Origin of the sequence: Ruegeria sp. HKCCD7296, assembly GCF_013110775.1 — a bacterium.
Classification (GTDB): Bacteria; Pseudomonadota; Alphaproteobacteria; order Rhodobacterales; family Rhodobacteraceae; genus Ruegeria.
This window is the reverse complement of sequence record NZ_WVRF01000006.1, coordinates 1-57671: the sequence shown is the minus strand read 5'-3', so window position 1 is coordinate 57671 and position 57671 is coordinate 1. Positions and strand designations below refer to the sequence as shown.

Genomic DNA, 57671 nt, shown 5'->3' with positions numbered 1-57671 from the left:
GAAGATCACAGCAGCTGGATGCTGGACACAGACACGTTCAGCCATACAGGTCAGGGCGGTTCCAGCGCGACACAGCGTGTGCAGGATGCAGGTTTTGATCTGTCCGGCAGCTGGCGTACGGGCGAGAATATCGCCTGGCAATCAGAACGCGGCGAGCCCGGCATCAGTGATGACGTCGCGCAGTTGCACGAGAACCTGATGAACAGCCCGGGACACCGTGCAAACATCCTGAACCCTGATTTCGAATATGTTGGCATCGGCATTGAAACAGGTGACATGCAAGGGTTCGACGCGGTGATGGTCACTCAGAATTTCGCTGCCACTGACAGCGCTGTGATGCTGGACGATGACAGCACACCTGTCCCGCCGGTCGACGATGTGGCGAACCCCCAAGACCCGGACGCCGAGACGCCTGACACCGATGTAGCCGAGCCCGAAGATCCTGTCACCGAAATGCCTGATACTGGCGTGACTGAGCCCGAAGAACCGGACACTGAATCACCCGGCGCTGACGTCGCAGAGTCAACCCCCGAGACACCTGTCGGAGAAGAACCCGACGGATGTTTCGACGTGGCAGCCTTCTTGGTCGAACTGGAAGTTTTCCTGGATAAAGTTCTGGCGCAGATTGATCAGTTCCACTTGGAAACGGACGACATGACGCCGCCGGACATGGCCGAGAATAACATCCAGGTTTCAGACACCGACGAGGTGGACATCGTTGAAGTCGATGACACGGCCCCGATCGATGCGCCTGATGACTCCTGCTTCGGGTTGGACGGCAACGATGACGCCGATATCTATGTGCTCAATTTTTATGGCACAGGCTGCATGATGGAAGCAGCCTGATAGTTCCTGAAATGCGGGGCGGCTGGCTCGCCCCGCATGGCGCTCTCAGTAAATCTTTGGCACGTACAATTCATCCGGCAAAACGCGACGCTCGTATTCCGGGTTATATCGGCGGTCAGGCAGATTGACTTTTTCCTGCGGCACATCCGTGTATGGAACTTTGGTCAAAAGATGCTCGATACAGTTCAGCCGCTCGCGCTTTTTGTCATTGCCTTCGACAATGTACCAAGGGGCTTCAGGAATGTTGGTCCGGAAGAGCATATCCTCTTTCGCCTTGGTATAAGATTCCCAACGGATGCGGGATTCCAGATCCATCGGCGACAGCTTCCACTGTTTCATCGGGTCGTGAATGCGCATTAGGAATCGCAATTGCTGTTCTTCATCCGTTATCGAGAACCAATATTTCAGCAGGATAATCCCTGAGCGAACCAGCATTCGTTCGAATTCGGGAACGTCCTGAAAGAACTGCTCAACTTGATCCTCGGACGCGAAACCCATCACCCGTTCGACGCCTGCGCGGTTGTACCATGACCGGTCGAACAACACGATCTCACCCGCAGCAGGCAAATGCGGCACGTAACGCTGGAAATACCACTGGCTCTGCTCGCGACGGCTGGGCGCGGGCAGAGCGACCACACGCGCGACACGTGGGTTCAGACGCTGGGTGATCCGTTTGATAACGCCCCCCTTGCCCGCGCTGTCACGACCTTCGAACAATATACAAACCTTGGCACCGGTGTGCTGAACCCAATCCTGCACTTTGATCAGTTCGGCCTGCAGGCGCAGCAGGTTACGGAAATAGACCTTGCGGTCCAGCATGTCGGGGTGTTGTTCCCGATAAATCTTCCGCACTTCCATCGACAACATCGGCTCGCTGAACTCGATCTCAAAATCTTCGTCCAGCGTGTCTTCCAGTTCGGCTTCAAGCCAGTCTTTGGTGCCACCGTTGTTTTCGTAAGCCAAGGTCAGCTCCTTTTTTGTTATCGGGTTCGAACCATATCGGGCCTGTGTAAACGCCTGATGTCATCAGAAAAATTGATACAGAGGCACCAACGCCCAAATCTGCCGAAGCCTCTGAAATTTCAGACGGGCGCGGGTATATGGTCTTTCCTCTGAATGTGAACGCCCGGACCAAAGGATACAAGCGTAAGAATTGACGCAAGGCGGTATGGCAGAGTGCGCCTTCCTTTGAACGCTTGCATTGCCACGATTTTGTGCGGCAAGACGGTCTGGATTTACAGGGTCTAAAGCACGTGACGTTCTTTCTTTCTATTTTATCGGTAATTTGGCCGTGGTTCATCCTGATCGCAGCACAAGTGATGGCGCTTGCAGGCCGCGCTGCTATTGCGCTCTCCCTGCTGGCTCTATTTGTGAGTATTGCATCGACCACTGACCTGATGTCACCTTTGGTGATTGCCGCAGTGGTCCTTGGACTGGCCGGAGCCGCCTTTCTACCGCACCTGAAAGGCCGGATCGCGGTCGCCGGACACGCGCTTTTAATCCTGTGGTGTCTGGCCATGGGGGCGCACCTTCTGCCCGGTTTTCAGAACCTGAAAGTGCTGGATCAGGTGCAGGCTGGCGCCGGCAGCGCGAGCTTCACAATGTATCTGAATCTGGACAAGCCGATGGTCTTCTTCGCCGTTCTTCTGGCTTGGCCCGCCATTCTCCACAACGCGATTCCGACCAAAACTGGCGCTTTGATGGCAGGGCTGTTGCTTTTGCCCGGACTGTTTGTTTTGGGCTTGGCCTTGGATGCGATACAACCAGAATTTTCGATCCCGCCCTGGTGGCTGATCTTTGCCCTAACCAATCTGTTTCTGACCTGCCTGACCGAGGAAGCCTTTTTTCGCGGCTACCTGCAATCCGCGATCACGTCACGTCTGGGCGCCACTGGCGGAATGCTCGCGGCCAGCGTGCTGTTCGGGTTGGCTCATTTCGGTGGAGGTCCGGCGCTGGTGATCTTTACCTCCATCCTGGGGCTGGCTTGCGGGCTGGGGTATTATGCAACCCAGAGGCTTTGGGTGCCGGTTGCGATGCATTTCGGGTTCAATCTGTTGCATCTGATAATGTTCACCTACCCTGGTCCAGCTTGAAGATCAGACTGGCAGAGCAGTGGTTTTGAACACGGTGCGCAAAGCGAAAGAGCTTTGCATCTGTGCCACCCCGGGCAACCGCGACAGGTATTGCCGGTGAATACGCGCAAAATCCTCGGTGTTTTCTGCCACCACCTTCAGGATATAGTCGGCAGTTCCCGCCATCAGGTGGCATTCCAATACATCAGGAATACGCGCTACAGCCTTTTCAAACGAATCCAGAACCTCTTCGGCCTGGCCTTGCAGGGTAATCTCGACAAAGACGGTCGTCGGTACGTTCATCTTGCGGGCGTCCAGCAACGCCACATAGTTGCGAATGAACCCTTCGACCTCGAGACGCTGAACGCGCCGGTGGCATGCGGAGGGGGACAGGTTGACCTGGTCAGACAGCTCCGAGTTCGACATCCGGCCATTTTTCTGCAGAGCAGCCAGAATCTTTCTATCAGTCGTGTCTAAGCCCATTCGCGCAATTCCTTTGCAGCAATTTTACTATATACAGGAAATTCTCCCAAAGAAAATTCCCATGGCAGGTTTTCTTTCACAGAAATTGCAAGCCAAACTGCCCATAATTTAGGCAGCTTATGAACGGAGACCCCAATGAAAATCGGTTGCCCCAAGGAAATCAAACCCCAGGAATTTCGCGTCGGCATGACCCCCAACGCTGCTCAGGAAGCGGTCGCACGCGGTCACGAAGTACTGATCGAAAGCGGTGCAGGTATTGGCGCCGGTTTTGACAACGACGCCTACATTGCCGCAGGAGCGCGCATCATCGACACCGCAGAGGAAGTGTTTGCCACGGCTGACATGATCGTAAAGGTTAAGGAACCTCAGGCCGTTGAACGCAAGATGCTGCGCGAAGGCCAGTTGCTGTTCACTTACCTGCACCTGGCTCCCGACCCGGCTCAGACCCATGACCTGTTGGAGTCGGGCTGTACCGCAATCGCGTATGAGACCGTAACCGATGCAAATGGTGGCCTGCCTCTGCTGGCACCAATGTCCGAAGTTGCGGGCCGTCTGGCACCTCAGGTCGGTTCGTGGACCCTGCAGAAGGCCAATGGCGGCCGCGGCGTCCTGATGGGCGGCGTACCCGGTGTGGGCCCTGCCAAAGTCATCGTGATCGGTGGCGGCGTTGTTGGTACGCACGCAGCCAAGATCGCAGCCGGCATGGGTGCTGACGTCACCGTCCTGGACCGCTCGCTGCCGCGCTTGCGTTATCTGGACGACGTGTTTGGCGGACATTTCAAGAATCAGTATTCGACCGCCGGTGCCACCGCCGAGTTGATTCAGGAAGCCGACATGGTGATCGGTGCGGTTCTGATCCCCGGCGCAGCAGCTCCGAAACTGATCTCGCGCGAACAGTTGTCAACCATGAAGCCCGGCGCGGCTCTGGTAGACGTCGCAATTGACCAGGGCGGCTGTTTCGAAACGTCCAAAGCCACCACGCATGCCGATCCGGTGTACGAAGTTGACGGCATCATGCACTACTGCGTCGCCAACATGCCCGGTGCGGTTGCTCGCACATCCACCATTGCACTGGGCAACGCGACCATGCCGTTCATGCTGTCGCTGGCAAGCAAGGGCTGGAAGCAGGCTTGCAAAGACGACGCGCACCTGTTGGCTGGTCTGAACGTTCACGCCGGCAAGCTGACTTACGAAGCGGTTGGCACTGCCCTAAACCTTGACGTTGTCGACCCGACAACGCTGCTCAACTAAGAACGCTCCTGCCTCTGACCGCGCCTCTTCTCCCAGGGCGCCTTTCAGACGAGAGCAAAGCGTCGCGCCATATGCGCGGCGCTTTTTTGATTCACCGCAACTCACAAAAAAAGCACCGCGCCAATGCGCGGTGCCTGCCTCAAAGGAACGAAAGTATCCCAGCGCCCAATCGACGGGCGGAAGCCCTCAGCCTTGTTTCTGGATCTCCACCGCGTGGGGATAGGGAATCGAGATGCCTTTGTCGTCAAAGGCTTCCTTGATCGCTTTGGTCAGCTCGAATTTCGCATCCCAATAGTCGGCGGCATCGCACCAAAGGCGTGCCGTCAGATCGACCGAACTGTCGCCCAGGTTCGTGACTTTGACCCATGGTTCAGGATCACTGTGAATACGGCTGTCAGCTTTGGCCACATCCAGAATGATCTGCATCGCTTTGTCAGCGCTGTCGCCATAGTCGATACCGAACACCAGATCGACACGCCGTGTGTCATGGGCAGAGTAATTGGTGATGATCGAACCCCAGGACTGACCGTTCGGTACGATGATCTGCACATTGTCTGGTGTCACCAGCTCGGTGGTAAAGAGGTTCAGGTCCTTCACCGTCCCCGCCGTGCCACCGATATCCACATACTGGCCCAGCTTGTAGGGTCGGAACACCACCAGCATAACGCCAGCCGCCAAATCGCTGAGCGTCCCTTGCAGCGCCAGACCGATGGCCAGCGACGCAGCACCCAGAATGGCGACGATACTGGTGGCCTGAATTCCGAATATGCCCAAGACGGCAACCAGAACCATGGCCAGAATGGCCCATTTGACAAGGCTCGCCATAAAGTTCCCGAGTGTGGGATCGATATGTGGAGTGGAATTGATCCGACGCCGCACCATGCCTCCGACTGCCCCAGCCACAATCCAGCCCAGAACCAGAACGACAAGCGCCTTGACCGCATTCATGATCAGCGGGGCGTACTCGCCCACCTGTGTTACGACCTCATCCACGCGCATCTCCTTTCAACAGCAAGAAACCCGCGAGGTTTTCGCGGGGGGTCACCGGATTGTGAGCTAAGATTGCGTTTCGGTCTAGGTGCGAGTTTCGCCGGATTTCCCCGTTGTTCGTCAAAAAACACGGCCTGACCGGAGATGCACAGGGCAAAGGGCTTACATGACGGCGGATTGGCCCCTAGCTTTCAACAGATATTCAAACAGGAGCCCCCAATGGCGGACAACACAGCTCATCCGATTATGGCCCGCTGGCCTGCCCAATCCCCGGACAAGATCCAACTCTACTCCTATCCGACACCAAACGGCGTCAAAGCATCGATCATGCTTGAGGAAACCGGCCTGCCTTATGAGGCTCATCTGGTAACGCTCGCGGATGCAGATGTCAAAAGCCCCGAGTTTCTATCGCTGAATCCGAACAACAAAATCCCTGCCATTATTGACCCCAACGGCCCGGACGGTAAACCGCTTGCCCTGTTCGAAAGCGGTGCGATCCTGCTGTATCTAGCTGAGAAGTCAGGAAAGTTGCTGGGACAAAGCGCCTCTGACAAGCACCGTATCACCCAATGGCTGATGTTTCAGATGGGCGGCGTTGGGCCAATGTTCGGTCAGCTTGGCTTTTTTTACAAATTCGCAGGCAGCGAGATCGAAGATCCACGCCCACGCGAACGCTATTTCAACGAAGCCAAGCGCCTTTTAAACGTTGTTAACACCCAGTTGGAGGGGCAGGACTGGATCGCTGGCGAGTTTTCCGTCGCAGACATCGCCCTTGCCCCGTGGCTGAATGCGTTGGATTTCTACGGCGCAAAAGACGTTGTCGGCTGGGACGACCACGTCAATGTCGTCGCCTATGTCGACCGATTTATGCAGCGCCCGGCAGTGCAACGCGGCAAAAACATACCTGCGCGCGGTTAAATGGCTTGGCAGATGAAAGGGTGCCTTGGCCGGCACCCTTCTCGCATTGCTCAGCCCGGCAAAGCGCCGATGAGAACATAGCGCAGGATTTCAACGACCTGAGCAGGTTCTTCAGCAACGGCCAGCGCGGCAGCATCAACTTCTTTCAGCGCGTGTTGATGATCAGGGCCGTGCAGCACGATGATCGACTTGCCAAGCGCCGCCGCATAACCTGCGTCAAAGGCGGCGTTCCACTGTTTGTACTTGTCGCCGAAGCGGACAACCACCACGTCCGCATCCGCAATCCCCTTGCGTGTGCGGATCGCATTGACCATCGCGCCCTTGTGGTCATGCCAATACTTGTTCGGCTCGGCCCCTAGAATGGCCACACCGCAATCGTCGCTGGCGGCATGATCGGTCACAGGGCTATTGAATGTCATATCCAACCCTTGCGCGCCCTCAATGATCTGTTCCCGCCAGTCGGTGTGAATTTCGCCCGAGAGGTAAACGTTCAGCATCTTTAGTCCTCCGCAAACGCAGAAAAGGCGTCGTCGGCCCCTTCATCTTTTTAAGAATACTATCGCCGATGGCGATCCTGAGTTACCCGCGCAGGACGCCACCGGTCGCCTTCGTGACTTTGGCGATGATCTTTTCGGCCACCGCTTCGATGTCTTTTTCTTTCAGCGTCGTGTCCGTCGGTTGCAACCGCACAGTGATGGCCAGAGATTTCTTACCTTCACCCAAGCTGCCACCGATGAATTCGTCAAAGACACGCACATCCTCGATCAGCGCCTTGTCAGCACCCGCTGCAGCATTCACCAGCGTCAGCGCCTCGACGCCTTCATCGACGACAAAGGCAAAGTCACGTTCGACCGCTTGAAGATCTCGCAACTCCAATGCGGCACGGGTGGCACCTGATTTGCGGGGCAGAGGCACCTCGTCAGGCCAGATGGTAAACGCCATCGCCGGGCCCTTGATGTCCATCGCCTGCAGCACACGCGGGTGCAATTCACCGAACACACCCAGCACCTTTTTCGGACCCAAACAAATCTTGCCGTGACGCCCCGGATGCCACCAGGCATCCCCGTCGCGCAGGATCTGTACCTTCGCCGGTGCACCGATGGCAGCCAGTATAGCCTCAGCATCTGCCTTGGCGTCAAACACGTCCACCGGCCGCGAAGCACCGTGCACATCCTTGGGGCCGGAGCGCCCAACCAGCAAGCCGGTGATCTGGGTTTTCTGGTCGCCGGGTTCACCGTCATGGAACACCGGGCCAACCTCGAACAGAGCCACGTCTGCATAGCCGCGTGCCTGATTGCGGGCAGCGGCCTGCAACAGACCCGGCAGCAAATCCGGGCGCATGTGGCTCATCTCGGAAGAGATCGGGTTTTCCAGTTGGGTTGCATCGTCGCCACCACCGAACAGCGCTGCGGACGCCTGATCAATGAAGGTGTAGCTGACGCATTCATTATAGCCAAGCGCCGCGCAGGTGCGGCGCGCCATGGACTGGCGGCGCTGCGTCGGTGTCATAACCGCCTTCGGGATTCCATCCGTCACACGTGGCAACGGTTTGCCCTGCAACTTGGTCAGCGACGCAATCCGCGCGACCTCTTCCACCAGATCGGCCTCGCCCAGAACGTCTGGTCGCCAGCTTGGCACATGAGCCATCTCACCCTCAAGGCGGAAACCCAGGCGGGTCAGGGTCTGACGCTGTTCGCTTTCCGGAATATCCATACCGACCAGAGACTGCACCCGTGCCGCGTCCAACTTGTAAGCCCGCCCGTGGTTCGGGGCCTTGCCCGCTTCGACCACGTTGGAGGCTTCGCCGCCGCAGATATCCAGGATCATCTGGGTTGCGTGTTCCAACCCTTCACGGGTGTAATCTGGATCAACACCGCGCTCGAACCGGTACCGCGCGTCCGAATTGATCTTGAGCGCGCGACCCGTAAGGGCAATCTGCACATGATCCCAAAACGCGCTTTCGAGGAAGACGTTAACCGTCTCTTCGGTGCAGCCTGTTTCCTCGCCCCCCATGATCCCGGCAATCGATTCCGGGCCTTTGTCGTCCGAAATCACCATCATGCCCGGCTGCAGAGTGTATTCTTTCTCATCCAGTGCGACCAGCGTCTCACCACCTTTGGCGCGATGCACCCACAGGTTGCCTTGGACCTTGTCCGCATCAAACACGTGCAGCGGGCGGTTGTGGTCGAAGGTCATATAGTTGGTGATGTCCACCAAGGCCGAGATCGGACGCAGGCCAATAGCCTTCAGCTGATCCTGCAGCCACTGCGGGCTGGGGCCGTTCTTGACACCCCGGATCAAACGCCCGGTGAAATGCGGCGCGCCGTCCAAAGTGTCTTCGTCAATGCTCACCTTGATCGGGCACTCGAAATCCCCGGGAACCGGCGCATAGTCACGCTGTTTCAGCGTACCGATACCACGCGCGGCCAGATCACGCGCGATCCCTTCAACGCCCAACGCATCGGGCCGGTTCGGCGTGATCGCGATCTCGATCATCGGATCGACCTTCGACGGATCGTTCTCGGCCAGCCAGTCCACAAATTTGTCGCCAACTTCGCCCGAGGGTAGCTCGATGATGCCGTCATGCTCCTCCGACAGCTCCAGCTCACGTTCCGAGGCCATCATGCCAAAGCTTTCGACGCCCCGGATCTTGCCGACGCTGATGGTGATATCCAGACCGGGTATGTACATGCCCGGCTTGCAAACCACGACGGTGATGCCTTCACGCGCGTTCGGGGCCCCGCAGATGATCTGCAGATCACCCTCATCTGTTTCAACCGTGCAGACCCGCAGCTTGTCAGCGTCCGGGTGTTTCTCGGCATGTTTGACATGGCCCAGCGTAAAGCCCGCCAACCGGTCCGCCGGGTTCACGATCTCTTCGACCTCCAGGCCAAGGTCGGTCAGCGCCTCGGCGATCTCATCAACCGAAGCGTCAGTGTCGAGGTGGTCTTTCAGCCAGGACAGAGTGAATTTCATTGCACGGGGCCTTTTTGGGCAGATATCCAGTCGGCACAGGCAATGGCAAAGAATGGACCAAGGTGCAAGCGCTGTGCGTCATGGATAGGTTGGGGTGCGGCCCAAAAGCTCGTCCAATTGACGCCCGATCCAGCCATGCGGGATGAAATGCCCGCCCGGATGGGTGTCCAGCACCACCTGCCCCTGTGCGCAATCGGTCCATTCCACGCGGCTGAGCGTCAGGATCGGCACTACGCTCCAATCACCGCGCGGGGTTGCTCCGTTGCAATTGTACTTTTCACGCCACAGCGAGACCGGATAGGTCGTGTCGCCATTCGCGCCATAAGGAAAATCCATCACCGTATCGCTGAGGCCATGCACATGCCGCGCCTCACGCGGGCCTTCGGGGCAGTTTTCTGTCTGGCGAATGCTGCCCGCAACGGCCAGCAAAGCGGCGATGTCGTTGCCTGACTGGCACACATAGCGCCACGCCATCGCGCCGCCGAAGGAATAGCCCGAGACATAGATGCGGTCGGGGTCAATCGGATAGCGCTTGGCCACGTCCTCCAGCACCCGGTCGGCAAAAGGCACATCGCCAGTGTCCGAGGTCCAGAAATTCCAGCTTTTGCCCAGCCCGTTCGGGGCCACCAGCAGCACGCCCCGCAGCTTGGTCGCTCCGGCAATGCGCTCATGGTTCACGACCACGGTCCCCTGCCGCGCCCAGCCGTGGAAATGCAGCAACACAGGCAGAGGCGTTTCGCCGTCCCATCCTTCGGGTTCCAGCACATGGTACGAGCGGTCGCCGACCTCACAGGCCGTGTCGCCGTGGCAGTCGGTGTTCGATGGTCCCATGGCGAAGGCGGGTGAGGCGGTCAGCAACAGAAGGCAAAGCAGTCGATAAATCATGCGCCTGACCCTAGCCAGCCAGAGCGCCAAGTCACGTCACAACCCCGTGGGAACCTGTAACAAGCAGTGGTGTCGCCAGACCGCGGGATGGCGATCCTTGATTGGTGGTGGGTAGTTTATGGAGGCCAAATCCGCGCGCTGTTCGAACGTCGCGCTGGCGGAGACAAATCGCCAGCCCGTGCGGGCGGTCTGGCGATAGCGCGGCGGCCTATCGGCCTTTGCTCCGCGCTTAGCAGCCAAACCAACTGCTCACCACCACTTCCAAAACCCGTAGTTGCGTTTGTTAATTAAGTCCTGAGTTTTTTCTCTCTGAAATCTGTCGCGCATCTGAAAAACAGCAGGCCGCAAAAACTCGAATCCAGCAATAAGAACTCCGGGCAAGAACAGAAATGCCGATGCAACAAAAGCAATCAGAACCGCAACCGGCTGGCTTTTCCAAACCCACAGCACAAACGTTGGCATCACAAACATCGCGAGGAACAAACACAAACACCAAAGCAGCGGATGCCTAGAAACCTTTTGCTTCCACCAATCCTTTTATGCGGTCAGCCAGTCGTCCAATGTGCTCTCTACCGAGACAAACCACCATGCAGGTTCGGCATATCCAGAGCCGCAAACCCGTAGTGGCGCAACCACCGCAAGTCGGAATCAAAGAACGCCCGCAAATCCGGAATGCCGTATTTCAGCATCGCCAGACGGTCGATCCCGATACCAAAGGCAAAGCCTTGATAGACCTCAGGATCAATCCCACCGGCGGCGATCACCTTGGGGTGGACCATGCCAGAGCCGAGGATCTCCATCCAGTCGTCGCCCTCGCCGATCTTCAGCTGGCCGTTGTCCCAGGAACAGCGGATATCGACCTCGGCCGACGGCTCGGTGAATGGGAAGTGCGAGGCGCGGAAGCGCAGCTCGACGTCGTCGACCTCGAAGAAGGCCTTCACGAACTCTTCCAGAACCCATTTCAGGTTCGCCATCGAGATGTCTTTGTCGATGGCCAGCCCCTCGACCTGATGGAACATCGGCGTGTGGGTTTGGTCATAGTCGGCGCGATAGACACCGCCCGGACAGATCACGCGGATCGGTGCGCCCTGTTTCTCCATCGACCGGATCTGCACCGGAGACGTATGGGTGCGCAGCACATGCGGCGGGCGATTGTCGCCCTCGGCGCGGTGCATGTAGAACGTATCCATCTCGGCCCGCGCGGGGTGATGGCCGGGAATGTTCAGGGCGTCGAAATTGTACCAGTCGGTTTCGATCCGCGGCCCTTCGGCCACCGAGAAACCCAGTTCGGCAAAGATCGCGGTCAGTTCCTCGGTCGCCTGGCTGATCGGGTGGATCGAGCCCTGACGGCGCGCGCGGGTCGGCAGGGTGACGTCCAGCCATTCGGTGCGCAGACGTTCATCCAGCGCGGCATCGGCCAACGCGGCCTTTTTTGCAGAGAGCGCCGAGTTGATCTCATCCTTCAGGGCGTTCAGCGCGGGGCCTGCAACCTGACGTTCCTCGGGCGTCATCTTGCCCAGCTCGCGCATCTTCAACGCGACCTCGCCTTTTTTACCGACAGCCGCGACGCGGATCGCCTCAAGCGCGTTTTCGTCGCCTGCTTCGGCGATTTGGCCCAGATATTTTGCCTTAAGATCGTCCATGACGGCCCTCTGAATTTTGTCGAGAACCTGCTATCGGCCCCGCCCCGCGAATGCAAGCGGGACGGTGCGGATCAATAGCTGTATTCCGGGAAAATCCGGGTCAGGTCGCCATTCCAGTCGCCATTGTAGTGATCCAGCAACTCATCTGCCGGAACCTTACCAGTGTCGATGCTTTCCTTGAGCGCGTTCAGGAAATGTGTCTCATCCGGGACCAGCCCCCCTGCACCGGGGCGCGCGCGGGCCTTCAACCCGGCCTCAGAGATCGCAACAACCTCGCGCGCCAGATCGTGCATGTTGATGTCACCGACCTGCGCCTGAAGGCCATTGACCGCAGCTTGTACGCGCAGTTCCTCGCGCGTTTCCGCATCCCAGCCCTTAACCAGATCCCACGCCGCATCCAGCGCGCCCTGATCGTAAGTCAAACCAACCCAGAAGGCGGGCAGCGCACACAGGCGACGCCACGGGCCACCATCCGCCCCGCGCATCTCCATGTATTTCTTGATCCGTGCTTCGGGGAAGGCCGTGGTCAGGTGATCGGCCCAATCGCTGAGGGTCGGTGTTTCACCCGGCAGAGCAGGCAATTCCCCTTTGAGGAAGTCGCGGAACGACATACCTAGCGCGTTGATATACTGGCCGTCGCGATAGACAAAATACATCGGTACATCCAGCGCGTATTGCACGTAACGTTCGAACCCAAAGCCGTCTTCGAACACAAAAGGCAGCATACCCGTCCGGGCGTCGTCCAGATGCCGCCAGATATGGCTGCGCCAGCTTTTCTGGCCATTGGGCTTGCCTTCAAAGAAAGGCGAATTGGCAAACAAGGCGGTCGCCACAGGTTGCAGCGCCAGCGCAACGCGCAGTTTCTGCACCATGTCGGCCTCGGACCCGAAGTCGATATTGACCTGAACCGTGCAAGTGCGCCGCATCATGGCGCGGCCCATGGTGCCGACCTTTTCCATATAGTCGTTCATCAACCGATAACGCCCTTTCGGCATCAACGGCATTTCCTCGTGGGTCCATATCGGGGCCGCGCCCAGACCAATGAAACCAACGCCGATCTCGTCGGCGATGTCCTTCACCTCACGCAGGTGGGTGTTTACCTCATCGCAGGTCTCGTGGATCGTCTCAAGCGGGGCACCGGAAAGCTCCAGCGCGCCACCGGGTTCCAGGCTGACATTTGCACCGTCTTTTTCAAGACCGATCAGCTTGTCGCCTTCGCGCACTTCGCCCCAGCCATGGCGATCCCGCAGACCTTCCAGCACGGCCACAATCGAGCGTTTGCCTTCAAACGGCAGCGGCTTCAGCGTGTCTTTGCAATAGCCGAACTTTTCATGCTCGGTGCCGATGCGCCAGTCTTCTTTGGGCTTGCAGCCTGATTCCAGATACTCGGCCAGTTGCTCATGGCGTTCGATCGGACCGCCGCCGGACTGAGGGATGGACATGAACCGTGCTCCGATCCTGATGTGTCTGTCTTGAAGGTCAGTCGTGGTCGTAAATGACGCCAGTGTCAATGCAACCGCAAATGTGCCGGGCGCGATGGGGTGCGTTCCCAGATGACGACGGGATGTCGTGATTTACCGTTGAGTTCCGACAGCATCTGTTCGGTTTTCAACCCAGGCAGGCTAGAGAACACATCAAACAAAGCCTCTGCCCCTTCTGCATTCACAGGAATGTGAAGCGCCGGTTGTCCCGACTGATCCAAAACCCAATGCGCCGGGCTTGAGGTCGGGTCGAGCGCAAGCCGTTCAATCTCGCGAGTCGCCACGATGCCGCCATCCAAAGGACCCAGATAGGTGATCTGACCTTCATCCACGGTCACCACACCCTGCCCACCTGCGCCGGTTCTGAATCGGGCGCGTTGTATGCCAATGACCGCCAATGCCACAGACACCAAGATCAGGAACCAGCCCAACCATGCCAACAACCCACCCGGCCCGCTGACCCAGCTGAGGCCGAGGATTAGGACAAAGAAAGCAACCAAAACTTCGCGCCAGCGCCACAGCGCCAGTTTTGCCTCGGGTCGGATGAAACTCATCTGTACTCTCCAACAGAAACGCCCGAATACGGTGCCTGTATTGCTTCAAACTGCATGGACGTGAAATCGTGCACCAGTTGACGATTTTCAATCCCACCCGCATCGGCCAACTGCGTCTGCCACAACTTTCCGTTTTCCGCCCATTGCAACAAGTCGCCAAAACGGTCCGCCCATTCCCATCCTGAGCAACATATTGCCGGCCCGTCGTGAGGTGGCAACAAGGCATACTGACTGGAAATATGTGCGCGGTTATTTTCTCCAATCGTGAATGTTTGCCTCAGACTCCAGTTTTCGACCAGGTCCAGCCTCAGTTCTATTTCATACTTTTCGCCGCCCGCACGGACCCAACCCCTTTGCTGCAGGCGAGATGAGACGAGATCTCCCATGTGAAAACCGTCGGTCGAATTTGGGAAGCTGTCGGCCTCGGCTGCTCTCAGGCCGTCGGGCAGGTCTTCAGGAGGTGTTGCGCCGTTCAGCCAAAGCCTGCCGTCCGCAGTGAAAGCGCCGCCGCCGAACCAGCTGTCGGATTGGGGCCAGTACGCGATCGCCGTAAGCCAGGGCGCTTTGGAAACGGCCGTCCAGCAGCGACCACCTTTGCACGCGAAATAGACCAGATGTCGGCCTGACGGGGAAAGATCGCATCTGTGTTCGTGGATTCGGGCCCCAAGCCATTGCCCAAGCCTTACAGTGCCGACGCTGCGGTCCCACATCAATACAGCAACTTGGTCGGTCGGACCTCGACGCAAAACAATTGCTTGATCTAACCCCAAAGCCGTTAAAACGTGCAGCCGGGGCGGTGGTGTCACGCCCAATCCCCCAGCGCCTGCTGCCACATCGTCAACGCCGCCACAGCCGCCGTATCCGCCCGCAGGATGCGCGGGCCAAGGCTGACCACATGCGCATATGGCAGAGCTGACAGTCGGGCGCGTTCTTTCTCAGAAAAGCCACCTTCGGGGCCGACGAGAATCGCCCATGGCCGTCCTTTTTCGTTAGCAGCCAATCGCAGGGCTGAGCCGACCTCGGCCTCGTTGCAAAACATCAACTGACGGTCCTCGGGCCAATTATCTAAGACACGATCCAGCCGCTGCAGATCGGTGACTTCGGGTACGAAGGTGCCGCCGCATTGTTCCGCGGCCTCGACCGCATGAGCCTGCAAGCGATCCTGACGGATGCGTTCGGAATTGGTAAACTCGGTCTGTACCGGCAGGATGCGAGCCGCGCCCATTTCGGCAGCTTTTTCAACGATAAAATCCGTGCGGGCTTTTTTGATAGGTGCAAACAGAAACCACAAATCGGGCGGCAATTGCAAAGGTTTGGTCTGCGTGGTGCAGCTCAGTACTCCACCCCGCTTTCCGGCTTCAACCACTTCAGCCAACCACTCGCCATCCTTGCCATTGAACAAGGCTACGACCCCACCAACCGTCAGTCGCATCACACCAAACAAATAATGCGCCTGGTCGCGCGTCAAAGGAACCGATTGCCCCTGACCCAAGGGCTGCTCTACATACAGTCTGATCTTCGCACTCATGAGACCTTACATATGCAAGGCAATGCCCCAACACCAGACGGTCAAGTCGCCGATGCTGTCACCGGCAACTGGGTCGATACCTATGCGCCAGCCTTCACCCGCCCTTATCTGCGCCTCAGCCGCGCGGACCGGCCCATTGGAACATGGCTGTTGCTGATTCCATGCTGGTGGGGCTTGGCCTTGGCCATCCTGCATGACGGCCAGCCCCGATGGGAAGATCTGTGGATCGCCATTGGCTGCGCATTTGGCGCTTTTCTGATGCGGGGGGCGGGGTGCACCTGGAACGACATCACAGACCGGGACTTCGACGGGCAGGTTGAACGCACACGTTCACGCCCGATTCCCTCGGGTCAGGTCAGCGTCCGGCAGGCAGCGGCCTGGATGATCCTGCAATGCCTGCTGGCACTTGGCATTCTGCTCAGCTTCAATCAAGCGGCCATAGCGATGGGCGTACTGTCCTTGCTGCCGGTGACAATTTACCCTTACGCCAAACGGTTCACATGGTGGCCGCAAGTGTTTCTGGGCCTGGCCTTCAACTGGGGCGCGCTTCTGGCCTGGGCGGCGCATAGCGGCTCAGTCGGGTGGCCTGCAATTTCGCTATATCTGGCGGGGATCGCGTGGACTCTGTTCTATGATACGATCTACGCCCATCAAGACGCCGAGGATGACGAGTTGGTGGGGATCAAATCCACAGCACGCCTGTTTGGCGAAGACACGGCGAAGTGGCTGAAGTACTTTCTGGTGGCAACCGTTTCATTTATGGGATTGGCCATCATCGATGCAGGCGTGCCGGATGCTTCGATTCTGGCGCTGGTTGTTGCGCTTTGCGGTCCCTGGGCAATGGGCTGGCATATGATGTGGCAGCTGCGCGGTCTGGATCTGGAAGATAACGCCAAGCTGCTGCAATTGTTCCGGGTCAACCGCGACACCGGCTTGATTCCGCTGATCTTCCTTTGCGTCGCCTTGCTGCTCTGATTGCACCTGTCGAATGAGGGCTGTAAAGATCGGCCCAAACGCCTGAGGAGTGCCAAACCCAAGCATGCGTCTGCCGTATTTTATCGCTGTTTCACTGATCTTTCTGGTCTCAGCCGGGCTATCTCTGTTGGCGGCCAGCTATGCCGTCACAAAAATCGAAGAGACATCTGAATTCGCCGTAAGGCGGTCACTGGACCTCAAAGGTCATGACTGGGCCGAGGTTGAATCCGACGGTTTGCGCGTTATCCTGACCGGCACCGCACCAGATGAGGCCACACGTTTCAACGCGTTGACTGTGGCCGGGACCGAAGTCGACACATCCCGCGTGATCGACGAAATGGAGGTCGAGGCCACCTCGGCGCTGGCCCCACCCCGCTTCTCGGCGGAAATCCTGCGCAATGACGGCGGCATCTCGATCATCGGTCTGATCCCCGCCAGTGAGGACAGGGCGAGCCTGATTGACCGGCTGCGCAACCTGGATCGGAGCGTTGCAGTGTCGGATCTGATGGAAACGGCAGATTATCCCAAGCCCGATGGCTGGGATGCCGCAATATCTTACGCCATCGAGGCATTGGCGCGGTTGCCTCGTGCAAAAGTTTCCGCCAGCTCTGGCTTGGTCAAGATCACCGCGATTGCGGACAGCCAAGAGGAAAAACAACGGCTTGAACAGGACCTGACGCGCGCCGCACCGCCCAGCTTGCGCATCGGCTTGGCAATCTCGGCCCCTCGCCCCGTCATCACACCCTTCACACTGCGCTACCTGATAAATGATGACGGCGGGCAGTTTGACGCCTGTTCCGCCCAGGATGAAAAGGCCCGCGATCGCATCGTGGCCGCCGCGCGCGAGGCGGGCTTGCAAGGCAACTATTCTTGCACCATCGGTCTGGGAGAACCCTCACCCCGCTGGCCCGAAGCCGCCGAACAGAGCATTCAGGCTCTGTCCGAAATCGGCAAGGGCACCGTGACGCTGTCTGACGCGGATATCACGCTAGTTGCGGCGCAAGGCACAAACCCTGCCCTTTTTGATCGGGTGGTGGGCGAGCTTGAAACCGCCTTGCCGCCGGTCTTTGCACTGCACGCCGTGTTGCCGGAACCCGAGACTACGGATGCTTCAGGCCCGGTTGAGTTTTCCGCAACCCGCAGCCCTGAAGGCTTGGTACAACTGCGGGGACGCCTGGGCGATGAGACCCTGCGGGACATGGTCGACAGCTATGCCCGTGCCGCATTTGGCTCTAATCAAGTTTATACCGCCACACGCATTGTGTCCGATCTTCCCGCAGATTGGCCTGTGCGTGTTCTAGCCGGGCTCGAGGCATTGGCGCAGCTGCATAACGGGGCATTGACCGTGACACCTGAAATGGTCGAACTGAGCGGGATCAGCCACGAAGAAGACGCCAAGGCCCGCATCGCAAGGCAGTTGTCCGACAAGCTGGGTGAGGGGCAGGAATTCACCCTGATGATCACTTATCAGCCTCCACCAGAGCCTGAAGATGCCCTGCCCGACCCGGAAGTCTGCGAACAACAGATTGCTGAAGTTCAGGCTTCTCGCAAAATCGCGTTCGAACCCGGATCAACCACGATTGCTTCAGATTCGCGCGACACGGTGAACCAGATTGCCGATATCTTGCGGGACTGCGGACCGATCCGCCTTGAGATTCAGGGCCACACCGACAGCCAGGGCCGCGAAGAGATGAACCAGCAGCTCAGCCAGGCACGCGCGCAGTCGATTCTGAACGAGTTGCGCGGACGGCGCATTCCCACCAGCAGCTACACCGCCGTGGGATATGGCGAAACGCAGCCCATCGCTGATAACGACACCGAAGAAGGTCGGGAAGAAAACCGCCGAATTGAGTTCCGTCTGATCCGCCCCGAGCCTTTCGAGGCCAACGAAACGGGTCTCGAAGCGCTTGAGACTGAGACAGAACCCGACACGCCCGAGACAGACCAGACTGACACAACCGCATCAGATGCGGATGCAGAGGACCAGTAAGTTGAACAGAACCGAATTCATCATCGCCACGGCCATCATTCTGTTTGCGGCCTTCTGCATGGGATGGTTTGCCAACTGGTTGGCTCACCGCCTTTCCCGCGTACGCCAAAGCGACGTTGCTGATCTGGACCGGATGAGCCAAGAGTTGCACGAGGCCGAAGAAACCCGTGATCAGGCCATCACCTATCTGCAACAGCGCGAAGCCGAGTTGACCAACCAACTGACGCAGACCGAAGCTGAGCTGGCCGCCGCGATGGACGGCCTGCGTGCCGCGCGGCAAGAGGCCGAAGAATTACGCGGGCGGATTAACAACGCCGACTGACGCGCCTCTCACGTGGGCGGATCACAAAACCTGCGCAAGATCGGCGATCAGGTCCTCTTGGTCTTCAAGGCCAACCGACAACCTGAACACGCCGTCCCCTGCATAGTCCCGATAGCTTTCCAGCTGTGCCCCTTCCAGACGGAAAGAGGTCTGCATCAAAGCGTCGGTGCCCATCCAAAAGATCAGGCTGCGATGGTGGCCCAGCGACACGGCATAGTGAACGATCTTCAGTTTTTCGATCATCTGCTGGGCCAGTGCTTCTCCGGTCGCGTTGTCGCCCACCTGGAAGGTGATCATGCCGGATGTGTTTCGCATCTGCCGTTGCGCCAATTCGTATTGCGGGTGTGATTTCAGACCCGGATACACGACTTTGGTGACGGCCCCACGTGTTTCAAGCCATTCGGCAACCTCCATGGCACCCGCCTGATGTGCCTGCATTCGAAGCGGCAAAGTGGCCATACCCCGGGCAATCATCCACGCGTTGAAAGGTGACATGATGCTGCCGTGATGAATGGCGGACTCGTTGCGGATCTTCTCAATCAACTCTTTGCGGCCCGCCACCGCTCCGCCAATGGCATCACCATGACCGCCTATGAACTTGGTCACAGAGTGCATGATCAGATCGACGCCCAAATCTTTGCTGGGTTGACCCAGCGGAGAGGCAAAGGTGGCATCACAGGACAACAATGCCCCGGCATCTTGTGCAATGGAGGAAACCGCCGCCAGATCGGTCAGTCGCCCGATTGGGTTAACCGGTGTTTCCGTATGAATCAGCCGCGTGTTCGACCTGATCGCCGCTGATACCGCCGCCAGATCAGACATGTTGACCGTGCTGACCTCGATCCCCAAGCGCGGAAGCGTATCCCGCGCCAGCTCGGCCACGCCCGCATAAGACACGTCAGAGACGATCACGTGATCCCCGGCGGACAGGAACGTCAGGAAAATCGCAGTAGCAGCCGCCATGCCTGACGCCAGACAGATACAATCCTCGGTGCTTTCAAACGCGCTTATTTTGGCTTCAAGCGTCCGCACGTTGGGGTTGGCCCAACGCCCATAGAGGTATGGGGCCTCTTCCTCGAGATCATGGGCGGAAAACCCAGCCACCTGGCCGGTGACAAAAGTCGAGGACATATGCAAAGCCGGTGCAGATGCACCGTTGGTCGGGTCCGGTTCTTCGCCCACATGAATCGCCCGCGTCGCAAGGCCCTTGTTTCTCAATCCGTTGTTCATGGGGTTGCCCTCTTGATCCGTATGTTCGGATTAAGCGCGAGCCCAAACGCCAACGTCTAGAGGGGAAATGTGCCAAGTATAGTTTAAAAACGACCACAACGTTCACCCCGCATTTTATGCTTTGCATCAATAGCGGTTCAGTGCGTCTGCCAACATGAAGACTACAACACTGGAGGAAGGATCAGCGGAACAGGCTAATTTGCAGTTCTGAACAAACGATAGGTGAGAGACGAATTGATCGGCGTGTTTTGGCCTACACGACCAGTTCGACTTCAACTTCATTAATAAATTCAATAATATGAATTGGTGCGATTTTGCCTGCACATACTTAAGTCCGCTATCCAACAAAACTGGAGTGAACTATGTATCTCAAGCCAATATTGAAGACTGCCGCAACATTAACAGCACTTGCCGCGACATCCGCTTTTGCCTCTAGCGATGTGATACCGTCCGAGAACGACACCTTTACAAAATGGGGCGAAGAATCTGGTTGGACTATCTTTGTCGATGAAACACGTGGATCATGCTTGATTGAGCGCGTGGATGAGAACAACAATGTCGTTCAAATGGGCCTGACTAAAGATCAGGAAATGGGCTATCTTGGTGTCTTCACGCAAAACAACATCGGCTTGAAAGGTAAGAAGGAAAAAATCTTCTTGTCACTTGACGGAAACGTTTATGAGGCCGAAGCACGCAAGAAAACCAAGCATTTGGCTGAAGGATATACCGGAGGCTATATCTTGGCGAACAACGCGCAATTCGTTGATGACGTTATGAAAAAATACGAAATGACGGTGTTCCCCGAAAAAGAGTTCGCGTTCACTGTAAGCCTGGACGGAACGCTGAAGGCCATTGAAGCCGCTCGCACATGTAATTCAGAACAGAGCAGCTAAAGTCTTGTGTTCAACTCCGGCACCTGAACTTGGGTGCCGGACGTTCCTACCACCGGGTTAACGCGTCTTCGTCTTCGTCCTTGGCGGCAACCCAATCTGCACCGGTTCTGGTGATTTCTTTCTTCCAGAACGGGGCGCGGGATTTCAGGTAATCCATCAGGTATTCAGCCGCCTCGAATGCATCTTTGCGATGCGGCGCGGCCGTGGCCACCATCATGATCCGGTCGCCTGGGGCCAGGCGACCGTGGCGGTGGATCACCAACACATCGCCCAGTGACCAACGATCCTTGGCTTCCTGGGCAATCTTGGTCAGAGCTCGTTCGGTCATACCCGGATAGTGTTCGATCTCCATCACATCCAGATCACCGCTTGCAAGATCGCGCACAACACCGGTGAACGTGACGATGGCACCGTTGGCGTCATCCCCTGCAGCAAAAGCGTTGGCCTCGGCCCCCAGATCGAATGGCTCTTCCTGAACAGCGATCCGCATCGCTTAACCACCGGTCATCGGTGGGAAAAACGCAACCTCACGCACACCGGTCAGCGAGGCATCAAAATCCGACAACTCTTGGTCCAGTGCCACCCGCAGGGCCGATAAATCGGCAAAGGCCGCCGCATAACGCTCTTCCCTTGCGCACAGTTCCGAGACCAGATCGCTGACCGTTGCAGCGCTTGTCTCAACTTTTTCTTTTGGCAAACCGATGCGTTCGCGCACCCATGCAAAGTACAGCACATCCATCGCTTAGCTCTCCTTAAGATGCGGCATGGCTTTACGTAGGTAGTCATAGCCGGTGATCAATGTCAGTGTTGCGGCGATCCACAAAAGCCACAGCCCGATTTGGCCAGCCCAGTACATGCCTTCAATATTCCAGCGCAGGTGGTTTACGTCTTCAACCTGACCCGCAATGATCTGCTCGACCAGATCGGCATCCATGCCGAAACTTGCCATCACGGCATAGTGTTCAAAGATACCTTGCGAAAACAGAACCGCGATGGCGATCATCTGCGCAGTGGTCTTCCACTTGGCCAGTTTCGTAACCTTGAGTGTCCCCGCTACATCACCCAGATACTCGCGCAGGCCCGAGACAAAAACCTCGCGAAACAGGATCACCGTCGCGGGCAACACCAGCCACGGTGTCCAGTGTTCAGTCGAATAGCCCACCAGGATCATCAATGCGATTACAACCATCGCTTTATCGGCAATCGGGTCCAGCATCGCGCCGATCTTGGTTTCCTGCTTCCAGGCGCGGGCCAGATACCCATCGAACCAGTCGGTAATAGCCGCCGACAGAAACAGGATCAAAGCGAACCAATCCGCATATGGCCGGGTGAAATACAAAAACATGACGGCCAGACCGGGCGCCGCCAACAGGCGCAGGACGGTCAGAATATTGGGCAAGTTCCACTTCATGGCTGGGACCCTATATCGACGCTGCGGGACAGAAAAGCCAATCAGACAAAAAACTGCGCGGATCACAGAAGCTTGGTCAAAGCGCCGCAGGCCTTTGGTCCTGTATCTCTTGGCCTTTCCGGGCTTTGCCGTCAGATTGCGGCGAAAACCCAGATCGGAAGTGTCAGATGACAGCCCATATTCAAACCGATGCCCGCGCGAACATGATTGGCAGCCTATGGATGATTGCCGCAATGGCGGGTTTTGCGCTTGAGGACGCGCTGCTCAAAGCGTCGTCGGCCGTGGTGCCGATCTGGCAAGTCCTGGTTGTGTTCGGCGCTGGTGGTTCTGTTGTTTTTGCTGCTGTGGCATTGATGCGCGGAACGCGCTTGATGCATCCTGACGTGCTGTCCCGGCCGATGAAGGTTCGGGTCCTGTTCGAAGTTCTGGGGCGGTTGTTCTATGTTCTGGCCATAGCGCTCACGCCATTGTCCTCGGCCACGGTGATTCTGCAAGCCACGCCGCTGGTCGTTGTCGCAGGTGCAGCGTTGTTCTTTGGTGAAGCGGTAGGTTGGCAGCTTTGGAGCGCCATTTTCGTGGGTATGCTTGGTGTTGTCGTGATCCTACAACCCACCGGCGACAGCTTTTCATTGCTGTCGATACTGGCCGTTCTAGGCATGCTGGGATTTGCGGGACGTGATTTGGCCAGTCGCGCAGCACCTGCCACGCTGGGAACCGAGGCCTTGGGATTCTACGGGTTTCTCAGCATCATCGTTGCGGGGCTCGCCTATCGGTTTTGGGAAGGCGTGCCGATGGTTTCGCTTGATCTACATACCAGCCTGCATCTGACCGGAGCGGTGCTGATGGGCGTTTTGGCTTATTCTTCGCTGATGAAGGCCATGCGCACAGGCGAAGTGTCCGCTGTGACCCCATTCCGCTATACGCGACTATTGTTCGGCATCGGCTTGGGCGTGCTCATGTTCGGCGAAAGCCTCGATCCCGTAATGTGGATCGGCAGCGCGTTGATCGTGGCTTCGGGGCTATACATCCTGTGGCGTGGACGGCGCGCCTAACCCTTGTCGTGAAAGAAATCATAGACCTTCTGCGCCAACCCGGCCGAGATCCCCTCGACTGCTTTTAGGTCCACCAGATTGGCTCGACTGACCGCCTTGGCGCTGCCGAAATGAGTTAACAAGGCACGTTTGCGCGCCGCCCCTACGCCGGGAATTTCGTCCAACGGCGTGGCGCCTACGGCCTTTGCACGCTTTGCGCGGTGAGTACCGATGGCAAACCTATGTGCTTCGTCCCTCAAACGTTGAATAAAATACAGCACAGGGTCGTTGCGCTTCAGGGCAAAGGGGCGCTGACCGGTCCGATGAAACTCTTCCTTGCCGTGATCGCGATCGACCCCTTTCGCAACCCCGACCATTGGAATGTCTGCGACCCCATGGGCCTGCATGATCTCATGCACCGCACTCACCTGCCCTGCACCGCCGTCAATCAGCAAAAGATCGGGCCAGAGCCCTTTTTCCCGATCCGGGTCTTCTTTTTGCAAACGGGTAAAGCGGCGGTTCAGAACCTCTTTCATCATGCCGAAATCATCGCCCGGCGTCAGATCGTCACCACGAATGTTGAATTTTCGATAGGCGTTCTTCATGAAGCCCTCGGGCCCCGCAACAATCATGCCACCGACCGCGTTGGTGCCCTGAATGTGCGAGTTGTCGTAAACCTCGATCCGTTCCGGTGGCGCGTCCAGATCAAACGCTTCGGCCACCCCGCGCAACAGTTTGGCCTGCGTTGCGCTTTCGGACATACGGCGAGCCAATGACTCGCGCGCATTTCGCAAGGCGCCCGCTACCAGTTCCTGTTTCTCACCGCGCTGCGGAACAAGGATCTCCACCTTGCGGCCTGCCTTCTCGGTCAGGGCCTCCTGCATCAGATCGGCGTTTTCGATCCCGTCCGATAGGATCAGCTGCCGGGGCGGTTCCTTGTTGTCGTAGAACTGACCAAGGAACGCCTCCATCACCTCAGCGGGCGAAACATCGGGGCCGACACGCGGATAGAAATCCTTGTTGCCCCAGTTTTGATTGGCGCGGATGAAGAACACCTGCACACAAGCCTGGCCGCTATCCATATACAGGCCGATCACATCCGCCTCGGCCACGCCGCGCGGGTTGATACCCTGGGACGTCTGAACTTGCGTAAGTGCCCGGATTCGATCACGCAGACCGGCGGCGCGTTCAAACTCCATTGCCTCGGACGCGGCCATCATCTGCTCGGCCAGATCCTCCTGCACCTTGGTGGATCGGCCTGACAGGAAACGCTCGGCGTCCTTGACGCTTTCGCGGTATGCCTCTTCCGAGATCAACCCGACGCACGGCCCTGAACAGCGTTTGATCTGATAGAGCAGACAAGGCCGCGTTCGACTGTCAAACATGGAATCCGAGCAGTTGCGCAGCAGGAACGCCTTTTGCAACTGGTTCAACGTGCGGTTCACCGCCCCTGCACTGGCGAAGGGCCCAAAGTAAGCACCCTTTTCCTTCTTCGCCCCGCGATGCTTTTTGATCTGGGGAAAGGCGTGGTTCTTGGCGACCAGAATGTTAGGAAAGCTCTTATCGTCGCGCAGCAGCACGTTGTACTTGGGCTTGAGCTGCTTGATCAAGTTCTGCTCCAGCAGCAACGCCTCGGTCTCGGTCCGGGTTGTCAGGAACATCATCGAGGCGGTCGAAGCGATCATCTTCTCGATCCGGCCAGAATGCCCCGGGCGTGTGTAATTCAACACCCGCGCCTTGAGGTTGCGTGCCTTACCCACATACAGTACCCGACTATCCGCATCCAGCATCCGATACACACCGGGCGAACTGTCCAGCGTTTTTGCATAGCGCTGAATGCAGGCATAACCGGTCGGAGAAGAGTCGCTGTGGGTGGTCATAGGCTTTTGATATGATTCTCTTGGACTGGCTGCAATCTCAGGCCTCTCAAATCAAGAGGAAACAAATCCACGACTTCTGTGGATAAGTGTGAAGATAAGTTTCTGCTGGATCGGAAATCCCCTTGTTTCATTGCCTCTTCCTTGATTTGCACAAAAAATGGGCAATAAATTAACGCCTTGATTCTAAATGATATTTTTTCAATCACTTAGCAAGTGTATGAAAAAAAAGACATTTTTGTAACGCGCAGGTAACACGAATGAGAGCAGTGCAAAACTTGCAGCGAAATTGCTTATTCTACGCCGAGCACGTCGGGTGTTTTCCAACCCAGATGCTGCCCCCCATCAACGCATAGAAGTTGCCCAGTGACCGCGTGCGCGTCCAGAAAATACCCCAGCGCAGCGGTGATATCCGAGGGGTTCGATCCGCGTTCCAGAACCGTGTTGGATCGTTGCGCCTGAAAATGCTGTTCGCTTTGGCGATGCCCCTGAACCGTCGGACCCGGACCAATCGCGTTGACCCGAATGTCAGGTGACAGGGCCTGAGCGGCCGTTCGGGTCAGGGCCCACAGCCCCATTTTCGCGATGGTGTAAGACATGAACTCTGGCGTCAGTTTTCGCACCCTCATGTCCACCATGTTGACGATCAAGCCCGCGGCCAAAGGCTCTTCGTTTTCGTCCATGCCAGCGGCCAGTCCCTGTTCCGCCATAGCCTGTGTCAGTACGAATGGCGCACGCAGATTGCTGTCGAGATGGCGGTCCCAGCTTTGGCGCGTTGCGGTATGGATATTGTCATATTCAAAGATCGAGGCGTTGTTCACCAGACATGTGATCGGGCCGCCCAGCGCCTCAGCCGCGTTCGGCAACAACGCCTGAACCTGAGCTTCGTCCAGCAGATCGGCCTGCAATGCCACTGCATGACGCCCAAGGGCCTGTATCTTGACGACCGTTTCCTGCGCGGGCTGTTCGGATGTAGCGTAGTGAACCGCTACATCGTAACCACGACCCGCCAGATACAGCGCCATAGCCCGGCCCAGACGGATACCGGCACCGGTCACTAAAGCTCGGGTCATGCTTCACCTCATTTTGTCAGATCACACCAGCAATACGGTGACATAAAGCACATAAAGGAAAGTCAACACCAACCCCCATACGCGCGAGATATCCTGTTTGAAGAAAACAAACGGGATCAGCAGCAGCGATGCGCCCAACATGACCCACAAGTCGAACCGCAGGAACTCGGGATCAACCGGTATTCGGCCGAACCACGTTGCAATCCCGATGATGGCCAAAAGGTTGAACATGTTCGAACCGATCACGTTACCCAGCGCTACGTCGGCCTGTCTGCGCAACGCGGCCATAACTGTTGTCGCCAATTCAGGCAAAGACGTTCCAACTGCAATCAACGTCAAACCAATGACCGTTTCGCTGACACCATAGTTACGTGCGATAATGGTCGCGTTGTCCACCAACAGATGCGCCCCCATTGGCAAACCAACCAGCCCCAGGATCAAGTAAATCGACACCTTCCAATAGGGCATGTCGGGATCAGCATCTTCCAGTCCCTCAAGCTCTTCATCTACGCAGGCTTCACCGCAAGCTTTGCGATGGGCCTTTGCCTCGCGGAAGGCGTTCAACAGGACCAGGCCCAAAGCCGCCAACAGGATCAGGCCGCTGAAAAAGGTAAAAGTTCCGCAGAAGGCCAAACCGATGAACAGAACTGTGGCCACCAGCATGAAGACATAGTTCCGGCGGCTGTTACATTCGCTGGTGTGCAAGGTCGCAAGCAGCGCGGGAAGGCCCAGAACCAACAAAATATTCGCCGTGTTGGATCCGACAACATTGCCCAGCGCAATGCCCGGGGCATTCTCTTGCAAAGCGCTGATCGCAATCAAAAGCTCTGGCGCGGATGTGCCAAATGCCACGATCGTCAGGCTGACGATCAACGCCGGAACGCCCAAGCGCAAGCTCAGGTTTACAGCGCCACGCACAAGGGCGTCGCCCGCCAGCAACAGAATCAACAGGCCAAGACCGGACAGCAGCCAAGTGGTAATCAAGTCCGGCCTCCTTTTTCGCAAGCGCAGGGGCCTTTGCCGATACGATACCGACCGCAGCGCGGGCATTTCGCAGAGCTCAGTTTCTTTTGCCCGGGAAAGCGCAGCTTGCCGAACATTGCCAATACGCCCATGGCAATCAGGAAAAGGGTGACGGCCTTGATGATCACGCTACAAACCGAAACGCGCGTAGGCCGCGCGCTCCTCTAATCCGGCAATGGCATCCTGTGCCAGGCTGGCTCCAAAGCGCGTCCAGATCGGTTTGCGTACGCCGTAACGGCGGAACTTGACCTTTTCGCCGAAGCGTTCCTGCATCTTGGGTTTGAGGTGGGCAATGCCATCAATCAGGCCCAACTCTTGCGCACGCCGCGCCAGCCAGACTTCACCCGTGAAAAGATCGGCACTTTGATCCAACTTGTCCCCACGTCGCGCTTTGACATGATCAATGAAGTTTTCGTGGATGTCCCCCAACAACCCCTGCAGACGGGCCACGTCCTCTTTCTTTTCCGGAGCAAACGGATCCAGCATCGACTTCGATTCTCCAGCCGTGTGCACGCGCCGCTCAAGCCCCTGACGCGCCAGAAAGACATGCGCGCCAAACCCGGCCGAAATCACTCCGATCGAGCCCAGAACCGAACTGTCATCTGCCCAGATCTCGTCCGCGGCGGCGGCCAGCCAGTACCCGCCCGAGGCAGCAACATCCTCGACAAAGGCAATCACAGGCACGTCCAGCTCTTCCGACAAACGTCGGATACGGGCACCGATCAGCGAACTTTGCACAGGGGACCCGCCTGGGGAATTAAGCTCAAGCGCCACGGCAGCGGGTTTTCCCTTGCGAAACGCTTTTTCCAGAAAAGGAGCCAAGGTCGTGTCATTCAACGCACCACGGCCCGCCATTCCAATGGCGCCGGACAGGCGGACAACGGCCACGCAGGGGTGTTTTTTGACAAACGGCAGGCTGAGTTTCATGGGTGCCGATGTAGAGTGCCGCCAACCCGTAAACAAGGGACTCATTCGGCCTTAAACGCGACGTGAACCAAATTCCCACACTCAACGGGCAAAAATGCAACGCCTGACGAAAGTCAGCTGCGTATCCGCCAACCCGTTTTGAAAATCCAGCCGATGACCGCCAAACAGACCCCAGTAAAAGCGAGAATGGCCAGAAGACTAAAGACAATTGGTACGTCCGCTAGCCCATAAAAAGACCAGCGAAAGCCCGAAATCAGATAAACTACCGGATTGAACAACGTGATCGTCTGCCACAACGGTGGCAGCATCGAGATCGAATAAAATGTGCCGCCCAGAAAGATCAGCGGCGTCACCACAAGTTGTGGCACCAGTGACATCTGTTCGAAATTGCTGGCCCAGATTCCAATGATAAAACCCAGCAACGAAAAGCTGAGGCAGGAAAGGATCAGAAACGCAGCCATGGCAAAGGGATGTTCAATCCGAAAATCCACAAAAAAAGTAGCGGTTGCCAATATCACCAAACCGACAAACAACGCCTTGGTGGCTGCGGCACCAACATATCCGATCACGATCTCGATGAAATTGACCGGCGCGGACAGCAGTTCATAGATAGTGCCAAGAAACTTCGGGAAATATATCCCGAAAGACGCGTTCGAAATCGACAGCATCACCACCGACAACATGATCAACCCCGGCACGATGAACGCACCATATGAGACGCCTTCGACTTCCTGAATGCGGCTGCCGATAGCCGTGCCAAATACCACGAAGTACAACGACGTGGACAGAACCGGTGAGAAAAAGCTTTGCGCGAGAGTGCGGAAGAACCGGGTCATTTCGAACCGGTAGATGGCGGCAATTGCAGTCCAGTTCATGCCATTTCTCCGGATACAAGATTGACGAATATCTCTTCCAGACTCGATTGCCGTGTTTGCACGTCCCGCAGTATCAACCCGGCTTGTGAGACGTCATTCAGCAGTGTCGTGATACCCGTGCGGTCCGCGTGGGTGTCATAGGTGTAAATCAAGACATCCCCCGCACCATTCAGTGTCAGGTTGTGCAGCGCAAGACTGTCTGGAATCTGCGCGATGGGCTCTGTCAGCATGACCTCAATCTGCTTTTTACCCATCTGTGCCATCAGTGAGTCCTTATCCTGCACCAAAAGCAGCTCACCCTTGTCGATGACCCCGACACGATCTGCAATGGCTTCGGCCTCTTCGATATAATGGGTGGTCAGAATGATTGTGACCCCGTCCCTTTTAAGCTCGGCCACGATTTCCCACATGTCTTTACGCAGCTCGACATCCACACCGGCAGTGGGTTCATCCAGAAACAGAACGCGGGGCTCATGAGCCAGTGCTTTGGCGATAAGCACCCGACGTTTCATACCGCCAGACAATTCCTTGATCGCATTGTTGCGCTTGTCCCAAAGGGACAGTTTCCGCAGAATCTCTTCGATCCGCGCATTGTTTTTGCCAAGCCCGAACAGCCCCCGCGACAGGCGTACGGTGTTCCAAACCTTCTCAAACGGTTCCAGCGCAATTTCCTGCGGCACAAGCCCGATCATCCTACGCGCAGCGCGGTAATCGGCCTGAATATCATGCCCTCCCACCGTGACCTCACCGGAACTTGGGGTGGTGATCCCGCAGATGGTCGAGATCAAGGTTGTCTTTCCGGCACCGTTTGGCCCCAACAGGGCAAGAATCTCACCCTCTTCAATGTCCAAGGACACACCTTTCAGCGCCTCAAACCCATCGGCGTAAGACTTGCGCAGATCTCTGATGGACAAAATTGTCGTCATATCCGTTCCCCGTTATGGCGTGGACCCTATCGCGCCAAACCTGAGTATAACAGGTCAATTCAACATCGTTTGACACACATCTGCCTTACAGGCGACGAACTGCGCCACTAACATCCGCCTTGCAATCCGCAGCCTGCTCGCAAACTCTGCCCGAAACGGAGGGTGCAGATGCTAAAGGGAATTCGTGTCGTCGAAATCGAAGGTTTGGGCCCCGGCCCGTTTGCCGCCATGCAACTGGCCGATTTGGGCGCTGATGTGATAACCATTCATCGCAAAAGCGGTGCTGTCACACCCGGAATGCCAGAACGCTCACTTCTGGATCGCGGAAAGCGGTCCATCGCGCTTGACCTGAAAGACCCTGATGACCTGGAAACCGCCCTGTGTCTGATCGGCACCGCAGATGCCTTGATCGAAGGCTTCCGCCCCGGTGTGATGGAAAAGCTGGGCCTTGGCCCCAAACCCTGCCTGGCCCGTAACCCGAAGCTTGTCTATGGACGCATGACGGGCTGGGGCCAGGATAGTCCGCTGGCTGACACAGCCGGGCATGATCTCAACTATATCGCCCTATCCGGAGCGCTCTGGTATGCCTCTCATCCCAACCAGCCCCCGCAGACACCCGCAACTCTGGTGGGCGATATTGGCGGCGGAGCCATGTATCTCGTCGCGGGTCTTCTGGCCGGTCTTATTAACGCGCAACGCACTGGTGAAGGTACAGTTGTCGATGCTGCAATATATGACGGTTCAGCCCATATGATGAACCTTCTGATGACCATGCGCCAAACAGGCAATCTGTCCGATACGCGCGGTGAAAGCCTTTTGGACGGCCCACACTGGAGCCGCACATATACGTGCGCTGATGGCGGCTTCATTTCGGTCCAATGCCTCGAACCCAAGTTTTACGCCCAGTTCTTGCAGATCCTGGGTCTCGCCAAAGATGCCGAATTCCAAAACCAATATGAGCGCACGCTTTGGCCCGACCTAACCCAACGCCTTGCCGAAATCTTCGCCAGCCAACCGCGCGACCACTGGGACGCCGTGTTTCGCGGTACAGATGCCTGCGTCGCCCCGGTGCTCAACCCGCAAGAGGCGCAGGAACACCCGATGAACACTCATCGCAACACTTGGCAAGACATCGACGGCACTCTCCAAGCCGCCGCCGCGCCTCGGTTTTCAAATCATCAATGGAACCCCAGACCCAGCCCAACACGCGGAGAGCACACAAAAGACATCCTCGCGCAGATCAACGACCCACGCTGATCCGCTCTTCATCTGGCCACAAATACCTCGGGGGATGAATTGGTCGCAGACCAAGAAGGGGGCTGGCCCCCTTTCTAGTTTACCGTGCGCGCACTGTGTCGATCATCAACTGCACATTCTCAGGATCCGCATCTGGCGTGATCCCGTGGCCCAGGTTGAAGATATGTGGCCCCTTCGAGAACGCCTCAACAATGCGCCGCGTCTCGTCCACCAACGCCTGCCCGCCCGTCACCATATGGGACGAGGCCAGATTGCCCTGCACACAGCCATCAGCCTGCACATGCTCGGCCGCCCATTCCGGCGACACCGAATTGTCCAGCGCGACGCAATCTACACCTGTTGTTTTGGCAAACCCGATATACCCGTCGCCCGCCTCACGCGGGAATCCGATGACCGGTATGCCTGGATGGCGTTCCTTGATGGCCTGAGTAATCACCCGGCACGGTTCGACCGCGTATTTCTGGAACGCCTCACCTTTCAAGGACCCCGCCCAACTGTCAAAGATCTTGACCACCTCGGCCCCGGCTTCGATTTGCGCGGACAGGTACTCGATCGTTGCGGCGGTGATGCGATCCAACAAAGCCTCAAACAGCGCGGTGTTCCCTTCCCGCAACGCGTGCGCGGGGCCCTGATCTGGCGTGCCGCGCCCTGCGATCATGTAAGTTGCGACCGTCCACGGCGCGCCGGCAAAACCGATCAGAGTGGTTTCCGACGGCAATTCGCGCGACAGAATTCGTACCGTTTCATAAACGGGCGACAGTGTTTCATGAATCGCGTCAACCGGTTTTAGCGCGTCAAACTCGGATTGCTGCGTGATCGTCGACAGGCGCGGGCCTTCACCGGTCACAAACCACAGATCAGCGCCCAGCGCCTGCGGCACCAACAGGATATCGGCAAACAGGATCGCGGCATCAAACCCGTAACGACGGATCGGTTGCAATGTGACTTCGGCCGCAAGCTCAGGGTTATAGCACAAGGAAAGGAAATCGCCGGCCTGTGCGCGGGTGGCGCGATACTCGGGCAAATACCGGCCCGCCTGACGCATCATCCAGATCGGCGGCACATCCTGCACCTCACCCGCCAGCGCCCGCAGCAGTTTCTTTGTCTCGGCCATATTCGCCCCCAGTCATCCGGTTTTCGCAACGGGTCGTCCTTCGGCGGCAATTTGTCAAGCGCAGCCCCCATTGTCAGGGCAATGTGACGCGACTAAAGCTGTGAGCATGACTGTGAATTTGCCCACACCCGCATCGCCCCTCAGAATCGGCACCCGTGGCTCGCCGCTTGCTTTGGCGCAGGCCCATGAAACACGCCAACGCCTGAGTGATGCCTTCGACCTGCCCGAAGATGCATTCGATATCGTGGTAATCAAAACAACGGGCGACAATCGCGCCATGATCGATGCTGATCGACCGCTGAAAGAGATCGGCAACAAGGGTCTGTTCACCAAAGAAATCGAAGAAGCGATGCTGCGCGCTGAAATCGACATCGCCGTGCATTCGACCAAAGACATGCCGGTCGCACAGCCCGACGGCCTTGTGCTGGATACTTTCCTGCCGCGCGAGGACGTGCGAGATGCGTTTATCTCCCCGCGCTTGGGTTCCATCCACGAACTGCCCGAGGGTGCCGTTGTTGGCACCTCCTCGCTGCGTCGCCGTGCTCAATTGCTGAACCGGCGTCCTGATCTGAAGGTGGTCGAATTTCGTGGAAACGTTCAGACGCGACTGAAAAAGCTGGAAGATGGCGTGGCAGATTGCACCTTCCTGGCGATGGCGGGAATTCGACGTCTGGGTATGGATGATGTCCCGGCAAGCGCCATTTCCCCTGACGATATGCTGCCCGCCATCGCGCAAGGCACCATCGGCATTGAACGGCGCAGCGACGATATGCGTGCGGCAGAAATGCTTGAGGCGATTCACCACGCGGAAACAGGCCAACGGCTGGCGGCCGAACGTACGTTGCTGGATGCTCTGGACGGGTCGTGTGAAACGCCGATCGCGGGTCTGGCCGAAATCAACAATGGCGCCCTCAGGTTGCGTGGCGAAGTTCTGCGACCAGATGGAACGGAAACCGCCAGTCGGGATATGACGGGCGCAATCACAGACGGGCCGGAAATGGCCCGCGCGATGGCTGCCGAATTGCTTGCGCAGGCTGGACCGGATTTATTTGATTGGAAAAATTCAAAATAAATTCTTCGAGTGTGAACTGGGTCACTGTAAAAGGCGATTTCTTCAGGCATTAAAGTGACATACCAACCAGGAAGTCAGGTCAGTCTCGAAAGTATCGAAAAGTTTTCAGATTGCGGTGATTTAATCAGTATTCGAGGGGGCGAGGCTGGCCCCTGACTTCCAGAGGTGACGGGTCGCAGTTGTTATCAACAGCGACCCGTTTTTTTACAATGATCAGGAAATTGCAGCCACGGCGTGGCGTACGGCTTCTCTGGTCTGATCCAGATCGGCCTCGGTCACCGCTAATGACGGGTACAGCTTGCCCGGAGCTTTGAAAATCCCATGCGACCGCAAAGCGCCATTATACGTTGCGTTGCGTGCAGGGTCGTCGTGACTGGCGCTGCGGTAGTCCCTGCATTCGGCTTTGGTAAAATAGATATCGAACAAAGTCTCGTCTCCGCAAATCCGATGCGGAATGCCGGCTTCGTTCAGCGCGTCCTTCTGCATGTCTTGCAACTGCCGCCCGATACCGCGCAAGTGTTCATAGGCCCCATCACGCCGCAGGATTTCCATTGTTTTCAATCCCGCAACCGAAGCCACCGGATTGCCCGACAAAGTGCCCAATTGCATCAGCCAGCCGTCTTCACCGACTTTCGATTTGTCGAAATGCTTCATGATCTCGGCGCTGGCGCCTAAAGCCGCCAAAGGAAACCCGCCGCCGGTGATTTTGCCCAAGGTGCAGATATCCGGGGTCACGCCATAACGTTCCTGCGCCCCGCCATACGCCAGACGGAACCCGGTGACGACCTCATCGAAGATCAGCAGCACATCGTGTTTGTCGCACAAATCCCTCAGCCCTTGCAGGTACCCGGGCAAGGGCGGAATGATCCGCTGCAACGGCTCGACCATGATCGCCGCCACATCGTCATGTTCATCCAACAGGGCCGCGACAGCCTCAAGATCATTGAACGGCGCGATCAGCATCTGTTCGGCCACGCTTTCGGGAATTCCGGCACTGTCGGGCACGGCCTGAGGGAAATTGACCCGACGACTGGGCGCCAGACTCATCTGCGCTTCGGCGCTCATCCCGTGATAGCCACCTTCGAACTTGAGGATCTTGTTGCGACCCGTATAGGCCCGTGCCAGCCGAATGGCATACATGTCAGCTTCGCCACCTGACGCAACAAACCGCACCTGATCACAGCAGGGAACGGCCTCGATGATGGCTTCGGCCAGTTCGATACCCTTTCTGTTATTGGCAAAGAAGGTCATGCCTTGCGGCAACTGTTCCAGAACAGCCTCCATCACCTCGGGGTGACCATGACCGAGCAGCATCGGGCCTGAGCCGATCAGATAATCGACATATTCGTTCCCGTCCTCGTCCCAGACACGGCTGCCTTCGCCACGGGCGATTATGATACCCGGATCAAAATTGCCAAACCCGCCTGCGGGTAACACAGACTTTGCGCGGGCGATCCATTCGGATTGAGTTTTGATCTTCAACATGTGACCCGATCTCCAACTTCAATGTGTTCAGTGTTTATCGATAAACTGCGACCGGGGTGCCAAGCGCATTTTCGTCCGGATGCACACCCAGTCCCGGGGTTTCGGGCAGGTGCAGGTGACCATCAATATTGCGCGGGCCACGACCGCCCGCAATATCGACCGTGATCATATCCTGACACGCCCAGACTGCGTGGCAATTGTCATCCGGGATGGTGGCCGCCAGATGCAGCGCCTCGGTATCGGCCAGAACCGTGCCGCCGGTGGCCATCACAAACATATCGATACCATGGGCCAGCGCGATATCCCGCATCCGAGCCGCCTTGGTCAGTCCACCAACTCGGTTCAGCTTGATCCCGAAAATTTCGGCAATACCATCGCGGGCGATCCGGGCTGCATCCTGCAAAGTCACCAGAGTTTCATCCACGGACACAGGCGAGGCATGCAGCCCCGAGATTGCCGCAATATCGTCCAGCGTCTCGCCGGGCTGTTCGAACATCACGTTCAGATCTTCGCAAGCGCTCATCACCCGCAGGGCTTGCTGACGAGACCAACCCCGATTGACGTCATAGAGGACAATCTCGCCCGGTCGCCGGATGCTTTCCACATCGCGGACCCGAGCGATATCGCGTTCCACGTTACCACCAATTTTGACCGAATGCGCAATGTAACCCCGGCTGCGATAGCGTTCCATCACTTCGCGGGTTTCTTCGACAGTCTTCGCTCCTACCGACGAGGCAATCGGGCGCGGTGTGCGCGACCCACCGCCCATAAGATCGGCAATGGGCAGACCTGCGGCCTGACCTGCAATATCCCAACAAGCCATATCGATCGGGCTTTTGGCGTAAAGATGCCCGGGCAATGCCAGATCCATCGCCCGTTCCACGTCCAGCACCTTGCGCGGATCGAGACCCAGAATGAAAGGTGCCATCGTTTCGATACCAGCGCGAATGCCTGGCCCGTGGGCAGGAACATAGGTGTGCCCCCAAGGGGTGCCTTCGCCCCAGCCGACTAGACCGGAGGCGGTTTCGATCTTCACAATCGTCGCATCGAGCGTTTCGAACTTCAGCCGCCCGCCAGACAGCCAATAGGGGTGCTCCAACGGCAGGTCCACCTGATAGACGGTAATGGACTTGATCTTCATAGTGTGTACTCCGCCACCGGCGCACCGAGGCTTTCAAAGTCAGGTGCCACGCCCAAACCCGGCGTGTCGGTTGCATAAAGCTTCCCGTCTCGGGCCGTCGGTCCACCGATGCCGGTTGATCGAGTGTTGTAGTTCATCAGATCAGTTGTGTTCTGCAGATATTCGGGCGGGGTTGAGGCAGCAAAATGTGCCACCACAGACGTCGTGATTTCGCCCCCCCACGTGTCTTCGCTGACAACGGGGATGCGGTTGTCTATCAGATAATCCCGCACACGCCGCGCTTTGCTGATGCCGCCAAGATTCGAGATCTTCAGACAACAGATCTCGGCCCCACGATCCGCAACAATCCGCTGCGCCATTTGGATGCCTGTTACACATTCATCCAGTTTCATTGGTTGCTCGGCCACACGGCGCACCTGTTGGCATTCCTCGTAGGTACGACAGGGTTGTTCGAGGATGAAATCCAGGTCGCGCGTCGCGCGCGCCACCCGAATTGCATTGTCAACACGCCACCCCTGATTGGCATCGGCCATCGCTTTTTCGTCCGGCTCCAACAGCGGAACAGTCGTCCGTATCCGATCGATGTCCGTGGCCCAGTCACCCCCGACCTTGACCTGAAACTGGCGGTAGCCCTGATCGCGATAGACATTCATCTCGGCTACCGTTTCATCCACCGCTTTCTGCGGGGCCACCCGGTACATCGGCGCACCGTCGGTCAGCTTGCCGCCCAGCAACATCCAAAGCGGCTGATCACACGCCTTACCCAAAATGTCCCAGCAGGCTGCATCGAAAGGAGACTTGGCATACCCATGGCCCTGAACCAGTTGATCCATCAACTGTTCGATCCGTCCGACCTGACGCGGGTCTTCACCCAACAGTTTCGGGGCAACAAGCCGCGCCAGGGCTGTTACGCCCTCGGAATGCGCGACCATATAGTTTTCGCCACACGGCGTGAACTCGCCACAGCCCTGAATACCCGCGTCAGTATCCATAACCACGACCGAGGCGATGGCCGTTTTGATAGCGTTTCCGGCGCCCCAGACATAAGCACCACCGACATAGGGCAGCCCTGTCTGATAAACCCGAATTCGTGTGATCTTCATTGCGCATCCATTCTGGGTAGATCTCCCATGCCCTCACCGCGCCACAGCACAAAGGTCAGGATCGGTTGATCCGTTGTGACCATGGCATGGCTTTGCCAACTGGAATGCAGACGTGTCTGGTTGGGACCAACAAAAGCCGCATCACTCTCAACCTTGAACACCGCGCCACCAGCCAGCGTCAGATAGATTTCTTCGGCTTGATGGCTGTGCCAGTCATAGATCAGCCCAGCCCCCCAATACCCGATATAGCCACGCAGCTGAGTTGAATGAAAATGGCCGGTTGGGCCAAACAGCTCGTAATAGCCATACCGGCTGAGAAAATCCGCGCCGACCTCTTCCTCTGTGTATGTCTGTTTCCAATGGGCCAGATGAGTGGTTGCCTTGACTGCGTCGATCAACGGCTGAGTCAGATCGCTCCCCCGAAAGTCGCAGTCCCGCACCAGATCCGCCGCAGGAACATGACTTGGCTCTGACATCGCAACAGACAGATCAGAAGGCCATGCGCCAAAGGCCGACAGGTCAGGATGTGCCTGATGTACATGCCGCGCGGCCTCCAAAACGCTGTCCAGTGTCATGGAATCACCACTATGTTTCCGGTGTGCTCTTTGGCGATGAAGGCAGCTTGTGCCTCACGCAACTCCTCCAACGGATATGTCGCTGCCAAAGCCGGTTTGATTTCACCGGCCTCAATGTAACTCACAAGGTTCGTCATCACCTGCGGGTCAATCACGGTCGAACCCGTAAAAGTCAGGTCGCGCAGATAAAAGGTGCGCAGGTCAAACTCGACCATCGGTCCAGCAATTGCACCTGAGCAGGTGTAACGTCCGCCGCGTTCTAAAATATCGATCAAGTGCGCCCAATAGGGACCACCGACCACATCGGCGACCACGGTGATCTTTTCGTCACCCAACGCCGTGCGCAGGTTTTCAGGCGCCCGAGGTAGAACCTTATCGGGACCAAGCGCCGCCACAGCGGGATGCTTCGCTTCAGATGCCATCGCGATGACCCGCGCACCGCGCCGCTTGGCCAATTGCACCAACGCGCCGCCCACACCGCCCGATGCTCCGGGCACCAGCACGGTGTCTTTGTCGTTCACATTGGCTCGGGTCAACATTCCTTCGGCGGTAGAGTAGGAACAAGAGAACGTTGCCAGCTCTGCATCCGACAGATCCGAGGAAATCGGCACAGCATTGACCGCAAGGGTCGTCGCGTATTCAGCGAACCCACCATCGCGTTCCGAACCAAAATAACCGGCCTTGTCCATGTTGCCGGGATCAGCGGAATCACGCAGCCAACCGTCGGTAATCACACGCTCACCCACGCGCCGGGGGTCGACCCCTTCGCCAACAGCTACAATGTGCCCGCAAATGTCAGCCCCCTGAATTCGTGGGAAAGTTATTGGGTTGCCACCCCAAGTAGGGTCTTCTTCGCCAACCTCTTCAAACGCGCCGCCGGTTGTGGCATCGGTCACAGTCTTGGAGTACCAGCCAGATCGCGTGTTAACGTCGGTGTTGTTCAAGCCGCAGGCCCCAACCTTGATCAACACTTCTCCAGTCGCCGGTTCAGGACGCGGCCAATTTTCGTGCAGGACCATCTGTTCCAGCCCGCCATGGCCCATCGTAACCATAGCCTTCATTGTTTCAGGCAAGCTCATTTAGCGTTCTCCACCAATGCGTTAGGACAGGACAACACTGTCAGTGTCTTGCCCGCTTTCAGAAATGTCCGGTCAACGCGCGCCTCACAACGCGCTTGGCCCTCCCCTAGGAGCAACGCGCAAGCACCATTGTATCCGCCTTCAACCCACGTCATGTTCTGATCAAAGCACCGACAAGCTGCAGCCATCGCAGACACTGGAGGTGGCGTTTTGTGCGCGGGCATGGTCGTTCCTCATTCCGAGTCGCGTTTCTGCTCGACACGCTAATTTCACATTTGTACCATCGTCAATCATGAATGACACAAACATATCACAAACCGTTCTGAACCGCCTGACTGAAGAATGGAACGCCCTAACGCCAGAGGCGCAAAAAGCCGCGCGTTATGTGTTGGAAAACCCAACAGATGTGGGGGTTTCGACCGTCCGTGAAATAGCAGAGGCCGCCAAAGTTAAACCCAACACATTTGTGCGGATGGCGCGGCAGGTCGGCTTTGACGGGTATGACGATTTTCGGGAACCCTTTCGCGACGCTATTCGCAAGGGGCAAGCCTCTTTTCCTGACCGTGCCCGCTGGTTGCAGGACATCGGCAAATCTGGGGAACTGGGCACGCTTTATGCTGACATGGTTGGCGCAGCGATCCGCAACATTGAAGAAACCTTTGCCGGAATTGATGCCGACCGCCTGAAGAAAGCGGCAGAAGACATTTGGAACTGCCGGCAGATTTTCACTTTGGGGGTGGGCGTCAACAATTCGAACGCACGCAATTTCACCTACCTGGCGTCCACAGGGATGAAGCAATTCCACGCTATTCCTCGCCCGGGATCAACACCGGTTGACGATTTGGCTTGGGCTGATGAACAGGACGTATTGATCGCCATCACCTGCCATCCTTACCGCACGGAAGTGATTGAGGCGATCAAACTGGCGCGGCAACAGGGACTGACCGTTGTGGGGATCTCGGACAGCCCGGCAAGCCCTGTGATACTGAACGCGCATCACGGTTTTGTTGTGTCCGCAGACACGCCCCAATTCTTCCCTTCCTCCGTTTCGACCATAGCATTGCTTGAAACTCTGCTGTCATTTGTGATCGCCGTTTCCAGCGACGAGATTGTTGAACGGGTCGAACGTTTCCATCGCCGGCGGCATCAACTTGGCCTTTACGCCTTTGAACCGGATTGATCCCCCCTAACTGGCGTTTTCGGCAAAACCTTTGACCCGCAGGTTTCGCGTGGCCCAAACCTCACTTCCGGTGCCTTAAACGCGAATCCTGACATGCCTGTGCTTCTCAGATGTTGAAATTCTGGGAGTGATACGTGTCCAATTTCAACGCGTACTGCCTTGAACCTGTTCTATTTCAAGGATTTCCGGGAATTTGAAGAAAACTGTCAAACCGTCGACAAATGGCCTTGTATTTCCAGCGTTTGCAAGGATATACCCGTCGGCGGAGACGTGGCCGAGTGGTCGAAGGCGCTCCCCTGCTAAGGGAGTAGGCGGGAAACCGTCTCGAGGGTTCGAATCCCTTCGTCTCCGCCATCCACCACAAATGTAACCCGCCATTTCGGTCTGTGCAGGGGCGCAGCTAAACGCTCGCTTTTTTGCGTCAGCCAATCAGCACTGCACGGATCATCGCATAGAATTCAGGTTATCGCAGAATATACCTCGGCAATTCGCTGGACGGTCCAATAGCAGGCGATGGCTGCGCATCCCACTGCCAAGCCCACACGTGTCGACATCCACAAACTGGCATTCATGCGGTGGCAAATTACTAGCGCGGGCCATAACGCTAGAATGATGGCGACCTGGCCAATCTCAACGCCAAGATTGAAAGCAAGCAGGCTCTGCCAGATGTCTGGTGATGTAACTTGCAAAATCTTGTGCAGCACAAAGCTGAAACCCAGCCCGTGCAACAGACCAATAAGCGAGGTCAGCAGGACCATTTTGGCCTCAGACTTCGCGTTGCTCATGAACGCAGCGGCGGCCGCAATAACGATTGAAATCGCGATTCCGGTTTCGACGGCGGGAACAAACCACGCGCCTGATGGTACAAACCCGAAAAAGCCAAGAGACAACGTGATGCTATGCCCGACAGTAAATCCGGTTGCGCGCAACAATAACGCTCTGAGTGTCTGAGCGCCGATGACCAGACACACAACAAACAGAACATGATCCAACCCTTCCAGGATATGACGGATACCTTCCCAGACAAAACTCAGAAAACCTCCGTACCCTGCTTGCTTGATCTCCAAAGGCTCGATCATCAGGCCCCGAGAGCGGAAAATCTGTGGTGTTTCAGATGCGTAGTCGAGAATGAGGTTGGCCGTTTGATCCTGACCCGGCAGGCCGGGGTCCAGCACATTGGCAATGCTGTATGATTGGACTGGGCGGTCACTCTTGTAGTTCAGGACAAGATCGACAATCGTGTCACCGACGTAGAGCGGTGGCGCAAGGTCTGTTTCAAATTCAACGGCTCTTTGAGCTTCGTCCAAAGTCGCAAATCCGGGCTCATTTCCTACCCGATGCAAGCGAATTGCCTCAACCATTCCCCTGAGACGCTGATGATCGATCGACAGATGCAAGCCGTCCTCGGCCAATTGCCCCAATCCTTTGGGATCGTTCATAAAAGTCTGCAAGTCGACAAAGTGGACCAATTGACCATCACGCATGGCATTTGTCGTAAATGGTGCAGCTTCCGGCAGGGCATCGCCGTCGGTGTTGCCAAGCTTATCCGCAACCAAATAGGGCATGGGCGTACGCATGTAGATTCGCAAGCCGTCCTCGGTATGCTCGATATGCGAAATTCGAACGTTGAGGTTCAGTAGAAAATGCGCCGAGGCAGATAGAGCCAGAGACAAAAGCAAGGTGACAACCAAGATGCCTAAAGCACAGTGTTTTTGTCTTAGACACTTACGCATTTGGATCGCGAGCCTCGATTACAGTTAGTCCATTCAGTTTCCATTGACCGGCTTCCGGCACGATCTCGATCAGCGCCCGAAACGTTACAGCACGTATGTGGGCGTGCCCCCAATGGCCCCCTTCTGCCTGCACCGACCATTTAACCAACGTCTGAAAGCCGCCCGGTTCAGAGATCGGATCGAGACGCTCCAATTCTGGACTGCCAATATCAGTTGCTGCGGCGAGGCTGCCCCCCGGCGTGCGGATCGTGAGGCCCCGTTCAATCTCTGCTGCGATGTCGTCCAAAGACGCCGCAGTTACAATTGGCGTCAGTTCTGCCTTTCTCGCGGTCGGCGTCGTTTCCAAATTCACTGTGTTCAAATTCTCGATCATCGAACGCAAAATGCCTGCCGCAGTCTGCGGATCGGGAGGCGACGCGTTCCGCCAGGCCAATGCCGTAAAAGATCCAGAGAAATAGACGGTTGCCGGGACAGCGAAAATCAAGACTGCAAGACTGACGCGTTTTAGGACTTTTCCTGTGCCTGCCAGCACCAAAAGCAGCGATACGGCGCTAATGATCCCTGTAGCCCAAGCTAGCCCGGGCCTTGACTCTTCTGGCCGTACTACGGGTATTTGCGAGACCGATTTTCTTTCATATTTCAGTAGGTGGTTTTGCCAGTGGAATTTCGGGTCCACAGGGGTCACCGCCCCGAAAAATGGTCCGGCAACGTCGTTGGAAATCGTTGCAACACGGGAAATCTTTTCATCAAACATGTCCCATGTGACCGTCACGTGTTCAGGAAGGTCCGCCAAAGGAAAAGATAGGATCGCTCCAACAAATGCATTGTTCGAGGACACTTCCTTTCCGGGTTCGACAACCTGAAAACCCTTTGACGTTAGCGTCAAAAGCTCTGCCGTTGCTATTGCCGGCTGAGCGGGTTTTCCATCGATGGACACCGCATTACGCGACGACAAAAGTTTTGCGGCCCTTTTTGTAATCTTTGCGCCGTGTTGTGGCGAAAGCTTATCGCCCACCCCGACTGTTTCATCAATCCAAGGTGCCAATTCGTGCAATCGGATCAGGGTTTCATGCCGAACTTCCCGCGGCTCAATATATAGAAAGGTCGATGTCCCATCCTGGTTTTTTCGATTCAGGTTTTTAGCGGAGAACCGGGAATACCAAGGATCAGCCCAGTGAATTTTCAATTCTGCCGGTTTTGAAAGGAACTTGAAATCCGTGACCGGAACGTCCCGATCAAAGACCTGCATACCGATGGTCGCAAGCGGTTCACCTTCCCGCGACGGTGGCAGAATAGTCAGCGTTTTGGGGTTTGGGGACAGAAACGGGTAGAACACGTTGACGAACAAGACGCGTGGATCGGTTGGCGGACTGGGAACAATTTGGCCAGAGAACGGATCACGCTGACCCGCAAGCGGCGACGCACGGTCTATACGCCTTCTGTATTCCACTTTTCTGATCTCAGGCGAAAGCGCCGGCCCATCACCTATAATAACTGACAGACCCAGGCTTTCATCGTGTTCAGGACTTTGCTTCAGACGACGCCCATTTCCCCCATGATCTGGCACCCATCGCTGGGGTAACAAACCTGCAAAAAGCGAGACATCGTCGACGTAGATTTCAAGATCCAAATAAACGCCATCCTCTGTGACATGAAAGATGGCGATGTTGGGTGCGACCTCGGACCCGTTGAATAGAACTACATCTGCCAAAACAGTCTGCGTGCTAGCGGCAAAAAAACCGAGCACCAGCAGTTGTCGATTCAGATACCGCCAAACTTGAATGTTATTCACCCTCGAAATTCAACAATGCCCACAGTTCTACGCGCGATCCTACCTTAGTGCCCTTCCGAGCAAACCGATTTGGGCCGACGACATACCGCAATGACTGAAAATGGACATAGGCTCCGCAGTCTCTGGGCTGGTTTCACAAGCCTTGGCGACAATAGCACCCGCGCAACTTGAACCGGACGCAACCCGTGGCTTTATAAGATTTCCCAGTTTCACATACAGCCGGGCAAGACCGCTTCGCCTACCTAGTTATTGATCCGGCATTGGCGGTGGCGTGTAACCCTCCCATTTGCCCGCTTTGACTTTGTCTGACGGTTCTTTTTCTTTTGAACGCGGGGCATTGATGTACTCGTCGCTCACAGATGGTGGTAGCACATAGTCGTCAACACTCGCTTCCCGAACAACGATCTGGTCTTTGGTCACGTTGATCACCTGAAGATCCCGTGCAAGCGTGAGTGGTCCATCGTACGTCGAACGGACGCCTTCCAAAATCGCCTGGTAGTTTTCGGGCGAAAGAACAGAGTGATAGCCCAGCGCCATACGCGGTTCGACCGCGGACATCACTTTGCCAAAGGCCGCGGGTTCGGTATGAACGCGGGTGGCAACATAGGTCGCCTGTTTCATATCCCAGCCAAAGTACGGGGCCAGTGCATCAGGTGGAAGAAACGCCTCATGAGAAGCGATGTCCGCTCCTTTGGCATATTCGACATACCATTTGTTCGGGTAAGTATCTCCGCCGAAGACGTATTTCAGTCCATTCCATTCCAAAGAATAACTCACCGAGCCATCTAAGCTGTGGATCGCAGGCCAGGACCGGATCGTGACGTCGTTCTCCTGATAAACGATCTCGTTTTCCTGCATGTAATCGAATTCAGTGACTTCAAGCTTGGCGCCATCATCCGGCAGCGCTCCCGTACGTGTGGCCAGATCCCAAGCATAGGCTTTTGACATGCCCTCAACATAGGCTTTGGTGCCCAGTTCATCTTCTGATCCAGACGGGCCGAAGATGCGGAGCGGAGTGTATCTTCCCGACAGCCACCCCCCAACATGCAGACCCATGAAGTCTCCAACATGGTCGACATGCAAATGGCTGAAGAAAACCTTGTCGATCTTGGCAAAATCCGGTCGCAGCGAAAATAAGTTTCCGGTGGCACCAGTTCCAACATCAAACAGAAAAACTTCGCCGTTCCCAAGTTCGACATAAAACGAAATCGAAACGGCCGCCTTGGTTTGGTTTGGCATCCCGGTCCCCAATGCCGTGATACGCATCTCATCCTCAGCAAGGATTTCGGTGTTTGGGAAGTACGATGCGGGATAGACACCGTTTTCGATTTCAGAGGCGCTTCGACCGGTCGGCAATGCGTTTTGCGCCAAGGCGGAGCCAGCCAAAGTGAGACTTAACGCGAGAAACGTATAGGTTGCGGATTTTGTGATGCTATTCATTGATCCCCCCTACTTTGCTAGGCGCTTCGGAGAACACGATATCGTGAACTCCTGGTTCACCATAGACTTATCTACGGTACTCCCATAGACTGCTCTATGTCAAACAAAGAACGCTAAAATCTGAATGTCCGAAACTGTCACCCGAGCGTCACCTCGAAACGCTGCAACCAAAGAGGATTGGATTTTGCTGGCATACAAAGTCCTCAACGAGGGCGGCGTTTCCGCGATAAAGATCGTGCCAATGGCAAAGCGACTGAACCTGACCAGCGGCAGCTTCTACTGGCATTTCAAAAATGTCCGGGAGCTTTTGGACGAAGTGCTCAGATATTGGGAGCAAGAGTTGACGGACAATGTGATCGAAAAAGCAAAAGCGTTTGAAGGCTCACCTGAAGACCGCATTCTCCTACTCATGAAGAAGGTCATTGAAGAAAATGCAGCCGTGCCTGATCACGCCGTTTCAGTCTGGGCGAACACTGATCAAAAAGTGAAAGCAACGTATCAAAGAACCATCGGCAAACGCTTCCGATTCGCCGCATGGATGTTTGAACAAGCCGGGTTTTCAGTTGAAGACGCGAAATCACGCGGACGGCTTATGGTCACATCGTTAATGGGTGACTCTTCGACCGGCCTGAAAGAACAAGGCAATTGGGAAGAGGTAATAGAACGGGAACACGCTATCCTGATCGGGAAATAGACGATCAAAATTTCCAGAACGGCGAAATACCGGCCAATTTCAAGTCTGGCAATCAGTGCAGTTAGTGTCCGTCGCCATGTTATTTTGGGGCTATTGGTGGTCTGATTTAGGTTCGAGCCTCATAGCCTGTAAATGCCGAGCGCTGCGAGTGCTATAACCCAGCCAAACACTCCATTCTTGGTCACAAGTTGAGGTGTTGCGTGGATCCATTGAACCCACCGAGCAAAGCTGCCGTTCAGTTTTCATGCGGTTTATAAGGGTCTGGCGCCCCTGGAGGGATTGGTGGGTATTTCTCGAACGTAGCGATGTGTTCCTGCAATTGAGGCAGTGCCTTTTCGGCCGCCCATGTGTGCGGAAAAAGTACGCTTTCACGCTCATGTGGATCGTTCAAAAGATTGTAGACCCTTGGCGTGTCGAAGGACTCTGTCGCTCCGAAGGCCGTCGTATTCTCTTTGAAAAGAACCTTCCAATCCTTCCATTTGACGCCAAAAATCTGTTCCCCCATGTAAACGATCACGCCTTCTCGGTTCGAGTTTGGCTGGGCACCCAGAAAGAACCCGGATTGATCGATGCCATCAAAGGCTCTGTCGTCAGGCACCTTGCCACCTGCAAACGCTGCAAGTGTTGGGTAGAGGTCCATCGAGTGGACGATATCGTTGCTTTCTGAACCTGCGGGAATCTTTCCAGGCCACTTAATCGCGAATGGCACGCGCATGCTGCCTTCAAGGCTGGTGAAGAGAGTGCCCCGCCATGGCCCGGCCGTACCATGCACCGCCGGGACCGGTGACACGTTGGCGTTTCCAACCGGCAGAGCTTCAGGGCCGTTGTCAGCAGTAAAGATCACCACCGTGTTGTCTGAAATGCCCGCACTTTCAAGCGCATCGACTATCCGACCGATGTAGGTGTCTGTCTGCCGCAATATGTCCGCCCAAACGCCTTTCCCAGTGGCTCCGTCAAACTCTTTGGACACGATATTTGGATAGTGTGTTTGAGTGTAGGCAAGATAAACGAAAAACGGCGCCTCTTCCTTGCTCTTGTCTTCGATGAAACGGATAGCCTTCTTTGTCAGGTCACCGTCTATCTCGCCGCGATAGTCCAGGTCGTAGTCCCGCGCCACAGTCGCAGGTTTGCCCGCAACACCCTGCATGACAACAGGTTCTTCCATGTTTGCGTCGGCAAAGCCCGGGAGCGAGCGCCAAACGGTTACATCAGTAGTCTCAACACCGTAAAACACACCGAAACCCTGGTTCGTGGGATAGCGCCCTTCAGTCCAGCCGAGGTGCCATTTTCCATACATGGCCGTGTTATATCATGCGTCCTTGAGCATCTCGGCCATAGTGATCTCCCATTGAGTCAGACCGTAGACACCGCCGCCCAGAGGGACTGTATGGTTACCGCTTCTGATGCCATAGCGCCCCGTCATGGTTGCTGCGCGAGAGGGAGTGCACTGACTTTCAACATTGAAGTTTGTAAGCCTCAATCCCTCAGCGGCCAGCGCGTCCATTTCAGGAGTGGCCGTTCCACGGATTATGCCGCCACCGTTAAATCCCGGTTCACCCCAACCGAAGTTATCAAGAAATATGAAAACGATATTCGGCTTGTCCTGAGCTGAGGCGGTAGTGCCGACCAGAAAAGACAGCAACAGCAGGATTATTGGATAAAACAGAGTCATGCAGAAGCTCCCCCAAAAATACAACTTCGTCGACATTGGCGAAAAAATGGACCAAGGGTCAAGAATGGCGCCCCTTGTGGACTCGCAACGGCCTTGCGGCGATGAAGCTGACCAAATTTGGTTCTGCTCCCGATAGCAGCCATCGCCAAATTTGCGATGCTCCCGGCTGTTCAACACCTTGACCCAATGTGTCGACATTCTTGCCCCACAGTAGTCGTTCACACAAATCGGACTGACCGACCGCTCCGTACCAAGTCTGACACATCCACATGTTGAGTTTCTTAGCTTTGCTTACTGAAACTGCGACGATGCATGTGCATCACCACCGGTGCGATCACCGGCTGGAGAACCCACTTGGATTGACAATTAAGCAACAAGAAAAGCCGCAGGTAGTAAGGCAAGATGCCCAACATCAATCTGGATCAGTTTAAGTAGTTCTGAATTCCATCACGTAGGCAAGATATTGTGGTTCACCCTGAACAAGTTGTCGGGGTCATAGTTGCCCTTGATCTTGGAAAGCTTCTCACCGTTGTCACCATATGCTCCGGCCATGTGGTCCGCTTCGTCTTCGGGCATGAAGTTGACATATGCACTTCGGCTCGCGTGCGGTTGCATCTGGTCGTAAAGCTCTCGCGCCCAATCAATACATTCGGCATCCTTGCCGGGGTCTTCCCAACGCGTGTGAACATTCATGATGAAATGGGCGGATCTTTGGGGATAGGCGGTCGAACCGGCCTGAACACGTGCCATTGCGCCACCCACATGGGCAATAAAGACTTCACACGCCGGGTCTGGAAGACTGGAAATCGCTTTCAGAAGTCCTGAGATTGCGTCCGAAGAAAGTGCATCGAAATCGTGGCTTTTCCAGTAATTCCTGGCACCTGGTGTCAACAACGGGTCGAAGGCGGCCTGCCAATCTACGAACTTATGGGGCGAGATCACATCGACAATAGGTTCACCAAGCGCGCGCAATGCCGTCATGGCTTTTTCACCTTCGTCCATCGGTCCGCTGTAGCAGGCTGCAAAGATCAGCACCTCGTGCCCATGCCACTCAGCCGGCAGGAAAGGCAGAGGAGGCGCTTTTCGCATCACGCTCCAAACGGTCAGCTCATCCGGGGAATTGTCTGCAATGGTGGCGAATTCGGCCAGAAGCTCTGGCGCTTTCTCTATAGGATGAACAATGAGGCCAGACAAAACATCGGGTCCGAGTTCATGCAGCTGGAACTCGAATGAGGTCACAACACCGAAGTTCCCACCCCCACCGCGGATGGCCCAGAAAAGTTCAGGGTGGCTTGCGGGCGAGGCGGTTACAAAGGCACCGTCCGCGGTCACGACCTCCGCTGAGAGCAGGTTGTCGATCGTCATGCCAAATTTCCGAGTGGTCCATCCAAAGCCGCCGCCAAGGGTAAGGCCTGCGATGCCCGTAGTAGAATTGATGCCAACGGGAACAACAAGTCCATGTGCTTGAGTTTCGCGATCTACGTCTCCGAGCAGTGCTCCCGGCGCAACCCGAGCGGTCTTGTTGATAGGATCGACGTGAACAGATCGCATCTGGGACAGATCGAGCATCACAGTTTCATCTGCAACAGCGTGACCAGCAATCTGATGTCCACCAGAGCGAACAGACATAACGAGGCCGGCGTCCCTAACAAAGTTCACGGCCTTCTGCACGTCACTGGCCCCCAGCGCGCGGATTACGAAGCCTGGGTAACGTTCGAACATGCTGTTCCACGTTGTTCTTGCATCCTCATATTCAGGGGAGCCCTTCTGATAAACCCCGCCACGAAGCGCTGCATCAAGAGCGCCCAACGCGTCTTGCTCCACTGTTGCCGTACCACCGTCGAGTGTTTTCAGATCAAACATGCGTAAGCCTCCCTATTGTCAGGTCGGGCTTCTTGCAGCGCTGCCTCAGTCGATTTTTTTCCGTCGCGTGGTCCCGCGAAGGCGTTTCACTGAATTGGGAAAATAATGTTGCAGGTCAGGCAAAAATTCCCGGGTCGATGCGATCCACAGGTGTTATCACGTCGGCGGGAATGTTCAGGCGTTCGGCCGCCTTTCTCAGGCTTTCCTCATCCGGGGCTTCATACAAGCAGTAGGTTTTGCGCTTATCTGCACTGAGAAACGAAAAAATCCACTCGACGCCGACTTCGTCATTGATCTCTTTGATGTGAATTTTGTCATCGTCTGTAACGTTTAGTTGCTCGGCAAAATTTCTTTCAATTATGTACCTTGGCATGAAGTCCCCCAGACCAGATTTTTTACCTTAACTCGCTACTCCTTCGAGCTTTGACCTTAGGGAAACCATACTCAATTTCTGTGAAATTGCCAACGCTTCCCCTTCCAGTTGAAACGCCTGTTCCACATCAGCCGGGCGGCCGCGTTGTCTTAGTGCAGTAGCATATGCCGTCTTGCTGTGCGCGACCCAAGGAGGGCATTTCATGCGCGTGTCAATTTCTATTGCCTTCTGGAACATCGTCTCAGCCACATCCCAGTCCTTCAGAACCGTACCCAGACTTCCGAGGCGTCGCGCAGCTGCGCCAGTGCATACTGTCGTGGCCCCAGCGGTGATCGTCAGTTCTTCGTAAGGAGCAAGCATTTTATAGAGCGTCTTGGCGTGTTCTTGATGCTGAATGGCGACACATATGTCGGCCAGATAGGACAAAGTCGTTGAATACATGGCGTCTGGTGGAAGATCGAAGCCATTGGCAGCCATTTCATTCAGTATTCGTTCGGCCGGTTCTTTGTATCCAAGCTCAGCAGCGATAAGACCAAAACCGGGCTTCCATGAAATGTCTTCGGGGCTGTCTGTCATCAGTTGCTTAATCACAGGCGCAACCTCGTGCAGTCGGTTTTGCTCGCGGCGAATGGTGAACATCTGAACTCCAAAGACGCCCTCAACATGTTCCCCATGGGTCTTTCGGCCAATTTTTACCGCTTCGGTGGCGTGTTTTTCAGCTTGCTCAAAATCGCCGTCCATAATTGCAACCATCGCGCGTGCGTGTTTCTGAACCCAATAGAGCTGCAGATGATTGTCCTTTTCCGAAATCTCTGTAAGCAAACCCAAAGAATGGTCCATCAACTCTCGGTCGGCCATCTCGGCGCCTACAAACAAGCTCAGAGTGCGATCCCGCCCTTGATCGATGCTACCAAGATGCTCGGCCACACCGTGCATAGCCTCCAGATTTTCGCGCCAATGGTGGGCTTCTCTTCCCTTCCGCGCAACGAATGGGGCCCCGAAATGCATCATCATTACCGAGAACTGGGATTTATAATCACCCAGTTTTGCGGCCAGTTCCATGGACTGCTGGCCGAAACGCGCACCTTCGGAGAACTGACCGACGAACATGTGGGCGCGCGCAAGTTGGCTCATCAATCTACACCGGCGGACTTCATCATCATCGGGCAAGTCACTCAGAGCACTATCGCAGAGATCAATTGCCTCACCGTGCCTTTCGCTGGACATCATACATGAGTCAGCGAAGTGGTTGGCCGCGTCAGCGGCCAGCTCTACGTTATGCAAGGCCCGGGCTGCGTTGGAAGCGTCCTTCAGAACCGCTATCCCTTCGGGCAATTGGCCCAGGCTGTCATGGCTGCGACCAACCAGGATCTTGCTTTTGATCAATTCTGAATCAGAGTCTGAGCCTAGGTTTTCAGCAGCTCGTAGAGTTTCCTTAGCGTTGGTCATCGCTTCCTGGCTGGCAGATCGCGCCAACGCCATTTCTGTCGCAATCTGCCATTTTTCGAACGCAGCCCCCCAATCCTCAGCTTCTGAAAGGTGGCGGGCGACCAGTTCGGGGCGTCGCTCGATCTCAGCGGACCGTGTTCGTATCAACGCACGCGCCACGTCTGCATGTTGCTGTTTTCGGGTCGAGCTCAGCATGGACTGATAGGCGGTATCGCGAATAAGGGCATGACGGAATACAAAATGCCCACGATTGTGACCGCTTTCGAAGATTATGCCGGTTCGAGAAAGCTCTTCGAGGCATTTGTTGATATCAGAATCCGCAATGCGCATCGCCGCATTCAATATGCTCGGCTCAAATTCTCGGCCAATTACAGAACCTGTAAGTGCGACTTGTTTTGCCTCAGGTGAAACCGCGTCGAGACGCGCCATCAACGCGCCTTTCAAAGACGACGGTATGTGGATTTGCCCGTGCTCTCCCGCCTCGACAATCGCTCGGGTCAGCTCTTCCACGAACAAAGGTACACCGTCGGTCTTTTCAATGATCGTAGCAATCAGGGCGTCATCCGGTTTCTTGCCTGTAATGTTTTCGACAAGGTTTGAGACATGCAGAGAATCGAACCGGCGCAATACCAGGGACTGAACGTGCGTGTCCCCGTCGTCTCGAGCCAGTTCCCACCCGGGTCTGTGGGTTATCAGGATCATCAGAGGAAGATCGGTGCAGATCGATTTAAACCGCTCCAACAAAGCTTGGGTGGAAGGATCGATCCAATGAGCATCTTCGACGCACAGAATAACCGGGCGCACGCTTGATCGCACTTGCACGGTGTGGATCAAAGTTTGGATTGTTATGTCGCGCTGCTCCTGCGGTGACATCTCGAGCACCTTTTGGGCGAGCGCACTACGAGGTGCGACCAACGCTGCAAAGACAGGCAGAACTTGTTCCCAGTCCAGCCCGCGCCGCCCTTCAAGCATATTCCGAACATGTTCAAGGATCAGATTGTCGTCGAACCCCGGTTCGACCCCAGCGTCCTGGGAAATTCGTTGGGCAACCGGATGAAAGGGGCTACTGCTGAGATAAGGGGAACAGTTCAGTCTTATGACATCGGCTAGGTCGCTTGCGGCGATGTCAGCAAGAAATTCTTCTGTAAGTCGCGATTTTCCAATCCCGGGTTCACCAGACAGCAGAACAACCTCTCCGTGACCATTCTGAGCACGTTGCCATGATTGCAGTAGTATCCCTTTTTCGTAGTCGCGGCCAATCATCGCGCTGGCGGCATCATCGCGATGTGAAGCTCGAAACCGGCTTTCCGCACTGCGCTCAGACACCACTTTCAACAGAGTACGTGGTTCAGCAAAACCTTTTAGCTCTGTCTTCCCAAGGGGTTGAAATTCAAATATCCGATGCAAGGCTGTCTCGGTTTCCTCCACGGACAATACGACCGAGTTTGGCTCTGCATGTTCCTGAATCCGCGCCGCAAGATTGACGACCGGGCCAGTCATAGCCCCTTCTTCATATGTATTTTCGCCGATGGTGTCGCCGACCACTACATCGCCGCTTGCAACACCCAGCCTCACCGACAAGCGCTCTCCGTCCGGTGTATTGAGTTCCCCGACGCGCCGAACAGATTCCAGACCGGCTTTTATCGCCCGAATTGCGTGATCTTCGTAAGCCCTCGGCCAGCCAAAAAACACAAGAAGACCGTCTCCCAGATATTTTGCAACGTAGCCGCCATACCGACTGACGGCTCCGGCAACGGCGTCTTGGTAGTTCTGCAGCAAGCCCCGCATGTCTTCGGGATCAAGCCGATTGGTGAGTTCCGTCGAACCGACCAGATCGGCAAACAAAACCGTTACGTGACGCCTCTCTGCAGTGACCGGTTCACTATGCTTCCGTTTAAGCAGATCATCACTTTGCGCATTATCTGAGGTGGGCGCTTGTTCACGAGCTGCTTGTGATGACGAGGTTACGTGCTGTTGATCGGCGCGTTCGTGAATTGCAGCGAGGATGATCTTGCGATGACCAAGGCTCACCCCGAGCTCTTTTAAATCGTCGCCAGACAGTAGTGGTAAAACACGCGCATCAATATCGTTCTCCGCAAAAACATCTGCGTACTGGCTCAGGTCGAGATCATTTAACCACTGGTCTATTTCAGCCGACATCTTAGGATCATGCTGAGATACGCTGCGCTAATCAAGAACTCTTCCGGTTTTGCGATGGCGGCCATCGGCACATTGTTGATCCGCTCGCAAACCAATTTAAGGTCCAATAGCTGAGCGTCTTCGCGTGATACCGCCTCGGTCGATATGTCTTTGAGAAGCTCGGTGTCGTAGGTGCAGACGAAAGGTTCCGGATTGGCGCATTGAAAGACTGTGACCTTGGCTTCGCTGTCCTGTTCTAGCCGCATGGCGACGCTATAGTGGTCGGCCAACATCTCCTGACCTTGTACGTTCACGGAGCCAAAATTGAATGTCATCGTGGCAATTGGGGACGAGCGTGTTTACAACACAACGGTTTCGGTTCGTTGGCTTGTCTCCTGAAGACTCTTCCATATCGTTTGATTGATCTTCCCGTATCGGTAGGATGGATTAACCTTCAAAACTGTTTGGGGTTCAGAATGTACAGGTATGTGCTGACAACATTGGCTTTGTGTTATGCAAGCTTAATTCAAGCAGCTGGTATGGAACGGTGGGGTGAATCCGGCGATTGGACAATCCTGATTGATCCCGAAAAGGGCAACGGCTGCCTTGCGTGGAAACCGTTTGAAGGTGACATGACCGTTGAAATTGGCGCAGCGCCCAATCAGGCTGGCGGGTTCTTTGCGGCCTACAATCCCGCCTGGGTTCAAATCGAGGACGGGGCGACCGGGATCGTACAGTTCGATTTTGGTGATGCGAGATTCGAAGGCGAAGCGGTGGGTGTCTTCAAGAATGGTGTGCCCGGTGGCTACGCCTTTTTCGACAACCCGGCGTTTGTAACTGAATTCGGAAAGCGTCAAAGCGTCACGATTATTGGCGAAAGCGGGACCGAGATAGAGCTTGATCTCAGCGGGTCTGCAAAAGCCATCGAGGCGGTTCTGACATGTCAGGCCGAGCAGCCTGAACCATTAAAGAACTAGGTCGCGTCCTGCTATTGCAATTGATTGATGTCCGGCACACAGGGTTGCCTGTCGACAGGCATAGCATCAGCGCCTTCCGGGGCCTTGTTCCTTGACCCACCCACGTCCAGTTTGAACTTTGGCGACGAAAGCTGGCCAGTCACATCAAAGGGCCACGCGCTTCGGGATAGCGGTTTGCCAACGCGACGGGGCTCTGCTCTGATCGCTATGCTATCGTTCAGCCAGTCCACTTGTCCCCTGGCCACCAATTGAACCGATCCCGTTTCAATGACGATGGAGTTTGAACTGACCCGCCCGGCCTGAATATCAACCGGGGCTACCACACAAGTGATGTCGGTGTAGCCTTGTCTGAACTCCTCTGAAAACAGCCACGGGAATATGCCCAGCCCAGCCAGTTCCAATAGGCTGGTGCTGATATAGCCTTGAGACATCGACAAAGACGCATTGCCGCGCATCGAGTTGACGAAGGCCTTGCCCGAGGCGGTGCTACCAGAAACGTTGAACTCACCACTCAAACGCCCGTAGGCATCAATACCAATCCCCAGTTCATCAAGGATTTCACCGAATTCCCATCCCGAGGTTGATCCTGACAACGAAAGCCAATCAGGTGAGTCAATCAGATCCATCACCGCCCGCAGGCTGAAGTTTCCGCCACCATAAGCCATCTGAAGAGGTCCGAAATCCACGGTTCCGTCTTTGGCAGACAATTGGCTTGAAACAGATGTTACGCCTTGCTGGCCTACAATCTCTTTGAAATCGATCTGCACCTCAACATCAGCCTCTTTCAGTACACGTTGTACATCCAAAAGATCGGCAGGTTTCCCTTTCTCCTTTGGCAACACCAAGGGCTGAACGTCTGTCTCCTTGGGCAAAACCAGAGGCTGAACTTCGGGTTCAGGTTCTTGTGAGGCCTCGCCTACCAGGCCTTTCAGTTGGTCCAGCACGGCGGTCAGGTTCTTCAGGTCGTTGAGATCGAGCCTCTCGCTCGTAATGTTGCCACGGACGACGGATGCACCTTCGGGAAACCGCGCATCCAAAGCCGCAAGAAGATCGGAAGACCCGGCTTCGAACTTGATTGCGGCATCAAAGTCCTCACCCTGCCTGGAGGTTTCAGCATCGATAGCCATTGCGCCAATCTCGATGGGTTGCAGGTTGAGTGCGGTGAGAAACTGGGCGCTGTCGTTGACGTCCAGTTTCACGTCGAAATCGAGACCGGCCAGCCCTTTTAGCTCGTTGACAGATAGTGCGAGATCAAGCGCCCAGAGATCGGTGCCATAGTTGGTAGCATTAAACCTATTGAGTGAAACCGGCCCGCCCGCATTGGATATGTTGAAATCGGCCTTGATGCCGCCGAACTGGTCGACAAAGCCTTCATCTAGGTTCGGTAATATCAGTTTAGCGGGCCCGTCGAGCATACCATCAAAAGTTACGTCCTGAAGTTGGAGCAGATCGAGGATTTCACCTTCGGCTTTCAGGACCGGCTCCTCGATCGGTCCGGCTTGTAGCGCAATGCCCAGCATGGCCAGGCGACCGTCGGGCATGCGACGTATGCTTTCGATGGATGCTGGCCCAATCACGTCCAGCCCCTGGTCGAATGCGTTGGTTTTAAACAGTAGTTTCTCGAACTCGAAAGACGCCAGAGATCCCACCATGTGCATCTCAAACCCCGAGAACTTCAGGTCCTGGAAGCTCTTTGCCGCGCTCGGCGGCTGTCCCTCAGGGTGAAGGCGGGCATCAAAGATCAGATCGACGCCCTGAGCGGTGTAAAGGTCATCTATCGAACCCTCAGCTTCGAGTTTCTGTCCATCCTCAAGATTTATGGTGGTCGCAAAGCTTTCGATCTTGAGCGCATCCTGGGACACAAGCTCTGCCTGAAACTGGCCGTTGCCTTCCAGAACACGATCTAACCCAACGACTTCGAGAAAATCGCCAAATTCACCGGTGTCCATCTCCAAGACCGCGCGATAACCGCCACCTTCGTCTTCCGCCAATGGCTGACCATCGTAGCTTACCGTCATTTCCCCAAAACTGGCGTGCGTCGTAAACGGCGCGCCGCGAGGGTAGTCGCCTTCGATTTCGAAACCCTGACCGTTGACAGAGCCCGTCCCCGAAACCCTTGTGTTCTGCCCGCCATACAATTGTTCCAGGGCAAGAGATTGGAGGTCGAAAACAAAGGCAAACCCCGAAGCCTGGTCATCTATGTTCAATCCGATGGACGTAAAGCTCACGTTCTTGTCGCTCAAAAACGTAAAGATGCCTTTGTTTTCCGCGCCTTCGTCATCGGACTCGCGAACCTCTATCGACGTTTCCAGAGTTTCTTCTGCCGCGATGCTTTCGGGTTCAGAATTTGGTGCTGAATGGCCCTTGAGCCAGCTTGTCGTGCCATCAGCCGCAGTTAGAAAATTTGCTTGCAGGCCATCTACAACCAGATTGTCAAAGTGAAGGCGCCCATTGGCCAAAGCGGCAATATCCAACTCCAATTCCAGCCGATTTAACTCTGCAAGTGAGGTATCTTCCATTGAAAGGCTTGGGATCACCACGCCGCCGACATAAATGTGGGTAATGCGGCCCGCCGCGATGCGCACATCGTCGTTGACCAATAGTGGTCGGTTGATTTGTTCCGAAAGAACCTGTTCTACAAGTTCACGCCGCATATCCGAGAACATTGGAGCCGCAAGCAACAGCCAAACAAAAGCGACTGCTGCGAATGCCAGAAATGCGACTGTGCCTATTATTCTAAATAACCAGGTCCTCATTCGCTTCCCTGTCGTCGTTACATTGTTCAGTCTATCTGCAATTTTGAGATCGCCAAGCCTGCTGGCAGGTTGGTTCACAAATATGAAGGTAACGCTCTAGGCATTTCATGCCCAGAGATCCAAAGCTTTAAGGATTCGAGCATCCCGTTCGTTTGGGTCCTCACGGAAATGAAACACCCCGTCTTCGACCCACGCTGTCCAATAGGTCAAAAGGACCAGTGTTGGCTCGGGTAGTCACTCACAGATCGATCAAGTCAGCGATTTGGCAGGAACCCCAGATTGCTGCTGAACGTTACATTTCTTCTGTTGCAGAGAAGTTATCTGCGTTTATGTCCCGGAAATACGGGGCAATTTGATCGCCATGGTTAAAAAAAGCAAAGCCCGTCGATGAGACGGGCATTCTTAACGACGACAATTCGCTAGATTTGTTTACGTGATTAGGGTTTGCACCTCTGAGCTTCGTGTTACGAGGCTGACGGTGTTAAGACGTTAAGCAATTGATCCGGTGGATTTTTTGTAGATCGACCGGGCTGTTTGGATTTTGGTTGCGGGGAGAGGATTTGAACCTCTGACCTTCAGGTTATGAGCCTGACGAGC

General features: G+C 55.9%; 50 protein-coding genes, 1 tRNA gene and 1 pseudogene (1 of these 52 running past the window's edge). 15 read left to right on the top strand and 37 right to left on the bottom strand.

The features are described 5' to 3' along the window. Window positions 1-846 carry the 3' portion of a CAP domain-containing protein gene (locus GS632_RS10250; protein ID WP_171721803.1) on the top strand. The gene continues 111 nt to the left of window position 1, outside the view, so the window shows 846 of its 957 coding nt (coding positions 112-957); its start codon lies beyond the left edge, outside the window; its stop codon occupies window positions 844-846. Between the two features lie 45 nt (window positions 847-891). Here the strand turns inward: GS632_RS10250 and ppk2 are convergent, their stop codons facing one another. Continuing rightward, entirely contained in the window at window positions 892-1809 is a 918-nt protein-coding gene (gene ppk2, locus GS632_RS10245; protein WP_171179019.1) for a polyphosphate kinase 2, read from the bottom strand. Between the two features lie 290 nt (window positions 1810-2099). On the opposite strand from ppk2, the gene GS632_RS22360 reads away from it, so the two are divergent. Then, on the top strand, window positions 2100-2939 hold the full coding sequence (locus tag GS632_RS22360) for a CPBP family intramembrane glutamic endopeptidase (RefSeq protein WP_171721804.1): 840 nt from the start codon (window positions 2100-2102) through the stop codon (window positions 2937-2939). 3 nt (window positions 2940-2942) lie between these two features. Here the strand turns inward: GS632_RS22360 and GS632_RS10235 are convergent, their stop codons facing one another. After that, entirely contained in the window at window positions 2943-3401 is a 459-nt protein-coding gene (locus GS632_RS10235) for an Lrp/AsnC family transcriptional regulator (protein ID WP_171179015.1), read from the bottom strand. A gap of 135 nt (window positions 3402-3536) precedes the next feature. On the opposite strand from GS632_RS10235, the gene ald reads away from it, so the two are divergent. Further along, on the top strand, window positions 3537-4652 hold the full coding sequence (ald, locus tag GS632_RS10230; protein ID WP_171179013.1) for an alanine dehydrogenase: 1116 nt from the start codon (window positions 3537-3539) through the stop codon (window positions 4650-4652). A 186-nt stretch (window positions 4653-4838) separates the two neighbouring features. Here ald and GS632_RS10225 read toward each other — a convergent pair whose 3' ends face one another. Beyond that, window positions 4839-5651 carry a mechanosensitive ion channel family protein gene (locus GS632_RS10225; RefSeq protein ID WP_174836591.1) on the bottom strand — a complete coding sequence of 271 codons (813 nt, stop codon included), beginning with the start codon at window positions 5649-5651 and terminating at the stop codon, window positions 4839-4841. A gap of 210 nt (window positions 5652-5861) precedes the next feature. Here GS632_RS10225 and GS632_RS10220 point away from each other — a divergent pair, with 210 nt between their 5' ends. Further along, window positions 5862-6560 (top strand): glutathione S-transferase family protein, encoded by a 699-nt coding sequence (locus GS632_RS10220; RefSeq protein WP_171721805.1) that lies wholly within the window; start codon window positions 5862-5864, stop codon window positions 6558-6560. Between the two features lie 50 nt (window positions 6561-6610). On the opposite strand, the gene GS632_RS10215 is transcribed toward GS632_RS10220, so the two are convergent. From GS632_RS10215 to GS632_RS10175, 9 genes are all read right to left on the bottom strand, one after another. Continuing rightward, on the bottom strand, window positions 6611-7057 hold the full coding sequence (locus GS632_RS10215; RefSeq protein ID WP_171179007.1) for a YtoQ family protein: 447 nt from the start codon (window positions 7055-7057) through the stop codon (window positions 6611-6613). Between the two features lie 82 nt (window positions 7058-7139). Further along, window positions 7140-9536, bottom strand: a complete 2397-nt coding sequence (gene pheT, locus GS632_RS10210; RefSeq protein WP_171721806.1) for a phenylalanine--tRNA ligase subunit beta — start codon at window positions 9534-9536, stop codon at window positions 7140-7142. 78 nt (window positions 9537-9614) lie between these two features. Next, on the bottom strand, window positions 9615-10421 hold the full coding sequence (locus GS632_RS10205) for a PHB depolymerase family esterase (protein ID WP_171721807.1): 807 nt from the start codon (window positions 10419-10421) through the stop codon (window positions 9615-9617). 249 nt (window positions 10422-10670) lie between these two features. Continuing rightward, the gene (locus tag GS632_RS10200) at window positions 10671-10904 is read right to left on the bottom strand and encodes a hypothetical protein (protein WP_171721808.1); all 234 of its coding nucleotides are present in this window, start codon (window positions 10902-10904) and stop codon (window positions 10671-10673) included. An 86-nt stretch (window positions 10905-10990) separates the two neighbouring features. After that, window positions 10991-12064 (bottom strand): phenylalanine--tRNA ligase subunit alpha, encoded by a 1074-nt coding sequence (gene pheS / locus GS632_RS10195; protein WP_171179000.1) that lies wholly within the window; start codon window positions 12062-12064, stop codon window positions 10991-10993. A gap of 71 nt (window positions 12065-12135) precedes the next feature. Then, window positions 12136-13506, bottom strand: coding sequence for a glutamate--cysteine ligase (locus GS632_RS10190; protein ID WP_171183819.1), 1371 nt, complete (start codon window positions 13504-13506; stop codon window positions 12136-12138). 65 nt (window positions 13507-13571) lie between these two features. Then, window positions 13572-14099: a hypothetical protein gene (locus GS632_RS10185; protein ID WP_171178996.1), complete on the bottom strand. Its 528-nt coding sequence runs from the start codon at window positions 14097-14099 to the stop codon at window positions 13572-13574. Beyond that, window positions 14096-14905: a hypothetical protein gene (locus GS632_RS10180; protein WP_171721809.1), complete on the bottom strand. Its 810-nt coding sequence runs from the start codon at window positions 14903-14905 to the stop codon at window positions 14096-14098. The genes GS632_RS10185 and GS632_RS10180 overlap by 4 nt, the downstream gene beginning before the upstream one ends. Then, complete coding sequence (locus GS632_RS10175; RefSeq protein ID WP_171721810.1) at window positions 14902-15627, bottom strand: 16S rRNA (uracil(1498)-N(3))-methyltransferase; 726 nt, start codon at window positions 15625-15627, stop codon at window positions 14902-14904. Before GS632_RS10175 ends, GS632_RS10180 begins: the two co-directional genes overlap by 4 nt. 12 nt (window positions 15628-15639) lie before the next feature. On the opposite strand from GS632_RS10175, the gene ubiA reads away from it, so the two are divergent. The 3 genes from ubiA (at window position 15640) to GS632_RS10160 (ending at window position 18914) form a co-directional block, all read left to right on the top strand. Beyond that, entirely contained in the window at window positions 15640-16602 is a 963-nt protein-coding gene (gene ubiA / locus GS632_RS10170; protein ID WP_171235010.1) for a 4-hydroxybenzoate octaprenyltransferase, read from the top strand. 64 nt (window positions 16603-16666) lie between these two features. Next, window positions 16667-18592 (top strand): OmpA family protein, encoded by a 1926-nt coding sequence (locus tag GS632_RS10165; RefSeq protein ID WP_171721811.1) that lies wholly within the window; start codon window positions 16667-16669, stop codon window positions 18590-18592. A 1-nt stretch (window position 18593) separates the two neighbouring features. Further along, entirely contained in the window at window positions 18594-18914 is a 321-nt protein-coding gene (locus GS632_RS10160) for a hypothetical protein (RefSeq protein ID WP_050603973.1), read from the top strand. 21 nt (window positions 18915-18935) lie between these two features. On the opposite strand, the gene GS632_RS10155 is transcribed toward GS632_RS10160, so the two are convergent. After that, entirely contained in the window at window positions 18936-20144 is a 1209-nt protein-coding gene (locus GS632_RS10155) for a PLP-dependent aspartate aminotransferase family protein (protein WP_171721812.1), read from the bottom strand. Between the two features lie 362 nt (window positions 20145-20506). Here GS632_RS10155 and GS632_RS10150 point away from each other — a divergent pair, with 362 nt between their 5' ends. Continuing rightward, complete coding sequence (locus GS632_RS10150; RefSeq protein WP_171620989.1) at window positions 20507-21037, top strand: hypothetical protein; 531 nt, start codon at window positions 20507-20509, stop codon at window positions 21035-21037. Window positions 21038-21083: 46 nt separating this feature from the next. Here GS632_RS10150 and GS632_RS10145 read toward each other — a convergent pair whose 3' ends face one another. Genes GS632_RS10145 through pgsA form a run of 3 tightly spaced genes read right to left on the bottom strand, consistent with a single transcriptional unit; the run spans window position 21084 to window position 22448 of the window. After that, window positions 21084-21527 carry a molybdenum cofactor biosynthesis protein MoaE gene (locus GS632_RS10145; protein ID WP_171620990.1) on the bottom strand — a complete coding sequence of 148 codons (444 nt, stop codon included), beginning with the start codon at window positions 21525-21527 and terminating at the stop codon, window positions 21084-21086. Window positions 21528-21530: 3 nt separating this feature from the next. After that, window positions 21531-21776, bottom strand: coding sequence for a molybdopterin converting factor subunit 1 (moaD, locus tag GS632_RS10140; protein ID WP_171178980.1), 246 nt, complete (start codon window positions 21774-21776; stop codon window positions 21531-21533). A 3-nt stretch (window positions 21777-21779) separates the two neighbouring features. After that, window positions 21780-22448 carry a CDP-diacylglycerol--glycerol-3-phosphate 3-phosphatidyltransferase gene (gene pgsA / locus GS632_RS10135; RefSeq protein WP_171093855.1) on the bottom strand — a complete coding sequence of 223 codons (669 nt, stop codon included), beginning with the start codon at window positions 22446-22448 and terminating at the stop codon, window positions 21780-21782. A 167-nt stretch (window positions 22449-22615) separates the two neighbouring features. Here pgsA and GS632_RS10130 point away from each other — a divergent pair, with 167 nt between their 5' ends. Beyond that, on the top strand, window positions 22616-23500 hold the full coding sequence (locus GS632_RS10130; protein ID WP_171721813.1) for a DMT family transporter: 885 nt from the start codon (window positions 22616-22618) through the stop codon (window positions 23498-23500). Here GS632_RS10130 and uvrC read toward each other — a convergent pair. The 6 genes from uvrC to GS632_RS10100 form a co-directional block, all read right to left on the bottom strand. Then, entirely contained in the window at window positions 23497-25359 is a 1863-nt protein-coding gene (gene uvrC, locus GS632_RS10125; RefSeq protein ID WP_171178975.1) for an excinuclease ABC subunit UvrC, read from the bottom strand. The two genes, GS632_RS10130 and uvrC, sit on opposite strands and share 4 nt — an antisense overlap. 290 nt (window positions 25360-25649) lie before the next feature. Continuing rightward, window positions 25650-26429: an SDR family oxidoreductase gene (locus GS632_RS10120; protein WP_171178973.1), complete on the bottom strand. Its 780-nt coding sequence runs from the start codon at window positions 26427-26429 to the stop codon at window positions 25650-25652. A gap of 21 nt (window positions 26430-26450) precedes the next feature. Beyond that, window positions 26451-27410, bottom strand: coding sequence for a calcium/sodium antiporter (locus tag GS632_RS10115; protein WP_171721832.1), 960 nt, complete (start codon window positions 27408-27410; stop codon window positions 26451-26453). A 171-nt stretch (window positions 27411-27581) separates the two neighbouring features. Then, the gene (locus GS632_RS10110) at window positions 27582-28379 is read right to left on the bottom strand and encodes a S49 family peptidase (protein ID WP_171721814.1); all 798 of its coding nucleotides are present in this window, start codon (window positions 28377-28379) and stop codon (window positions 27582-27584) included. Between the two features lie 113 nt (window positions 28380-28492). Next, window positions 28493-29254, bottom strand: a complete 762-nt coding sequence (locus GS632_RS10105; protein WP_171721815.1) for an ABC transporter permease — start codon at window positions 29252-29254, stop codon at window positions 28493-28495. Then, on the bottom strand, window positions 29251-30180 hold the full coding sequence (locus GS632_RS10100; protein WP_171178965.1) for an ABC transporter ATP-binding protein: 930 nt from the start codon (window positions 30178-30180) through the stop codon (window positions 29251-29253). The genes GS632_RS10105 and GS632_RS10100 overlap by 4 nt, the downstream gene beginning before the upstream one ends. Window positions 30181-30348: 168 nt before the next feature. On the opposite strand from GS632_RS10100, the gene GS632_RS10095 reads away from it, so the two are divergent. Beyond that, window positions 30349-31437, top strand: a complete 1089-nt coding sequence (locus GS632_RS10095; protein ID WP_171721816.1) for a CaiB/BaiF CoA-transferase family protein — start codon at window positions 30349-30351, stop codon at window positions 31435-31437. 79 nt (window positions 31438-31516) lie between these two features. On the opposite strand, the gene hemE is transcribed toward GS632_RS10095, so the two are convergent. After that, window positions 31517-32551 (bottom strand): uroporphyrinogen decarboxylase, encoded by a 1035-nt coding sequence (hemE, locus tag GS632_RS10090; protein ID WP_171235022.1) that lies wholly within the window; start codon window positions 32549-32551, stop codon window positions 31517-31519. Between the two features lie 106 nt (window positions 32552-32657). Between hemE and hemC the strand changes: the two genes are divergently transcribed. Beyond that, complete coding sequence (gene hemC, locus GS632_RS10085) at window positions 32658-33623, top strand: hydroxymethylbilane synthase (RefSeq protein WP_171178959.1); 966 nt, start codon at window positions 32658-32660, stop codon at window positions 33621-33623. Between the two features lie 213 nt (window positions 33624-33836). Here the strand turns inward: hemC and GS632_RS10080 are convergent, their stop codons facing one another. Genes GS632_RS10080 through GS632_RS10060 form a run of 5 tightly spaced genes read right to left on the bottom strand, consistent with a single transcriptional unit; the run spans window position 33837 to window position 39006 of the window. Then, entirely contained in the window at window positions 33837-35108 is a 1272-nt protein-coding gene (locus GS632_RS10080) for an aspartate aminotransferase family protein (protein WP_171721817.1), read from the bottom strand. Between the two features lie 34 nt (window positions 35109-35142). Continuing rightward, a complete protein-coding gene (locus tag GS632_RS10075; protein ID WP_171721818.1) occupies window positions 35143-36249 on the bottom strand; it encodes a mandelate racemase/muconate lactonizing enzyme family protein in 1107 nt (368 codons plus the stop codon). Next, window positions 36246-37352, bottom strand: a complete 1107-nt coding sequence (locus tag GS632_RS10070; protein ID WP_171721819.1) for a mandelate racemase/muconate lactonizing enzyme family protein — start codon at window positions 37350-37352, stop codon at window positions 36246-36248. The genes GS632_RS10075 and GS632_RS10070 overlap by 4 nt, the downstream gene beginning before the upstream one ends. Then, the gene (locus tag GS632_RS10065; RefSeq protein WP_171178950.1) at window positions 37349-37927 is read right to left on the bottom strand and encodes a dimethylsulfonioproprionate lyase family protein; all 579 of its coding nucleotides are present in this window, start codon (window positions 37925-37927) and stop codon (window positions 37349-37351) included. Before GS632_RS10065 ends, GS632_RS10070 begins: the two co-directional genes overlap by 4 nt. Beyond that, the gene (locus GS632_RS10060; RefSeq protein ID WP_245223239.1) at window positions 37924-39006 is read right to left on the bottom strand and encodes an alcohol dehydrogenase family protein; all 1083 of its coding nucleotides are present in this window, start codon (window positions 39004-39006) and stop codon (window positions 37924-37926) included. Before GS632_RS10060 ends, GS632_RS10065 begins: the two co-directional genes overlap by 4 nt. A gap of 292 nt (window positions 39007-39298) precedes the next feature. Between GS632_RS10060 and GS632_RS10055 the strand changes: the two genes are divergently transcribed. Further along, complete coding sequence (locus GS632_RS10055) at window positions 39299-40186, top strand: MurR/RpiR family transcriptional regulator (protein ID WP_171178948.1); 888 nt, start codon at window positions 39299-39301, stop codon at window positions 40184-40186. A gap of 264 nt (window positions 40187-40450) precedes the next feature. Further along, window positions 40451-40540 (top strand) — tRNA-Ser (locus GS632_RS10050). A 104-nt stretch (window positions 40541-40644) separates the two neighbouring features. On the opposite strand, the gene GS632_RS10045 is transcribed toward GS632_RS10050, so the two are convergent. From GS632_RS10045 to gntH, 3 genes are all read right to left on the bottom strand, one after another. Continuing rightward, on the bottom strand, window positions 40645-41865 hold the full coding sequence (locus GS632_RS10045) for a HupE/UreJ family protein (RefSeq protein WP_171721820.1): 1221 nt from the start codon (window positions 41863-41865) through the stop codon (window positions 40645-40647). 46 nt (window positions 41866-41911) lie between these two features. Next, window positions 41912-42673, bottom strand: a complete 762-nt coding sequence (locus GS632_RS10040; RefSeq protein WP_171728248.1) for a hypothetical protein — start codon at window positions 42671-42673, stop codon at window positions 41912-41914. Window positions 42674-43957: 1284 nt separating this feature from the next. Further along, window positions 43958-45151 (bottom strand): guanitoxin biosynthesis MBL fold metallo-hydrolase GntH, encoded by a 1194-nt coding sequence (gntH, locus tag GS632_RS10035; RefSeq protein ID WP_171235030.1) that lies wholly within the window; start codon window positions 45149-45151, stop codon window positions 43958-43960. Window positions 45152-45275: 124 nt separating this feature from the next. On the opposite strand from gntH, the gene GS632_RS10030 reads away from it, so the two are divergent. Continuing rightward, entirely contained in the window at window positions 45276-45845 is a 570-nt protein-coding gene (locus GS632_RS10030; protein ID WP_171721822.1) for a TetR/AcrR family transcriptional regulator, read from the top strand. A 235-nt stretch (window positions 45846-46080) separates the two neighbouring features. Here GS632_RS10030 and GS632_RS10025 read toward each other — a convergent pair. From GS632_RS10025 to GS632_RS10005, 5 genes and pseudogenes are all read right to left on the bottom strand, one after another. After that, a pseudogene (locus GS632_RS10025) lies at window positions 46081-47517 on the bottom strand (arylsulfatase). Between the two features lie 447 nt (window positions 47518-47964). Beyond that, window positions 47965-49380: an FAD-binding oxidoreductase gene (locus tag GS632_RS10020; protein ID WP_171721823.1), complete on the bottom strand. Its 1416-nt coding sequence runs from the start codon at window positions 49378-49380 to the stop codon at window positions 47965-47967. Between the two features lie 115 nt (window positions 49381-49495). Next, a complete protein-coding gene (locus GS632_RS10015) occupies window positions 49496-49753 on the bottom strand; it encodes a DUF4242 domain-containing protein (RefSeq protein ID WP_171092613.1) in 258 nt (85 codons plus the stop codon). A gap of 27 nt (window positions 49754-49780) precedes the next feature. Continuing rightward, a complete protein-coding gene (locus GS632_RS10010) occupies window positions 49781-53362 on the bottom strand; it encodes an adenylate/guanylate cyclase domain-containing protein (protein ID WP_171721824.1) in 3582 nt (1193 codons plus the stop codon). Then, window positions 53347-53676, bottom strand: coding sequence for a hypothetical protein (locus GS632_RS10005; protein ID WP_216599114.1), 330 nt, complete (start codon window positions 53674-53676; stop codon window positions 53347-53349). The genes GS632_RS10010 and GS632_RS10005 overlap by 16 nt, the downstream gene beginning before the upstream one ends. A gap of 141 nt (window positions 53677-53817) precedes the next feature. Between GS632_RS10005 and GS632_RS10000 the strand changes: the two genes are divergently transcribed. Then, the gene (locus tag GS632_RS10000) at window positions 53818-54318 is read left to right on the top strand and encodes a hypothetical protein (RefSeq protein ID WP_171178917.1); all 501 of its coding nucleotides are present in this window, start codon (window positions 53818-53820) and stop codon (window positions 54316-54318) included. A gap of 11 nt (window positions 54319-54329) precedes the next feature. Here GS632_RS10000 and GS632_RS09995 read toward each other — a convergent pair whose 3' ends face one another. Continuing rightward, window positions 54330-57074, bottom strand: coding sequence for an AsmA family protein (locus GS632_RS09995; RefSeq protein WP_171721825.1), 2745 nt, complete (start codon window positions 57072-57074; stop codon window positions 54330-54332). Between the last annotated feature and the right edge of the window lie 597 nt (window positions 57075-57671).

Coding starts and splice junctions, on each gene's coding strand:
- GS632_RS10235 (WP_171179015.1), bottom strand. CDS start 3,401: ATGGGCTTAGACACGACTGATAGAAAGATTCTGGCTGCTCTGCAGAAA.
- ald (WP_171179013.1), top strand. CDS start 3,537: ATGAAAATCGGTTGCCCCAAGGAAATCAAACCCCAGGAATTTCGCGTC.
- GS632_RS10225 (WP_174836591.1), bottom strand. CDS start 5,651: ATGCGCGTGGATGAGGTCGTAACACAGGTGGGCGAGTACGCCCCGCTG.
- GS632_RS10220 (WP_171721805.1), top strand. CDS start 5,862: ATGGCGGACAACACAGCTCATCCGATTATGGCCCGCTGGCCTGCCCAA.
- GS632_RS10215 (WP_171179007.1), bottom strand. CDS start 7,057: ATGCTGAACGTTTACCTCTCGGGCGAAATTCACACCGACTGGCGGGAA.
- pheT (WP_171721806.1), bottom strand. CDS start 9,536: ATGAAATTCACTCTGTCCTGGCTGAAAGACCACCTCGACACTGACGCT.
- GS632_RS10205 (WP_171721807.1), bottom strand. CDS start 10,421: ATGATTTATCGACTGCTTTGCCTTCTGTTGCTGACCGCCTCACCCGCC.
- pheS (WP_171179000.1), bottom strand. CDS start 12,064: ATGGACGATCTTAAGGCAAAATATCTGGGCCAAATCGCCGAAGCAGGC.
- GS632_RS10190 (WP_171183819.1), bottom strand. CDS start 13,506: ATGTCCATCCCTCAGTCCGGCGGCGGTCCGATCGAACGCCATGAGCAA.
- GS632_RS10185 (WP_171178996.1), bottom strand. CDS start 14,099: ATGAGTTTCATCCGACCCGAGGCAAAACTGGCGCTGTGGCGCTGGCGC.
- GS632_RS10175 (WP_171721810.1), bottom strand. CDS start 15,627: ATGAGTGCGAAGATCAGACTGTATGTAGAGCAGCCCTTGGGTCAGGGG.
- ubiA (WP_171235010.1), top strand. CDS start 15,640: ATGCAAGGCAATGCCCCAACACCAGACGGTCAAGTCGCCGATGCTGTC.
- GS632_RS10165 (WP_171721811.1), top strand. CDS start 16,667: ATGCGTCTGCCGTATTTTATCGCTGTTTCACTGATCTTTCTGGTCTCA.
- GS632_RS10155 (WP_171721812.1), bottom strand. CDS start 20,144: ATGAACAACGGATTGAGAAACAAGGGCCTTGCGACGCGGGCGATTCAT.
- GS632_RS10150 (WP_171620989.1), top strand. CDS start 20,507: ATGTATCTCAAGCCAATATTGAAGACTGCCGCAACATTAACAGCACTT.
- GS632_RS10145 (WP_171620990.1), bottom strand. CDS start 21,527: ATGCGGATCGCTGTTCAGGAAGAGCCATTCGATCTGGGGGCCGAGGCC.
- moaD (WP_171178980.1), bottom strand. CDS start 21,776: ATGGATGTGCTGTACTTTGCATGGGTGCGCGAACGCATCGGTTTGCCA.
- pgsA (WP_171093855.1), bottom strand. CDS start 22,448: ATGAAGTGGAACTTGCCCAATATTCTGACCGTCCTGCGCCTGTTGGCG.
- GS632_RS10130 (WP_171721813.1), top strand. CDS start 22,616: ATGACAGCCCATATTCAAACCGATGCCCGCGCGAACATGATTGGCAGC.
- uvrC (WP_171178975.1), bottom strand. CDS start 25,359: ATGACCACCCACAGCGACTCTTCTCCGACCGGTTATGCCTGCATTCAG.
- GS632_RS10120 (WP_171178973.1), bottom strand. CDS start 26,429: ATGACCCGAGCTTTAGTGACCGGTGCCGGTATCCGTCTGGGCCGGGCT.
- GS632_RS10110 (WP_171721814.1), bottom strand. CDS start 28,379: ATGAAACTCAGCCTGCCGTTTGTCAAAAAACACCCCTGCGTGGCCGTT.
- GS632_RS10105 (WP_171721815.1), bottom strand. CDS start 29,254: ATGAACTGGACTGCAATTGCCGCCATCTACCGGTTCGAAATGACCCGG.
- GS632_RS10100 (WP_171178965.1), bottom strand. CDS start 30,180: ATGACGACAATTTTGTCCATCAGAGATCTGCGCAAGTCTTACGCCGAT.
- GS632_RS10095 (WP_171721816.1), top strand. CDS start 30,349: ATGCTAAAGGGAATTCGTGTCGTCGAAATCGAAGGTTTGGGCCCCGGC.
- hemE (WP_171235022.1), bottom strand. CDS start 32,551: ATGGCCGAGACAAAGAAACTGCTGCGGGCGCTGGCGGGTGAGGTGCAG.
- hemC (WP_171178959.1), top strand. CDS start 32,658: ATGACTGTGAATTTGCCCACACCCGCATCGCCCCTCAGAATCGGCACC.
- GS632_RS10080 (WP_171721817.1), bottom strand. CDS start 35,108: ATGTTGAAGATCAAAACTCAATCCGAATGGATCGCCCGCGCAAAGTCT.
- GS632_RS10075 (WP_171721818.1), bottom strand. CDS start 36,249: ATGAAGATCAAGTCCATTACCGTCTATCAGGTGGACCTGCCGTTGGAG.
- GS632_RS10070 (WP_171721819.1), bottom strand. CDS start 37,352: ATGAAGATCACACGAATTCGGGTTTATCAGACAGGGCTGCCCTATGTC.
- GS632_RS10065 (WP_171178950.1), bottom strand. CDS start 37,927: ATGACACTGGACAGCGTTTTGGAGGCCGCGCGGCATGTACATCAGGCA.
- GS632_RS10060 (WP_245223239.1), bottom strand. CDS start 39,006: ATGAGCTTGCCTGAAACAATGAAGGCTATGGTTACGATGGGCCATGGC.
- GS632_RS10055 (WP_171178948.1), top strand. CDS start 39,299: ATGAATGACACAAACATATCACAAACCGTTCTGAACCGCCTGACTGAA.
- GS632_RS10040 (WP_171728248.1), bottom strand. CDS start 42,673: ATGTTTGATGAAAAGATTTCCCGTGTTGCAACGATTTCCAACGACGTT.
- gntH (WP_171235030.1), bottom strand. CDS start 45,151: ATGAATAGCATCACAAAATCCGCAACCTATACGTTTCTCGCGTTAAGT.
- GS632_RS10030 (WP_171721822.1), top strand. CDS start 45,276: ATGTCCGAAACTGTCACCCGAGCGTCACCTCGAAACGCTGCAACCAAA.
- GS632_RS10020 (WP_171721823.1), bottom strand. CDS start 49,380: ATGTTTGATCTGAAAACACTCGACGGTGGTACGGCAACAGTGGAGCAA.
- GS632_RS10015 (WP_171092613.1), bottom strand. CDS start 49,753: ATGCCAAGGTACATAATTGAAAGAAATTTTGCCGAGCAACTAAACGTT.
- GS632_RS10010 (WP_171721824.1), bottom strand. CDS start 53,362: ATGTCGGCTGAAATAGACCAGTGGTTAAATGATCTCGACCTGAGCCAG.
- GS632_RS10005 (WP_216599114.1), bottom strand. CDS start 53,676: ATGACATTCAATTTTGGCTCCGTGAACGTACAAGGTCAGGAGATGTTG.
- GS632_RS10000 (WP_171178917.1), top strand. CDS start 53,818: ATGTACAGGTATGTGCTGACAACATTGGCTTTGTGTTATGCAAGCTTA.
- GS632_RS09995 (WP_171721825.1), bottom strand. CDS start 57,074: ATGAGGACCTGGTTATTTAGAATAATAGGCACAGTCGCATTTCTGGCA.